We start from the raw sequence: 53,082 nt of genomic DNA on the forward strand, positions 1-53,082 counted from the left end.
GGTGCTCGAGGTGCTCGAAGGACGCGGCGGCGGGCCCAACAAGGACTACGTCTACATCGACGTCACGCACATCCCCGAGGAAGTACTCGACGAGAAGCTCCCCGACATCATGGAGTTCTCGCGCACTTACCTCGGCGTCGACCCCGTCAAGGAGCCGGTGCCGGTCTACCCGACGTGCCACTACGTCATGGGCGGCATCCCGACCAAGATTCACGGTGAGGTGCTCCGCAACAACACCGACATCGTGCCCGGCCTGTACGCCGCCGGTGAATGCGCCTGCGTCTCGGTACACGGAGCCAACCGCCTCGGCACCAACTCGCTGCTCGACATCAACGTCTTCGGACGTCGCGCCGGCATCGCCGCGGCCGAGTACGCCAACTCCGTCGACTTCACTCCCCTCCCGGAGGAGCCGGCCAAGATGGTGCAGGACTGGCTCGAGCTGATCCTGTCGGACCACGGTCACGAGCGCGCAGCCGACATCCGCACCGAGATGCAGCAGTCGATGGACAACAACGCATCGGTGTTCCGTACCGAGGAGCGCCTCGAGACGGCACTCAAGGATGTCCGCGCCCTCAAGGAGCGGTACAACAAGATCACCGTCGAGGACAAGGGCAAGCGCTACAACAGCGACCTGCTCGAGGCCATCGAGCTCGGCTTCCTTCTCGAAATGGCCGAGGTCACGGTCGTCGGAGCACTCAACCGCAAGGAATCGCGTGGCGGTCACGCCCGCGAGGACTACCCCGAGCGCAACGACGCCGAGTACATGAAGCACACCATGGCCTACAAAGAGGGCGAAGGTCTGCTCACCGAGATCCGCCTGGATTACAAGCCGGTAATCCAAACCCGCTACGAGCCGATGGAGCGGAAGTACTGATATGAGCGCACCTACCCTGGACAAGAAGTCCGAGTCCGATCTGCCACCTGTGCCCGAAGGCGCGGTGATGGTGAACCTCAAGATCGCGCGCTTCAACCCCGAAAGCGGTGAGGGCCAGCGTTGGGACACCTTCCAGGTCCCCACCCTGGAGACCGACCGTCTGCTCAACCTGTTGCTGTACGTGAAGGGCTACCTGGACGGCACTCTGACGTTCCGTCGCTCGTGCGCTCATGGTGTCTGCGGCAGCGACGCGATGCGTATCAACGGTGTCAACCGTCTCGCCTGCAAGGTGCTGATGCGCGACATGCTCCCCAAGGACTCGTCGAAGACGCTGAACATCACCATCGAGCCCATCAAGGGCCTGCCGGTGGAGAAGGACCTCATCGTCGACATGGAACCCTTCTTCGACGCGTTCCGCGCCGTGAAGCCGTTCCTGATGACGACGGGCAACGAGCCGACCCGCGAGCGGATCCAGTCAGCAGCGGACCGCGCCCGGTTCGACGACACCACCAAGTGCATCCTGTGCGCGTGCTGCACCACCTCGTGCCCCGTGTTCTGGAGCGACGGTAGCTACTTCGGCCCCGCTGCCATCGTCAACGCACACCGGTTCATCTTCGACAGCCGTGACGAGGGTGCAACCGAACGACTGGACATCCTCAACGACGTCGAAGGTGTGTGGCGTTGCCGCACCACCTTCAACTGCACCGACGCATGCCCCCGCGGCATCCAGGTGACCAAGGCGATTCAGGAAGTCAAGCGCGCGTTGCTCTTCGCTCGCTAGCAGACACATCTACGACGGCAAGCGCCCCTTCGCACATGCGAAGGGGCGCTTGCCGTTTCCGATGTCAGACGAACGCGCCGAAGCCCGTGACACCACGGCCGACGATCAGATTGTTGATCTGCGCGGTGCCCTCGTACGAGTACAGCGCCTCGGCGTCGGCGAAGAACCTGATGACGTCATGCTCGATCAGAATTCCGTTGCCTCCCATGATTTCTCGGGCCCAACTCACCACTTCGCGCAGGCGCGTCGTACAGAACGTCTTCGCGAGCGCCGCATGCTCGTCGTAGTGGATGCCGTTGTCCTGCAATTGAGAGACGCGAATCGCCATGCCCAGCGAGGCGGTGATGTTCGCCGTCATGCGGGCGATCAGATCGGAGATCAGCTGGAACGACGCGATCGGAGATCCGAACTGCTCACGCTCCCGCGCATAGGCCACTGCGCGCTCGTAGGCCCCCATCATCACGCCCACGGCCTGGAACGCCACGCCACCACGAGTGAGCCTGAGTACCTTCGCCGTATCGGCGAACGAGTTGGCGTCGGCGAGCTTGTTGGCGACCGGGACTCGGCAGTTCTCGAGATGGATGTCGGCGTTCTCCACCGCGCGCAGCGAGTACTTGCCCTCGATCTTCTCGGCCCGGAACCCCTCGAATCCCTGCTCGACGACGAACCCCTTGACCTCGCCGTCGGCCTCGTCCTTGGCGAACACGATGGTCAGGTCTGCAAAGGTAGCGTTGCCGATCCAGCGCTTGCTGCCGTTGAGGATCCAGTGATCTCCGTCGAGCCGAGCTGTGGTCTCGAGTCCGCCCGCAACGTCGGAGCCACCGTGCGGTTCGGACAGTCCGAACGCGCCGATCGTCTCCATTCGGCGCATGGCAGGTAGCCATCGCTCGCGTTGCTCCTCCGAGCCGAGAATCGAGATACTGCTCATCGCCAGCGAACTGTGCACGCTGAACATCGTTCCCGTGGACGGATCGACGCGGGCGAACTCCATTTCGAGCCAGCCGGTGAGCAGCTTGCGCGAGGCCTTGCGATCATCGAACTCGTAACCGAGACCGGCGATCTCGAGTTCGGCGATCTTCGGCATCAGGTGCACCGGAGAGGCGGCCTTCTCCCAGAATTCGTTCGCCCGCGGCGCAACCTCGTCCTGCAGAAACCTGCGGGTCCGCAGGACCACCTCGATCTCTGCGTCGTCGAGCATGCTCTGATACCCGTAGAAATCGGATTCGAGAAAGTCCGGCGACAGTGGTCCGAGGGGCTCGTGCTCGCTCATGTTCGGCTCCTTCGTCTGGTACCTCCGTCGGGCACCGCTACCGATCTTCTACCCGCCACGCCCGCTTCTCACGCATGCACTGCAGCGGTGGCCGGTCAGCGGCGCAGTTCGTCGGTGAGGGTCGTCAGCTCCTCGCCGCCTGCCATCTCCCTGGTGAGGTCGTCGAGCGAGATGTCGTCGTACGCACAGTCCAACGTCTGGCGTCCACGATTGAGGAGAACGAAGTGGTCTCCGACCAAGTACGCGTGATGAGGATTGTGGGTGATGAAGACGACGCCGAGGCCTTGCTCCCTGGCTGCCGAGATGTACCGGAGCACCATGCCGGACTGTTTGACGCCGAGGGCTGCGGTCGGTTCGTCGAGAATGATCACTCGGGCACCGAAGAAGATGGCCCGAGCGATGGCCACGCACTGACGTTGGCCACCGGACAGGGAACCGATCGGGGCATCGACGTCGGGCAGATCGATGCCCATCTTGCGGAGTTCGTCGATGGTCGTCGCGCGCATGGCGTGAGTGTCCAGGGTTTTGAACACCGTGCCCCTGCGCAGCTCCTGGCCGAGAAAGAAGTTGCGCCACACCGGCATCAGAGAGACGACGGCGAGGTCCTGGTAGACCGTGGCGATGCCCTGGTCGACTGCCTGCTTGGGAGAACCGAACGTGGTTGCGGTGCCGTCGACGAGCAGTTCCCCCTCCGACTGCTTGTGCAGCCCGGACATGATCTTGATCAGCGTCGACTTGCCTGCACCGTTGTCACCGAGGACGCAGGTGACCTCACCGGCACCGACGCGGAGGTCTATCCCGTGCAGCGCGATGATGTTGCCGTAGCTCTTACCCACGCCTTTCAGCTCGATGAGGGGCGTGTTGGCTGAGGACGTCATGGTCACCTTTTCGCCGCGTAGTTGCGGAAGGAGCTGTTCGCGATCACTGCGAACAGCAGCATCGCGCCGAGGAAGAACTTGAACCAGTCGGGGTTCCAGCCTGCGTAGACGATGCCCTGATTGGTCATGCCGAAGATGAACGCTCCGATGAAAGCACCGATGGCCGTGCCGTATCCACCGGTGAGCAGGCAACCGCCGATGACGGCGGCGATGATGTACAAGAATTCGTTGCCCACGCCCTGGCCCGACTGAACGGTATCGAACGCGAACAGCAGGTGCATACCGACGAACCAGGCGCAGAAGCCGACGAACATGAACAAACCGATCTTGACCCGGGTGACCGGGACACCGACGGCCCGCGCCGAGTCCTGGTTGCCGCCGACGGCGAAGATCCAGTTGCCGGTACGGGTCTTCATCAGCACCCATGTCGCGGCGAGGGTGAACACGATCCACCACACGACGGTGATGCGGACCGAGACCCCCAGCAGCGAGAACGAGGACGAGAACACTGCCTTGGCCGAGTCGAATCCCTCCATGTCCGAGATGGACGGAGTGGCGACCTGTCCGGTGACGAGCTTGGTGACGGCGAGATTGATGCCGGTGAGCATCAGGAACGACGCCAGCGTGATCAGGAACGACGGAATCTTCGTCGTCATCACCAGGTATCCGTTGAGGAAACCCACCGCCAACGCCAGCACCAACGCCAACGCAGAGCCGGCCCACACGTTCAGGTGCAGGTTGTAGGCCAGCATCGACGCCATGATGGACGAGAAGGTCACCGCAACACCGGTGGAGAGGTCGAACTCACCACCGATCATCAGCAGCGACACCCCGATCGCCATGATGCCGATGGTCGAGGACGCGTACAGCACGGTGGCAAGAGCCTCCGGCGATCGAAACGGCGGTGCCACGATGCAGAAGAAGACGAAGATGGCGACCGCGCCGAACAGGGCACCGATCTCTGGACGAATCAGCAACCGCTGCAACGGTTTCCGCTTCTTGACCCGCTCGTCTGCGATCACGACGTGCTCGGACAGAGCCGGATCGGCCTGTGTGGACATGAGATTCCTTCCGCGCCGAGACGATGCACTCAACGTGTGCCGTTACGGGCGTACTCGGCGACCGCATCGATGTTGGTCGAATCGATGAACGCGGGGCCGGTCAGCACCGGGGTGCCGCCGCCGATCGTGTTGCCGTTGTTGAGGTAGAGCCACAGCGAGTCGATCGCCAGGTAGCCCTGCAGGTACGGCTGCTGATCGATGGCCCACGCCACGTCGCCGGACTCGATCGCATCGACCAGTGCAGCGTTGGTGTCGAAGGTGACGATCGTGGCGTCGCTGCCCGCATTGTTCTTGGACTGCACCGCAGTCAGAGCGATCGGAGCGGCCAGCGCGATGACGTGGTCGATGGACGGATCCTGCTGCAGCTTGGCAGTGATGGTCGACTCGACGGACGGCATGTCCTTGCTGTTGACGTTGAGGATCTCGGTGGTACCTCCGAAGCCCTGCGTCACGCCCGCGCATCGCGCCTCGAGCGACACTGCACCCTGCTCCTGGATGATGCACAGGGTCTTGCGTGCGCCGTCCTCGGTGAGGCGAGACCCGGCAGCCTGTCCGGCGATGTTCTCGTCCTGACCGAAGTACTGCTGGACTCCCAAGTCCTTCCAGGAGTCGTAGCCGGAGTTGAACGCGACGACCGGGATGCCCGCGGCGGTCGCTGCCTCGACGGCGGGGGCCATCGCGTCTGGCTTGGCCAACGTGACCGCGATACCGTCGACCTTCGAGTCGATCGCACTCTGAACGAGGTTGGCCTGGTTGGGCGCTTCGGGGTCCGCCGAGTAACGCAGTTCGATGTTGTCCTTGGCCGCGGCGGCCTCGGCACCCTTGCGCACCAGATCCCAGAAGGTGTCGCCGGGAACCTCGTGCGTGATCATCGCTATCGTCGCAGACGGTGTATCGGCGGTCCCGGCGTTGGATCCTTCGTCGGACGATCGAGGAGCACCGCCGGTGCTCGAACAGGCAGCGACAGTCAGAGCCGCGACCGCACAGACCGCGCCGACCGCGATCGGCCGGCACCTTTGCCGAAACCTCATTGCACTCCCTCTTCGAAATCCGGTCTCTCGAACAACCGACGAATCCGACCCGCCGACCTGCTCACTGTAAGAAACGATTGGTACCCGCCACGCATCTTCGACGATTATTCGTCAGGCAACAGAACCGGTGTGCGCACCACCGGACCTCGGACGACATGAGAGAACTCTCATCTCCGATTCACGTAGCCACAACCCGCCGTCGTCAGACTCGGCCGTGTGCGAACCATCATCGTCTCGGCTCTGGGACTGCTTACGCTCGCGGTGCTCGTCACGGCCTTGCTGACGACACGATCGACGGGCGAGCAGACCCCGTTGCCCGCACCCATCGTCGCACCCGCCGCACCCGTGCAATCCGCCCCGGGTACCCCGCAGCCGGTTACCCCTGCGCCGGGTACGGGCATTCCCGCGCCAACCGCCGTCGCTCCGCAGCCGGTGGCACCGGACGGATTCGTGCCCCCGCCGCCGCTTCCGCCCGCCGACTGGGACGATGACTTCGACGACGACTGGGATGACGATGACGACGACTGACGCCGCTGCAAGACCGACCACGTGATGCGGACCCGACTGCTCGCGCTGCGCCCGACGAGCGCCCGCAGCCGCATCTTCTCGTGGGTACTGCTGCTCGTACTGGTGTCGCTGGCGGCCGTCACCGTGACCACGTGGCTGCTGATGATCCGCGCGACCGACAACCGCATGCGCGAATCGCTGCGCACCGAGATCGCCGAGTTCACCACCCTCACCGACGCAGGCGTCGATCCCGGAACCGGTGAACCGTTCGACGGCATCAACGATGTGCTCCGCGTGGTGATCACCTACAACCTCGCCCGCCCCAACGAGAAGTTCCTGGGGTACGTGGACGGAGCTTTCGCCGTGCAAAGCAGGCAGCAGGCACCGGTACGACTGTCCGACGACGGCGGATTCACCGCCGAGGTCGGCTCCGTGACCGCGCCGGTCGAGGGTTCGTACTCGAGCGCTGCAGGCGAAGTGCTGTACCTCGCGGTGCCGGTCTCGCTGGCGGGTGACCCGGTACCGGGCGTGGTGGTTGCCGCCTACTTCGCCGATCAAGAACGCGCCTCGGCCGACGAGACCGCGACGTTGATGCTCGTCGTCGGCGGCGTCACCTCGGTTCTGGCGGCTATCGGCGCGTGGTTCGTCGCGGGTCGCCTCCTGTCCCCGATCAGACACATCACCGCCACCGCCAGATCGATCACCGAAACCGACCTGTCCGGTCGGATCACGGACGCGAGAACAACGGGCCGAGGCGACGACATCGGAGCCCTGATCGACACGCTGAACTCGATGCTCGACCGAATCGAGTCCGGTGCAGCGAGCCAACGCCGATTTCTGGACGACGCCGGCCACGAACTACGCACTCCCATCACGATCGTGCGAGGCCATCTCGATGTGCTCGACCACCGTGATCCGGCCGACGTTCGCGACACCGTCGCGCTCGTCGACGACGAACTCGATCGGATGAACCGCCTGGTCGCCGACTTGCTTCTGCTCACCCGCGCCGACCAGACGAGCTTCGTCACGCCTGTCGTCACCGATGTCGACGCGCTCACTCGAAGCGTGTTCGACAAGGTGACGACCCTGGCCGACCGTGAATGGGTGTTGGAGGCGAGCGCGACCGTGCACGCGCCACTCGACGCGCAACGACTGACGCAAGCACTGCTGGCATTGGCGGACAACGCAACTCACCACACGACGCCCGGCGGCCGCATCGGTATCGGATCACAACTGTCCGACGGTGACATTCGGTTCTGGGTCACCGACTCGGGCCCTGGGATCGAGCGCGACGAGCAGGAACGGATCTTCGAGCGCTTCGCCCGAGGTCGCAACGGGACCAGACGCACCGAAGGAGCCGGGCTCGGATTGTCCATCGTCACCGCAATCGCTGGAGCCCACCGTGGACGGGTGAACGTCGGCAGCGCACCGGGTCACGGTGCCACGTTCACCATCACCATTCCACTGACCGATTCCGTTGCCCCGCAGAAGGACCGACCATGGCCCGCATCCTGATCGCCGAAGACGAACCCCGCATCGCCTCGTTCGTTCACAAGGGGCTGAGAGCAAGTGGATTCAGCACGACGACGGTGTCCGACGGCAGGTCCGCCTACGAACACGCCCGCAGCGGCGACTTCGATCTGGTGGTACTCGACATCGGTCTGCCGATCATGGACGGCTTCGAGGTCCTGCACCGACTCCGCGGAGAGCAGTGCGAGATACCGGTGATCGTGTTGACCGCCCGCGACAGCGTCCAGGACGTGGTGTCCGGTCTCGAAACCGGTGCCGACGACTACATGGCCAAGCCGTTTCGCTTCGAGGAACTGCTCGCGCGTATCCGAGTTCGCCTGGGCACCAAGCGAACCGTCGACACCACGCAGCTCACGGTCGCCGACCTCACCCTCGACCTGCGCACCCGCCGAGCTGTGGTGGGAGACCGAACCGTCGACCTGTCGGCCCGTGAATTCGCTCTGGCCGAGACCTTCATGCGCCACCCCGGCCAGGTCCTCTCGCGAGAGCAACTCCTCTCGCAGGTGTGGGGCTACGACTTCGACCCGGGCTCCAATGTCGTCGACGTCTACGTCCGCTACCTTCGGACGAAATTCGGTGCCGCGCGAATCGAGACCGTCCGCGGAATGGGATACCGACTGTCCGACACATGAGTGGCGTCGGACACTGCCGACGCCACTCCCGAGTCTCAGTCGTCGTTGTCGTCGTTCGGATCGTCGTCGTTCAGATCGTCCCAATCGTCGTCTCGGTCGTCCAGGTCATCACGGTCAGCGCGGTCGTCGTCGTAGCGGTCGTCGTCGTAGCGGTCGTCGTCGTAGCGGTCGTCGTCGTAGCGGTCGTCGTCGTTGCGGTCGTCCCAGTCGTCGTCGTAGCGGTCGTCCGGGATATGCGTGGGTGTCGGCTGCTGCGCTGGGGCCGCCGGCTGGACCGGAGCCGGATCGGCCGCCGGCAGCCGCTGTTCCACCGAGATCGAGGACGGTCGCTGCTGGGTGGGGTCGTCGTCGGCGATCGCGAGTGCGCCGACGCTGCCGAGGGTGAGCACAACGGCTGCTGCGCCGACGATCGCGAACTTGCCTGGCATCTTCATAACTGCTCCTTCGATCCGGGTTCTATGGGTCACCGTTTCGGTGCTGACTCAACGATCGCGGTCGAACGTGAGAAGCGAAGGAGCACAACATGAGCGAGTTCTCATACTGGTGGCAGATGCCTACCCGTCGGCTGGACCGGCCGATTCAGCGGTGCACAGTGGTGTCGGACCACCGGACGCGCGGTAGCAGTTCGCCGGTGAGTCGTGGCGTCGACCATCCACGGAGCGCCTATGGTGATTCGCGATGAAAAGGATCAGAAGTTTTGCGGCTGCATGTGCGGTATCGATTGCGCTCGTCGGAATCGTTGCTGGACCTGCCCTGGCACAGCCGGCCGCCGAGCCTCCGGTTCCGACGACGACCACACCGCCGTTCACGACGCCCGACACCGACAGCTGCCCGTTCGCGGCCTCGCCTCCCCCGGCGATCGACCTGTCCGAAGTCCCGGCACCCGGAAGCACCACCCCGCAACCACTTCCCATCCCCGCGGAGGCTGTCGGCGGAGATCGGCTCGCCGAGTGCGGAGCGATCGTGCCGGACGGCGCTCCCCCACTACCGGCGGACATCTCCGCCACCGGGTTCGTGGTCGCCGACATGGACTCGGGTTCCGTTCTGGCCGCCAAGGATCCGCACGGGAGACATCGTCCGGCGAGCACCATCAAGGTGTTGCTTGCGCTCGTCGCACTGGACGAATTGAACCTGAGCACCCAGATCACCGCGACCGCCGAGGACGCCGAGGCAGAGGGCAGTGCCGTCGGCATCGGTAAGAACGGCGTCTACACCAATCTGCAGTTGATGCAGGGACTGGTGATGGCGTCGGGAAACGATGCGGCGCACGCGTTGTCGACCCAATTGGGCGGGGACGTGGCAACCGTGGAGAAGATGAATGCCAAGGCGGCAGAACTGGGCGCACTCGACACGCGCACGGCGACGCCGTCCGGTCTCGACGGTCCCGGGATGGCCAGCTCCGCCTACGATCTGGCCCTGATCTTTCGCGCGGCAATGCAGAATCCGACGTTCGCACAACTGATTTCGACGGAGACCGTGCAGTTTCCGGGTTACCCGAAAGATCTTGCGATCCCGGAGGATCAGGACAGACCGGGTTTCGCACTCTCCAACGACAACCAGCTGCTCTACAACTACGAGGGTGCTCTCGGAGGCAAGACCGGATACACAGACGACGCCCGCCAGACCTTCGTCGCCGGGGCCGAGCGCAATGGCCGACGCCTCGTGGTGACGATCATGAAGGGCGATGTGCTGCCGATCCGTCCGTGGGAGCAAGCGGCGCGACTGCTGGACTACGGGTTCGCCATGGATCCGAACAGCTCTGTCGGTGATCTCGTCGAACCGCAGTCGACATCGGCGGTGACGAGTACACGAGCGCCAGAGGCAACGCCGACTCTCGCCCAGCCACCCGCGACGGCCTCGGGCTCCCGCCAGTCCGAGATGCAGGCCCAAGGCGACACCGTGGTCCGCCTCTCGATCGGTGTCATCGGCGCGATCGTGGTGATCGGGCTGTTGTGGGGCGCTCGACGGATGTCGCGCAACCGCTGATCAGCCCTGCGGTCGTCCGCCGTCGCGAGGTATTCAGCGGCGCCGGTTACGCAGTCCCGCGACTCCGACCGCGGCGAGTACACCCGCACCCACCAGCGCCAACCCGCCTGTCACGCCGGGACCTGCACTGACCTCGACCCTTGTGTTGATCACCGCCGGTTCCGGTGCCGGAACGTGGGCTTCGGCGAGGCTTTCGCGAGTCGTGGCAGCGAACGACGTGGAGAACAGCACCAGCCGTGAAGTCGTGAACACGAACACCAACAGACCGATGATGGGTCCGAAGACGACGCCTGCAGGACCGCTGGTTACCGACGCCAGATAGAGGGCACCGAGCTGCTTGAAGATTTCGAACCCGATTGCGGCCAGTAGAGCACCCTTGGCTGCGCTGCGCCACGACACCGGTTCGCGCGGCAGGCGCGAGATCACCCAGGTGAACAGGGCCCAGGTGCCCGCCAGCGCGAGGAGTACCGAGAAGATGCGCAGTGCAATTCCCACTCCCGGTACGGAGTCGAGATTCGCCCACTCGAGGATGCTGCGCATGACGCCGCCGCCGGCAAGAGCCGAGAGGCCGAGCGAGAGAACCAATGCGGTCCCGAGCCCCAGCAACGCAGCGAAGTCCTTTGCCTTGGTCGCCAGAAAGCCACCCTGCTCGTGCTGGCTCTCCCACATGGCGGTCAGTGCCTCACGAAGGTTGGCGATCCACCCGAGACCGGCGTACAGGGCACCGAGCAAACCGATGATGCCGACACTCGTGCGCGATTCGATGGCCGTCTCGATCAGAGAGCTGATCGTCTCACCGAAGCTCCCCGGCACGTTCTCCGCGATCTGAGACTGGATCTCTGCAAGCCACTCGGGCTGGTTCACGAGCACGAAGCCGGCGATCGCAAAGGCGACCATCAGCAGCGGAAACAACGCCAGCACACTGAAATAGGTCATACCGGCCGCGTAGTAGTCGCCCTTCTGACCCTGATAACGCTGCGCTGCAACGACGGTGTGATCGAGCCAGGGCCACCGGGCACGCCGGTCGTCGAGCATGGCCTTGAAATCGGGCATCGCGCTCACCTTCTCGCTGTCGTCGGCCACTCTCGGATGGTGTCGCCGCATCGCTGCGCAACGAAACCCGTTGTGTCGTAAATGTTATGCGCCGGGAGGCAGGAAACCCACCCGGTCGTATACCTGAGCGAGTGTTCGACTCGCCACTTCTCTGGCTCGATCCGCCCCCGCCGAAAGGATGCGATCGAGTTCGGCGACGTCGGCCATGAAGCCGTCCATCCGCTCACGCAGCGGAACGACGAACTCGGTGAGGACCTCAGCGGTGTCGGACTTGAGGTCTCCGTATCCCTTGCCCGCGTATCCGGCCACGAGATCCTCGATGGTCGTACCCGACAGGGCAGACTGAATGACCAGCAGATTACTGACCCCGGCTTTGTTCTCGGTATCGAAGACGATGTCACGCTCGTTGTCGGTCACCGCCGAGCGAATCTTCTTCGCCGACACCTTCGGATCGTCGAGAATATTGACGATGCCCGCCGGATTCGACGAGGACTTGCTCATCTTCGCGGCGGGATCCTGCAGATCGAAGATCTTCGCAGTGCCCTTGATGATGTGTGCGTCGGGCACGACGAATGTCTTCTTGAACCTGGTGTTGAAGCGCTGCGCCAGATCACGAGTCAACTCCAGATGTTGACGCTGATCCTCGCCTACCGGAACCAAATTCGGACGGTAGAGCAGGATGTCGGCGGCCTGCAGAATCGGATAAGTGAACAGTCCGACGCTGGTGTGATCGCGACCTTGCTTGGCAGACTTGTCCTTGAACTGCGTCATCCGCGCCGCTTCGCCGAACCCGGTGATGCAATTGAGGACCCAGGCCAACTGCGCGTGCTCGGGCACCTGACTCTGTACGAAGAGCGTCGACCTCTCCGGATCGATGCCCACCGCGAGCAGCTGAGCCGCGGCCACTCTGGTACGCCGACGCAATTCCTTCGGATCCTGCGGAACTGTGATCGCATGCAGGTCCGGGATGAAGTAGAACGCGTCGAACTCGTCCTGCAACTCCACCCAGTTCCGCACCGCACCCAGGTAATTGCCGAGATGGAACGAATCGGCAGTCGGTTGGATGCCGGAGAGCACCCGCCGACGCGGACCCTGCGGAGTATCGATGGAGTCGGGAGCAGACATGGTGCAATCTTTTCACGAACCGATCGACACCTGCCTTTTGCCTAGCGGTAGCGCACAGTCACCGGCGCGTGATCGGACCATCGCTGGTCGTAGGCCTCGGCGCGCTCGGTGGTCGCTTCCTTGGCACGCTCGGCCAGATCACTGGTAGCCAATTGATAGTCGATGCGCCAACCGGCGTCGTTGTCGAACGCCTTCCCCCGATACGACCACCAGCTGTACGGACCCTCGACCTCCGGGTGCAACGCCCGAACGACATCGGTCCACGGTGCCTTCTCGGAGAGCAACCGCGACACCCACTCACGTTCCTCCGGCAAGAACCCCGAGTTCTTGCGATTCGTCTTCCACGCCTTCAAGTCGGCCTCGGTGTGGGCGATGTTCCAGTCGCCGCACACCACCACGTCGCGGTCGGCGGACTCGGCTGCCTTTGCCGTCTTGGCCAGATACTTCGCGAACGCAGCCATGAAGCGTTCCTTCTCGTCCTGACGGTCGGTACCGACCTCGCCCGACGGCAGGTACAGGCTCGCGACGGTGACCTCTCCGAAGTCGCCTTCGATGTAGCGACCGGCATCGGCGAACTCGGTGGCGCCGATGCCGGTGCGTATCGCATCGGGAGCCGCCTTCGACAGCAACGCCACGCCGTTGCGTCCCTTCGCCGACGGCTCGGCCGAGGCCAGGTGCCAGCCCGCATCGAGGGCCGGGGCCAGCGCCTTGGTCAGTTCCCCGTCGTTTGCACGGGTCTCCTGCAGGCAGATGACGTCGGCATCGGTGGCCTCCAGCCACGGCAGCATGCCCTTGCGAACAGCAGCGCGAATTCCGTTGACGTTGACTGTGGAAATTGTGATCGGCACGCCGACGACGGTAGCGGAGACCACCGACAGACGGCGGGTCGCCTTCTGTCGGCGGCACCTCCCCTGGGTCGCTACCGACGCCTCGGCTTCGCCCCGGGCTTCGGCGCGGTGACGGCCGATCTCACCTCCGGCTCGATACTCGGCTCACGATCGATCCGCCGATAGACGATGTGCTGCTGGGCGTAGGTCCAGATGTTGTTGCTCACCCAGTACAGCAACACCGCAACCGGAAGCACCGGCCCACCGACGAGCACACCTGCCGGGAACACCCAGAGCACGAGCTTGTTCATGATGGCCGTCTGCGGGTTGGCGAGCGCCGCCGCGTCCTGCCGGGCGACGGATGCCCGCGAGTTCAGATGTGTCGCCACCGCGGCGACGATCATCAGCGGTACTGCGACGAACGCGATACTCCATACCGACGGCACTCCCCCGAACGGACCGAATGCCTCCAGGACCTCGCGAGAGCTGTTGATGGCAGCCGAGATCGGAGCACCGAACAATCGCGCGTCCAGAAAGGACTGCACATCAGCGGCACTGAACACGTAGTTCGCAGTGTTCGCATTGTCCTGCGCCGTCATGCCGAGATGGCCGAATCCGGTACCGGTCCGGTTGAACGATCGCAGCACGTGGAGCAAACCGATGAAGACCGGGCCCTGTGCAAGCAGCGGCAGACATCCCATCAAGGGATTGAATCCGTGTTCCTGCTGCAACTTCCGCATCTCGGTTGCCTGTCGAGCACGGTCCCCGGAGTACTTCTTCTGGACGGCCTTGATCTGTGGTTGGAGCCTCTTCATGGCGAGCTGGGAACGAATTTGGCTGACGAACGGCTTGATCAGCAGCGCACGCAGCGTGAAGACGAGGAATATCACTGCCAGGGCCCAGGCGACGCCGTTGCCGGGGCCGAGCACGGACCCGAAGACTCTGTGCCAGAACCACAGCACCGCGGAGACGGGATAGTAAACGAAATCGAGCATGGTGGAACACCTCACTGTGAGAGAAGTCGGTCGGTTGGCATCTCGACCGGATCTCGCAGTGGCTCAGGAGAACTGGAGCCACCGGTCCGGTCCACGGACCGGACCGGGCGCTCTCGGCATAGGGCGACCGGGCGCATCGGGTTGCTGTTGCCTGCGGAAGGATCCCCGAAGCCGCCGTCCGTCCGCGCCTGCGGCGCACGGCGACAGCGGTGCGATCACGGCGAGGTCGGACGGCGCACCTAGGACGACAAGGGACGCCGCGACCAGCGCACCGAACATCGCTATCTGTGCGGCAGGTTGTGCGTCGACAACGGTGAAGACGACGAGCAAGACGGCAATGATGCCGAGGACGGTTACCACGGAGCGACCAGTGCGCGCGCGGTTCATCCGACGCCCACCGCAATCTGCACCGCCGCATACGCGAACACGACGAGTGGGCCGCGAAGCATCTGCCGCAGCATGTCCACCGGAACCTGCCCCATCGGCGTCTCGAGAATGAGACCCCCGTACTCGAGCGGTGGTCGCGATGCAGATCGGTACAGAGCAGCGAGCGCCACGAACGGGATGGGCAGCACTGCCCAGAGCGATGCGCCGAACACCACCGGTGCGCACGCAGCGAAGACTGCGAAGACTCCGGCTGCAGGCACGACCAGATGCGCTGAGCGCAGACTGCGATCGGACCCTCCGAAGGCAGCACGAAAAGCACTGGACGAGTTGATATCTCGTAGCCCACGACCGAAAGCGGAGCCGACGACACAGCAAGCCAGCAGCAGTGCGAGGGGACGCAGGGGCAGAGTGAACACCGCCGTACAGAGATAGACCACGATGATCACCGCAACCAGAGTGGATACCGCACTCCTATCCCGCAGGACGCGCCGAGCATCGGCGTCCACGAACATTCGCCAGCGTGAACCCGAAAACGACCGAGACCGCACGAGACCCACCCGACGCCAGGTACGCACATCCATCTCGGAAGAAACGAACGAAGAATCCATCGTCGTCGTCGCGACCGACAGTGAGGTAACGAGCCCAGAACCACGTTCCAGCGCAGCCCGATTCAACCGGCGAACACGACGGCGGCCGACCGACACGATCGCGATACCGGATACGACAGCGAAGGCTGCCGCCCACACGACCGAGGATGCAGGCAGAACCGGTGCGTAGAGAACGGACAACGAAGAGCCGAGGACGGCGACACAAACCAGGCCGACAGAGAAGTTCCGGTACCACCGGTCTCCGAGCCGCGACGTCTGCGCGCATACTCCGCAGCCGACGACGCTCGCACCTATCGCTGCCCCCATGCCGCCGAACCACCACCAGCTGTGAGCAGCCGGTCCGACCAGAGTCGATCCTCGCGCGATCAGCACACCCAGGGCGCTTCCGCATGCTGTCGACGCCCAGTAGCGCGGAGCAAGTACGGCCGACCGATCGAGTGGGGTCGAGTGAATCCAGAACCGTTCCGCGGAGTTCACCACGACAGGCCCCAGCGCCCGCACCGCGACCATGAGCAGGCCGAAGGCCGCGATCGCGAGCCCCACGGCGAACAGAGAATCGACCGAACGTACGAGTCCGGCGACCGACTCGCCGGACCCGAAAGTGCCGGGGTCGATGCGTCCGAGAACGTGCCACAGCAGTCCCGTTGCCACGAACGCCGGCAGTCCCCAGACCGCGAGGACTGTGCCGATGTCGGTTGGCATCCTCGCGCGTTTCCACTCACGAATCCGGCCACGGACGACGCGTGCGGTAGGCACGGCCGTCGTCACTGTCGCCACCGGTCACCGTCCACGCACGTGTCGGCCACCTGCTCGACGAGATCGGGGTCGTGAGATGCCATCAGGACAATGCACCCGGCCTGCTTCTCGTGCTCGATGGCCTGAGCCAACCAGCGCTTGCCTGCTGCGTCCAACCGCTGCTCGGGTTCGTCGAGCACCAATACGTCTCGGGGTCGCACGAACGCCGAACCCAATGCCAGCCTTCGCCTCTGACCGCTGGACAAGGTGACGGGTAGCTGATCTACGACATGCTCGAGCCCGAGTCCCTCGATCACCCGTTCGGCTGCACTCGGAGGGTCGGCCACTCCGTGGGCCGCAGCGACGAGTTGAAGATGTTCACTCACCGACAGGTGCGGAAAGGTCCCCGGATCGTCCAGTATCGACGCCATGCGCGCTCGGAAATCGGGCGCTGTCTCATCGACAGGCTCTCCGAACAGCGTGATGGTGCCGGAATCGAGGTCGTCGGCCCCGACGACGCATCGCAGCAGAGTTGTCTTTCCGGCTCCGTTGGCACCGACGAGGGCACAGACCGACCCCTCCGATACCGCGAAGTTGACATCGCTGAAGACGGTCAGCGAACCGAAACGCCTGGTGGCGTCGGCGATCACGAGCATGGTGGTTCTCCCTGGCAACCTTGCGACTATGGACGCGAAGGCGTGGGGAAACTCGAAACTAGAGTGCCCCCACCAGGGCACCGGGTGCTCGTGGCTGCGGGCGGCCCGGCGCATCGGGCCGGTGCTGGCGTCGGAACGCACCTCGTAGGTGGCGTCCCTCGGCAGTGGGTCCGACGTTCGGCAAACGCCGGAGCAGTGTCAGAACATCGACGCGGTGCGCGAGCACCATCAGGACCGCCAGCGCCGCAACGAGAACCAGTGCAACGTCCGTTGTTCCGCCCGGCGCCGTCAGCAGCAGCGACAGAAGAAGCAGCGACGTGACGACGAAGTTCTGGTATCCCATCCCGCACCTCCCTGGTGTGCCGCTGATCCGAGTCGTTGCTCAGGGTACAGATACCGAGCGGTCCGTGCACAGGTGCCAGGTATCGCCTACGAAGACCGGGCCGCGAGCCTGTACACAGGGACGCACGTAGTCGGGCAGTCGCTCGAGCTCGGCGTCGGCGTCGGCCGACAAACCACCCACGTAGGACGTATCGATGCGTCCGGTCTGCTCGAATCGCTCCACATTGTGACGCGCGATGTAGGCATCGGGATTCAGGGCCGCCAATGCGAGCACTGTGAGTACCGCCCCGACGCCGACTGCTCGCGGAAGCCAGCGTCCCGACATCCGCACGCCCGCGACGATCAGGAGCACGAACACCGATCCCAGCCACCACTCGACAGCCGTGACGAACAACCTCAGAGTGGTGTAGCCGTACTGCTCCTCGTACAACGACATTCGATGCAGCGCCGATGCCACGATCACCATGGACAGGACACACAGCGCTCCCAACAAGGCACGCAACGCAATCCGGTCGCGTCGGGCGATGCGCCCGGCTTTGATGACCGTGACCGCGATGACGAGCAATGTCAGTACTGTCACCGCCAGCAGTTGCCAGAAGCCCTGCCGGGCATATTCGGCATTGGTCAGGCCCTCGGTGGTCAGGACGTGCCCCTGCCCGCCGAACAGTGTCGGCACTTGGAAGCCCACGAACACGGTGAACAGCGCGACCACCGCTCCGAGGGGAATCATCCACTCCCACAGACGAAGTGTTCGACGCGGGGACGGTGCGAGCCGATCGAAGCGCGGCGGATGCAGTGCAATGTATGCCACGGCCAGCGCACCTGCGGTGGTGAGAACGAAGACAAGGGTGCGTCCGACGAGCGATTCCACATCGAACTCCGGTACTACCGCGGCGAGCGCGTCCGCGAAACGCCGGTCTGCTGCACCGAACAGTGCCGCGAACACGACGCAGAGCACCACGGTGACGAATGCGACCATGCCGATCCGCGCCGGCCGCGGACCCTCCAGATCGACGGAAGCTGCTCCCCTGCCGGTCCAGCGAAGCACCCGCATCGGCACCGACACGGGGAGCGCGGCACCGAGTGCAATTCCCGTCCATGTCCATGCGCGGGAGAGCACCACCGCGCCGACCACGATGGCGAGCGTCGTCGACATCGTCACGATCCACTCGGCCTCTCGCACTGCAGACACGCTCGCCAGTGCCAGAACTCCTGCCACGCCTGCCCATTCCCAGAGAGAGAGCCTGCCGCTGCGTACAGCGAGGACAACGGCAACGAACACCACCGTGGTGATCAGCACGCCGAAAGCACTGTGGCCCAGCACGACTACCCCGACCACACCGGTGAGGGCTGCTCCGACCAGTGCGACGCGGGGTGCCCGAGAGTACCGAACCGCCGGCCAGGTGCGCGGGCCCCACAACGATCGCCGGCGGTGAGCTTTCGGATGAGTCTGAATGTCGATCGTGCTCATGGCGCTGCCTTTTCTGTATTTCGGGCATGGAAGGTCGGCGGCTGCAGTCCGTGGACGGGCAGTCTCGGTTCGGATCGATCGAGAAAGTCAGTGCTCGGGGATGACCACTCTGATGTGGCAGCCGGATTCACTGTCGAGAACTTCGATGGTTCCGCCGTGCAGTTCGGTGGCCCAGCGTGCGATGCCGAGGCCGAGACCTGTTCCGCCGTCGGTGGATCCGCCGCGTGTGAATCGGTCGAACACCGCGTGGCGATCGGCGGGTGCGATGCCGGGGCCCTCGTCGACCACGTCGAGCGCGAACGCGTCGTCGATTCTATGAGCCCGCAACGTCACCGTGCTCGAATGCGGGGAATGACGCACGGCGTTGTCGACGAGGTTGGTGATCACCTGTGTCATTCGAGATCGATCGGCCACGACGGTCACATCGCTCGGTGAGACGAGTATCGACACTCGTTCTCGGTGAACGGTTGTCGCATCTTCGAGGAACTCCCGCACCTCGAATTCCTCCCGGGCAATGCTGAGCACACCGCCCTCCACCCGCGAGAGATCGAGCAGTTCGGTGACCAGATCGCCGAGCCTCTCGGTCTGGCGCAGTGCCACGGCCAACGTCTCGGGATCGGCCTCGGTCACCCCGTCGACCACGTTCTCGAGCACGGCACGCAGGGCGGCAATCGGTGTCTTCAACTCGTGCGAGACGTTGCCGATGAGTTCCCGACGATACTTCTCGGCGGCCTCCAGGTCGCCCGCCATGGTGTTGAACGCGGTGGCGAGCTCGCCCACCTCGTCCCGCGAGGTGGCCCGCACTCGCGTCGAGTAGTCGCCCCGCGCCATCGCTTTGGCTGCCGAGGTCATTTCGCGCAGCGGCGACGTCATTCCATGCGCAACGAATTGCGTCGCGGCCAAGGACACCACGAGCGCCGCCAGGAGCGTGTAGCGAAATTGCCAGCCCGCCCCGATCCAGAAGACGATGCTGGCCAGCACCAGCACGATACCCACGATCAGCGAAACCTTGAGCTTGAACGAGCGCAAGGGGTCAAGGGGGCGCGGAAGCATCCGCATCATCGCGGCACCTCCACGGCGTAGCCGACTCCGTGCACGGTACGAATCAGATTGCCACCGAGTTTGCGGCGCAACGCTTTCACGTGACTGTCGACGGTTCTGCTGCTCGCCGAATCGTCCCAGCCCCACAGTTCCGAGAGCAGGGTCTCCCGCGAGACCGCGGTACGAGGCCGATCGGCGAGATAGGCGAGGATGTCGAATTCCGTTCTGGTCAGGTGGATGTCGCCGGAGTCGTTGAACACCCGCCGTTCCCGGTGATCGATCCGCACGTCACCGACTCGGACGGCCTTGGGTTCGCTCACAGCGGTTCGCTCGGCGCGGCGAATCAGCGCGTGCACCCGAGCGACCAACTCCCGCATACTGAACGGCTTGCCCAGGTAGTCGTCTGCGCCGACACCGAGGCCGACCAGCATGTCGGTCTCGTCCGACTTGGCCGTCAACATCAATACCGGGACAGGCCGCGACAACTGGATCCGGCGGCACACCTCCAGCCCATCGAATCCGGGCAGCATCAGATCGAGGACCACGACATCGGGATCGAACCGCGCGCACGCCTCGACCGCGGCGGGACCGTCGGCTGCGGTGACGACCTCGTACCCTTCGCCGCGAAGTCGCGCAGCGACGGCCTCGGAGATCGTGGGCTCGTCGTCCACGACGAGAACTGTGCGGCTCATGAGAACTGACCCTAGAGGGCTCACATGGAGGAGTCCGTCGGGAAATGTGGAGGTTCGGTGAAGGTTCGAGCCGGACCGTCGGGTCGATCACGAACTCGACTGCACGTCCGATTTAGGGTCGGCTATCCTTCCGTTTGTTAGCCAACCCTTCCGAAAGGCGTAACGATGCACACCCGACCACTACGCACAACTCTGGCGGTGTGCGCGATAGCGCTGACCACCGCGGGACTGCTCAGCGCCTGCTCGAACTCGAGCGACGAGACAACGCCGGGCGCGGGTGCCGAAACGGGACCCTCGTCCGACTCGTCCGCATTCCCGGTCACGATCGAGCACGCGTTCGGTGAGACCGTCGTGCCCGAGGAACCCACTCGTGTCGTTGTGGCCGGCTACACCGAACAGGACACCGTCCTGGCGCTCGGCGTCATACCCGTCGGCGTCACGGAATGGTACGGCGAGCAGCCGTACGCAACCTGGCCCTGGGCTCAGGCAGCGCTGGGGGACGCGCAGCCCGAAGTGCTCTCGAACGACGATGGATTCGAGACGGAAAAGATCGCCGCACTCGAGCCCGATCTGATCATCGCCACCAATGCCGGCCTGACGGCGGACACGTACGACACGCTCAGCGACATCGCACCGACGCTCGCACAGTCCGACGCGTCGACCGCGTATTTCGAGCCCTGGGACGTGCAGGCGGAGAAGATCGGACGCGCACTGGGCCAGAAGGACGAGGTCGATGCGTTGATCGACGGAGTGAACCAGAAGTTCGCGGACGCCGCGGCCGCACACCCGGAGTTTGCCGGTAAGAAGGCGATCTTCTTGCAGAACGCGTTCTACGAGGGCAAGGCGATTGCGTACCAGGACGGACTGAGCACCGACTTTCTGACCAAGCTCGGCTTCGCCATCCCCGACGACATCGACGCGTACGTTCCGGCGGACGGTAGCGCTCAGGCCAGCATTCCGCTGGAGAACCTGTCGGTCCTCGACGTCGCCGACGTATTGATCTGGGGAACCGAGGGTCCGGGCGACCGCACGCAGCTCGAGAAAGTAGCGGTGTACAACGCACTCGAGCCGGTGCAGGACGGCAATCTGGTCTTCACCGACGGGGTGACGGCCGGCGCGATCTACTTCACCAGCGTGCTCAGCCTGCCGTACGTCATCGACAAGCTCACCCCGGCTCTGTCGGAGGCACTCGGCGGAACGGCAGCGACGATCACCGGCTGACCGAACCGGGTCGCTTACTTCGCGGCCGAGCGCCTGTCCATCCACATGGCGGTGGCCAGCACACCGAGACCGGCCACCGCCAGGCCCGAGCCGACGGCGGCGGGTGCCGTGTAGCCGAAGCCTGCGGCGATCACGGCACCGCCGACTGCCGCTCCGATGGCGTTGGCCAGGTTGAACGCGGCATGGTTGAGCGACGCGGCGAGCGTCTGGGCGTCCTCTGCCACGTCCATCAGCCTCGTCTGGAGGCCGGGGACCACCGAGGAACCGGACGCACCGATGAGGAACACCAGGAGCAGAGCAGTGATCGGATTGTGTGCCGCTGCCACGAACAGCGCCAGGAACACTGCAGTCGCGGCCAGACCGACGAAGGTGCCCCTGAGCTGGTACCGGTCGGCCAGCCAGCCACCGGCGTAGTTGCCGGCGACCATCCCCAGTCCGTAGATCATCAGGGCAACCGGAACGAGCGCGCGAGCGAGACCGGCGACATCGGTCAGCGTCGACGCGATGTAGGTGTACACCGCGAACATGCCACCGAATCCCACGATGCCCACGAACAGGGTCATCCACACCTGGCTACGGCGCAATGCACCCAGCTCGGTGATGGGGCTGGTGGTCGGCATGGCGTCCAGTCTCGGCATCCACACAGCGAGCGCGGCGACGGTGAGGGCACCGATGACCGCCACGAGAGCGAACGCACTGCGCCATCCCAGCGCCTGCCCGATCCACGTAGCCACCGGAACGCCGACGACGTTGGCGACCGAGAGACCCATCATCACCATCGCGACGGCTTTGGCTCGTTTACCCGGTTCGGCGAGGTGGGCAGCCACCAGCGCGGCCACTCCGAAATACGCACCGTGCGGCAGGCCCGCGACGAATCGCGAGGCGACGAGCTCGTTGAAACTGGGTGCGAACACCGTGCCGAGGTTGCCCAGAGTGAAGGCGACCATCAACACCAGCAGCAACATCCGCCGGGGAACGCGTGCAGCCAGGGCAGCAATGGTGGGCGCGCCGACCACGACGCCGAGCGCGTAGGCAGAGATCATGTGGCCCGCAGAGGGCTCCGAGATCCCCATCGTCGTGGCGATGTCCGGCAGCAAGCCCATCGACGCGAATTCCGTGGTGCCGATGCCGAAACCGCCGATGGACAGGGCCAACATGGCGAGCTTGCGACGGGTCGAGTGCGGTCGATGACTGACACTCAGACCACTCGACACCTTGCCGCGCACAGCGCTGACTCGGGAAAGAGCGGAATCGGTGACAGTCACAGCGGTACTACCTTCGTTTCGATCGGGGAAGTGAGCGACAAGAACGGCGGCTCGCCGAATCGATTCAGCAGAGCGCAATCGAGTAAGAGAACAGCCAACCCGACCATTGTCTTCCCTCTGGCAACTTGTTTTCGAGTCGCAGCGCGGTGATTGTCCTCACCCGAGCATCTGCTCGAGTGCCTGCCGAGCCCTTGTTCCTGCGGAGCTCACGTACCCGCTAAGATCTTCGCCAGGTCATGAGTGCCAGCATCGAGCCCCGGCTTGCTGGCCGGCAACCCTCCAACCGCGGTGGGGTGCCCCGGGTGAACGACCGGGCCGATCCGGCACGCCGAGTGCCGAATCGACAAGCGCGGGTCCGCAGGAAGCGGACCCACTGAATCTTCGGCCTCCAGGGGCCGAGGCCTGTCAGGAGGTTCTCTCATGTGTTGCTGTACCGATACGCCCCGTAGCGCTCGACTTCTCGAGCTTCATTCGACATTCGATTCGTCTTAGACAGACTCGTCTCAGAAAACGGAGTATCACCAGCCATGACCGATTCGACCCCCGACGTCGTCGACGCCACCGGAGCACCCACCGAGGATCCGTTCACCGACCCGTCGGCCAACTGGAGCTTCGAGACCAAGCAGATCCACTCCGGTCAGACCCCGGACGGTGCCACCAACGCTCGCGCGTTGCCGATCTACCAGACCACCTCGTACACGTTCGACAACACCGACCACGCGGCAGCCCTGTTCGGCCTCGCCGAGCCGGGCAACATCTACACCCGCATCATCAATCCCACTCAGGATGTCGTCGAGCAGCGCATCGCCGCACTCGAAGGTGGCGTCGCTGCGTTGTTGGTGGCGTCGGGTCAGGCCGCCGAGACATTCGCCATTCTCAACCTCGCGGAGGCAGGAGACCACATCGTCTCGAGTCCGCGGCTCTACGGCGGTACGTACAACCTGTTCCACTACACACTCCCCAAGCTGGGCATCACCGTCTCGTTCGTCGACGATCCCGATGATCTCGAGCAGTGGAGAGCCGCGATCACTCCGTCGACCAAGGCGTTCTACGGCGAGTCGATCTCCAACCCGAAGAACGACGTTCTCGACATCCCCGGCATCTCGGCGGTAGCCCACGAGAACGGCATCCCGTTGATCGTGGACAACACGGTGGCGACGCCGTACCTGTTGCAGCCGTTGAAGCACGGTGCCGACATCGTCGTGCACTCCGCAACGAAGTACCTGGGTGGCCACGGAACGGCCATCGCGGGTGTCATCGTCGACGGCGGCACGTTCGATTGGACTCAGGGCCGCCACCCCAACTTCACCACCGCGGACCCGAGCTACCACGGGGTGGTCTTCGCCGACCTCGGTGCGCCCGCATTCGCACTGAAGGCACGCGTGCAGCTGTTGCGCGACATCGGTGCCGCAGTCTCTCCGTTCAATGCCTTCCTCATCAGCCAAGGCCTGGAGACGTTGAGCCTGCGAATCGAGCGGCACGTGGCGAACGCACAGAAGGTGGCCGAGTTCCTCGCCGGTCGCGACGACGTCACCTCGATCAACTACGCCGGGCTGGAGTCGTCGCCGTGGTATCAGCGGGGCCAGGAATTGTTGCCCAAGGGGCAGGGCGCGATCGTGGCGTTCGAGTTGCGAGGCGGAGTGGACGCGGGCAAGAAGTTCGTCAACGCACTCACCTTGCACAGCCATGTCGCTAACATCGGAGACGTGCGCTCTCTCGTCATCCATCCCGCGTCCACGACGCACTCCCAACTCACCCCGGAAGAGCAGCTGGCATCGGGAGTGACTCCTGGGCTGGTTCGTCTTGCAGTGGGTATCGAAGGCATCGAGGACATCATCGCCGACCTCGAGGTCGGATTCAGCGCGGCGGCATCTTGAGTTATTCCTGCGACACAGGCGTTCGTCCGGAGACGGTTCTACCGTCTCCGGACGGGCGGCTGGGAACTATCGACATCGGCGGTCTCGATCTCGAAAGCGGCGATCGGATCCCACAGGTGACCGTTGCGGTGCAGCGGTGGGGTGAACTCGCCGCCGATCGCAGCAACGTCGTCCTCGTCGAGCACGCTCTGACCGGTGACTCGCACGTGTCCGGCCCGCCGGACACGGATCACGCTCTGCCCGGCTGGTGGAACGGAATGGTCGGGCCTGGCTGCCCCATCGACACCGACGAGTGGTGCGTCGTCGCGACCAACGTTCTCGGTGGTTGCGGTGGCACTACCGGACCGAGCAGCATCTCTCCCGACGGCACGCCGTACGGGTCTCGTTTTCCCTACATCTCCATCCGCGATCAGGTCGCAGCCGAGGTAGCGGTGGCCGACGTCCTCGGCATCGATCGGTTCGCCGCTGTCGTGGGCGGGTCGATGGGCGGGATGCGCACCCTGGAATGGATCGTCGGCCATCCCGACCGGGTCGCGGCCGCACTGGTACTCGCGGTGGGTGCCCGGGCCACCGCCGACCAGATAGGTACCCAGACAACGCAGATCGCCGCAATCAAGGCCGATCCGGGTTGGCTCGGCGGCAACTATCACGACACCGGCACCTCACCCACGGCCGGTCTCGGCATCGCGCGGCGCATCGCGCACCTGACGTACCGGACCGAGAGCGAACTCGACATTCGATTCGGGAACTCACCACAGGACGACGAGGACCCGTGGGCCGGAGGTCGGTACTCCGCACAGAGCTACCTCGAGCATCAGGCGGCCAAGCTCGTCAGCAGGTTCGACGCGGCAACGTACGTTCTGCTCAGCGAAGCCATGAACCGTCACGACGTGGGCCGCGGGCGCGGCGGTGTTGCCGAAGCTCTCGCATCGACACCGGTTCCGACGATCGTCGGCGGAGTCGATTCCGATCGCCTGTACCCGCTTCGCCTGCAGAAGGAGATCGCTCGCGAACTCCCCCAGTGCCGTGGACTCGAAGTGATCCAGTCACGCGACGGTCATGACGGCTTTCTCACCGAAGCCGACTCGGTTGCGAAGCTGCTCGCCGAGACGATGGAATTGGCCCGCCTGGGTCGTCGCTGACACCGCTCTCGTTCGGACCGGGCGCTCCATCCAGCCCTGAGGTCAGTCGGTTCCCAGCGGATCGATCGACAGTGACAGAAAGACGATCGCTCCACCGACACAGCCCAGCGCCAACACGTCGAACACTCGACTGCGCACCTGCAGTGTTCCGACGCGCGATTCCGGCAGGCACAGCCGCAGCACGGCTGCCAACAACGCCGCGCATCCGAAGATGAACGCGCCGCGGCGCCAACGATCGGCCAGCACCAGGATCAGCGCGGCAAGGACGACGACCGAGACGGCAACGATCGGTAGGTTGCGCGCGACTGCAGCGCGAAATCCCGGTTCGGGCTCGTCTCGGGTGTCCTCGGCGGCGTTCATCCTCGTTTCGCTCAGCTCTCGGCGGCGATGCGTTCGGCGCGCTCGACGACATTGGTGAGCAGGAAGGCTCGCGTCAGCGGTCCGACGCCGCCGGGGTTGGGCGAGAGGAATCCGGCCACCTCGGAGACACCCTCTCCGACATCACCGCGCAGTCCGTCCTCGGTGCGGGTGACCCCGACGTCCAGTACAGCAGCTCCGGGCTTGACCATGTCTGCAGTGATCAGTCCCGGGACTCCGGCGGCGGCGATGACGATGTCGGCGCGCGAAACCTCGGCGGCAAGATCACGAGTTCCGGTGTGGCACAACGTCACCGTGGAGTTCTCCGAACGCCTGGTGAGCAGCAGCCCGATGGGTCGACCCACCGTGACGCCGCGGCCGATGACCACCGCGTGTGCACCGTCCAGAGCGACGTCGTAACGGCGAAGCAGGTGCACGATCCCACGTGGCGTGCACGGCAGTGCGGCGTCCTTGCCGAGTACCAGCCGGCCGAGGTTGATCGGGTGGAGACCGTCGGCGTCCTTGTCCGGATCGATCCGCTCGAGCGCAGCGTTCTCGTCGAGATGCTTCGGCAACGGCAGCTGCACGATGTAGCCGGTGCAATCGGGGTTGGCATTGAGTTCGTCGATGACGGCTTCGAGATCCGCTTGGGTGATGTCCGCGGGTAGGTCGCGACGAATCGAGGTGATGCCGACCTTGGCGCAGTCGTTGTGCTTGCCCCGAACGTACGCTGCCGAACCCGGGTCGTCACCCACAAGAACAGTGGCCAGACCTGGGGTGATGCCCTTCTCACGCAGTGTTGCCACGCGGGCGGTGAGATCGACGAAGATATCGTCGCGGGTCGCTTTGCCATCGAGGATCGTTGCAGTCACCCGGTCATTGTTCCAGGTTCGGAACCGGCCGCGCTGCACCGGTCCGACCGCCGTCGTCAGCCCTCGACGATCAGACCCTGCGCTCCCGCGTAAGCCACGGCCTGGATCAGCTCGATCTTCGCTCCCCGCACACTTGCACTCACCCACAGGGACGAATCGGCGACGGCTCCGCGTAGGTCTGCCTCGTCGAATTTCGCGTCGACGGTGCGGGCACCCGCGAAATCGACCGAACGCATCGTCGCCTTCCGGAAATCCGCCATCACGAGGTTGGCTTCCCGCATTCGGCACCCCGTCAGGTCGACGCCGCGCAGGTCGGCGTTTCCCAAAGACGCGAGGGTGAAGTCGACCTCGTCGTAGACAGCGGGCCGCATGCGACTGTCGACGAACATCGATCCCATCATCGTGGAGTGACGGAAAGTGCTGTGCTGCAGATTTGTTCGAGTGAACGTGCACGAGCGGAATGCGGAGTTCGTGTGGATCGATTCGGTCAGGTCGGTACCGGTGAAATCGCATTCGGTGAACACCACCGAATCGGTTCGAACTCCGCTCATGTCCGCGTCTCGGAAGGTGCACCGCACGAATTGCCTGCCGGTCCACTCCTGCCCGTCCAGTCGCGTGTCGGAAAAGTCCTCGCCGATCGTCCGTTCGTCGTCCACCTGCCCCATACTTCCCGGGTTCGTGATGGCAGAGTGAACCGGGTGTTTCGACTCATGTTCTTCGAGCCCCGCATCCCACAGAACACCGGAAACGCGATTCGCCTGGTCGCCGGGACCGGATGTGAACTGCACCTGGTGGGTCCTCTCGGTTTCGACATGTCCGAACCGAAACTGAAGCGGGCCGGGTTGGACTACCACGATCTGGCGTCGGTCACCGTTCACGAAGACCTGCCGTCGGCCTGGTCCGCACTGGCACCGACGCGAGTGTTCGCCTACACCGCTCACGCGAGTCGGTCCTATGCCGACGTCGCGTACGAACCCGGCGACGTTCTTCTGTTCGGACCGGAACCGACCGGATTGCCCGACGAGGTTCTGGACGATCCCCGCGTGACCGAGCGACTCCGTATTCCGATGATTCCGGGCCGTCGATCGCTCAACCTCGCCAACGCAGCAGCGGTGACGATGTACGAGGCATGGCGGCAACACGGGTACGAAGGCAGCGTCTGACGGGTTTGCGTTAGAGCGCGCTCGAAGCCATAGCGTGCGTTTCATGACACAGGCACCCGCAACACCACGACCTACTCGCACCTGGCTCATCACCGGGGCATCCTCCGGTTTGGGTCGAGCACTGGCCGAAGCCGCACTGGCGGCGGGCGACACCGTGGTCGCGGCGATGCGTCGACCCGAACGCGTCGACGAACTGCTCGCCGAACACCCGGAATCGGTACTGCCCATCGCCTTCGACGTCCGAGACACCGCGTCCGCGGCGGCCGTCGTCGAGGCCTCGATCGACCGGTTCGGACGTATCGACGTACTGGTCAACAACGGTGGCGTCGGACAAATCGGTGCTGCCGAGGAAATCGACGACGCTCGGCTGCGTGACATGCTCGAACAACATGTGGTCGGTCCTGCCGCACTCACGCGCGCAGTGCTGCCGGGAATGCGTGCGCAGGGAAGCGGAACGATCGTGCAGATGAGTAGCCAGGGTGGCCGCATCTCCTTCCCCGGAGCCGGTTCCTATTCGGCTGGAAAGTTCGCGCTGGAGGGTTGGTCGGAGGCGCTGGCCGGCGAGGTCGCACCGTTCGGGATTCGAGTTCTGATCGTCGAGCCGAGCCGCTTCAGGACCGGTTTCAACAATGCCGATGTGCTCGAACGCGCTATTTCCACGGACGTGTACGCCGACGCTCTCGGCGCGATGAGAACCGACATGCTCGCTGCGAGCGGACAGCAGGAAGGAGATCCGCACCGCGCGGCTCGAATCATCCATGACCTGGTCGAGGCCGACTCCGCTCCCCTGCGCATTCCGCTGGGACGCGAGGCGGTCCGACGGTTGCGCGAGTCCTACCGCCGAGAGCTCGCATCGCTCGAGACCAACGCCGAACTGTCCTCGAGCGCGGACTTCCCGGGTGCGCCCGAATCCGTCCGCCCGGTCTGACGGCACCGGCAGGACTATCTTCTGTACTCATGGCGACGACGGATTTGATGAACAGGGCGCTGGCAGCCGTGGCGGACTCGGACGCACCGTTGACCGTCGAACTGCTGCACGAACTGATCGAACCTGGCGAGCTCTCCGAACCACTCGGCATCGCCGAGGTATCCGAGCTCCTCGATATCTCCGCGCACACACTGCGGTACTACGAACGCTGCGGCCTGATCGAGGTTGCCCGAGACGGCCTCGATCATCGACGATACGACGCCGCCGCCGTGCGCAGGCTCGTGTTCCTCACCCGTATGCGGTTGTCCGGGATGCCGATGCGCGACCTCCAGCACTACGTCGAACTCGTCGACGGCGGGGAACACACCGTTCCGGAACGACTCGACATGCTGGTCGAGCATCGAGACACCGTCCGACGTCGTATTCGAGAACTGCAACTCTCGCTCGTGGCCACCGAATACAAGATCGCGACGTACGGCGGCGCCACCGGTCCATGAGTTCGCGAGGTCAGCTTCTCGACCGTCGCCGAAGCCGGACCAGTCCGTACACGGCAGCTGCGATGGCGACCAGGACGGCCAGCCACGGCAGCGCAGCACCGATCAGCAACACTCCCCCGCCGACGGCAGCGGTCGACGAGTGCCACCCCGACACGACCGCGTCCCAGAAATTGCTCGGCGTGGCCGGATCGACACCCTTCTCGGACGCGAAATCAATTGTGAGCGTCGACAAATCGATCTGGTCCGCCAGGTAGTTCTTCTGTGATACCAAACTGTCGAGCTCACCCTGACGGCTCGAGAGTGCCGATTCCGCCTCGATGAGATCGGCAGTGTTCGACGCGGCCGCGATCAGCGCACGCAAGCGATCCACCGAGGCCTGGAGTGCGGAAATCCGCGCATCGAGATCCTGATACTGCATGGTGACGTCGTCCCGCGTGACGGACAGGCTCGTCACCTCGCCCAGGTTTCGGATCGCGTCGACTGTGGCGTCGAGTTCGTCGGCCGGAATGCGTGCCGTCAGAGAGCTACTCGCGGTGGTCTCGTCGTTCTCGGGGGACTCGGTGCGGTTGTCGATTCGCCCGCCCGCAGTTGTCACCGTCTCCGCCGCGCTGCGTCCAGCGGCGATCGGATCTTCGGCAACGATCGACACTTGCCCGGTAACGATTTCCTTGCGATCGGCGGGCACCGGCGCTTGCCGCCGCGCTGCGTCCCCTGCCGACTCGGGCGCGAGTGCCAGCCCAGGTGCGGATACCGAACTATCAAGCGGTGGAGCCGAATTCGATGGATCAGACGTAGAGCAGGAGAGCGTTGTGAACGCACACCCAGCGGCCACGAGGACTCCGGCCAGGGTACTCAAAACCGGACTTCTACGACGATTCATTCCCGGATGCCAGCGGCACCGTTACACAAACCGCAGCAGCTTGCTGCCGTGAACGACTCGAGCGGGGTACCGTGTGCCGCACCGACCCGTTTCGCTCGTGAAGGAGCTTTCTGTTGTTCTCTGTTTCCCTGCCCCGTCTCGCTTCCCCCACCTCCTCCTCCACGCGCACGTCGAGTCGGTTCGGTAGCCGAATTGCCCGCACCGCAGCAATATTCGCCCTCGGCTCAGGAATGGCGACCGCAGCCCTGGTGGGCGCCGGCACCGCGTCGGCAGCACCTGTCAACTGCGTGTCTCCGCCCTCGGCCAACGACATCCAGGTCGCCGACACCGCGAGCTGCGGAGCCACCTCGAACGGCACCGGCCGGGCCACTGCCGGCGCTGCCGACAGCGGCACCGCGGTCAGCGTCAACGACGGCCCCGGCGCAACGACCACCTACGCCAACGGATACGGCGTCGCACTGGGAGCAAGCAAGAATGCGGGAACGGCGTATGCACTGGCGCTCGGCGGCGGCATCGCTCACTCGTGGGCCGATGCCGGCCAGACGACTCTCGCAGTCGCCGGGTGGGGATCCGGTGCCACGTCCGAGGCTCAGGGCGTCGATTGCGTCGGCCCTCTGTCGCTGGCACTGAACCTCACGAGCGGTCAGTTCTGCGTTCTCGGTAGCTGACACCGCAGAGGCACGATTTCTAACCGGTCGAACGGAGCCGATTACCCAGCAGTCACTGCTCGAGGTAATCGGCTCCGCCGACATACACGGTGTGACCGGACTTCTCGATCGGCATGACGGAAGCGTCCACCACAGCCGCCGCGAATTCGGCAACCGTGGGAAGCGCACCCTGTGCGGTGCGAGCGGCCACTGCGTCAGGGTTTCGGCGCTCCAGGAGAGTCACCACGATGGTGCCTTCGATCATGTCGCCGGACACCACAACCAATTCGATGCCACGAGAATCCAATTCGGGAATCATCCCACGTAGAGCGTCCTCGCCTGCTCGCTTGCTCTCGGCAATGGGCTCGTACTCCACGGGGACCGGCTTCCTGCCGTGAAAATGCGCCTGATGACTGGTGAGAAAGACGATGCGTGAGCCGGGTTCCATGTGTTCGGCTGCGGCGCGAGCCATCGCCAGCTGAGCATCGCGGTTTATACTCATCGCGTAACCGGCATCGGCACCGAGCTCGAGCCCACCGGACGCGTTGAGCACCAGTACGTCGAGAGCGCCGAATTCGGCAGCAACCGACGCGAGCATCGCATCGATTGCCGCCGAGTCGGTCACGTCGGCTCCGATAGCCAGCGCTCGGCCCCCGCTCTTCTCGATCGCTCGCACCACACCGTCGGCTCGGCGCTTCTTCTCTCGATAGTTCACGGCAACCATCGCCCCCGCCGCACCCAACTGCACCGCGGTCTCCGCTCCGATGCCACGAGACGCACCGGTGATCAGCACCGATTTCCCTGCCACACGCTGCGTCATCGCCACTCTCCCTCTGCTTCGATTTTCGAATTGCTTCGATTTTCGAACCACTATGATCAAACGCGATGGAAATGGCAAGCGAATCCCGCCGATCGATGACGGCCGTCCTCGACCTCCTGGGGCAGCGGTGGAACATGCGCATTCTGTGGGAACTACGTGGCGGCCCACTCGGGTTCCTCGAACTACGACGACGCACCGACGACATCTCGTCCAGCGTTCTCGCCACCCGACTGCGCACGCTCGTCGATGCGCGAGTGCTGCTCAAGGACTCGGACGGGTCCTATCGCCTGACCGAACTCGGCGACGAGTTGGGGCCGGCACTCGAACCTCTCTGGCTGTGGGCCCAGCGCTGGAACGAGGGCAGCCACACCGACGACCACCGCCCCTGAACAGCAGAATCAGCTCGATCGACGTCTCCGATCCTCGGCAGTGTCGGGGCCGACGCCGGGAGCAGAACACGATCGAAGGTCGCCTGCGCCGAACATCGACTGGATCTGCGCGGCCTGCGGAATCGTCGTCGCTCGCCGACCGGCATACTCGAATGATGAGCGATACACGTGCAGCCACTCGCCCCAAGGCGCTGTCGTTGCACGGTCGTATACGAGTGTTGACGATGAGTGTGGCGGCTCTCGCCGTCGCGGTGAGCGCTCTGGCGATCTATCTCGTTGCGGAGCAGGCCCTTCGTTCGCAGATCATCGACCGCGTCGGCCGCAACAGCGATGCAATCATCGCCAGCGCGACATCCGGCCTGCCGGCAGGTCTGCTCGGCTTCGGCATAGAAGACACCGAGGGCACCCAAGTAAAAGTAGCGCTGGTGACGACCGACGGCACGTTGGTGACGTCGACGAACGGTACCGAACCGTTCATCAACTCGGACGGCGCACTGGACGACCCTGAAAAATCTGTCGTCGAAGGTGACGTCGATCGGTCGCTTCGGGAGGTCCGTGGCTACTATCTCTCGGCCGAACGCACCGACTCGGGCGCGACCATCATGGTTGCCGAATCGCTCAACGAGGCGTCACCTTTGCTCGCCAAACTCACACTCGCACTCGTTATCGTCGGAGCATTCCTCGTAGCGCTGGCCGGTGTCGCCGGTGCCGCCGTGGCCCGCACCGGGCTCAGGCCGGTCCGTCGACTCCGTGCGGGCACCGAACGCGTCGCCAGGACCGGGGATTTCGAGCCCATCGACGTCAATGGAGACGACGAACTGGCGTCACTCGCCAACAGCTTCAACGAGATGTTGGCGTCCCTGTCTCGATCGCGAGCACGACAGGGGCAGTTGATCGTCGACGCAGGCGCGGAACTGATGGAGCCCCTGACCGCATTACGTACGAACATCGACCTATTGATGTCGCTCGACCGGCCCGACGCACCTTCGATGCCCGAAGACCAGCAGGACCGGTTGCGCGTCGAGGTCATCGCTCAGATGGACGTCATCATCGGGCTGGTGCACGATCTCGTCGACCATGCCAGGGAGCCCGCGCCGACACCTCATTGAGGATCTTCGAGATCGAGTGTCTTCGATCGAATCAGGACGAGAGCCGGACACCGGTCAGCTGTTCGGACGCCTCCCACAGTCGACGTGCATCGTCCATGCTGCGCAGCGGCTTCCAGAGCCCGAGCTCGGCGGGTGGTCCGCCGATCGTCCGCGCCGGACCGACGAACTGGTCACCACGTGAGGCGATGCCTGCGGCTGCGATCACGCCCGGCTGTGCGGCGCTGTCCACCGATCCCGCAATGCCGACTCGGGCGAGAACGCCGATCAACCGTCGCCCCGCAGAGTCTTTCGGACGCCCCAGACCTGGTTGCGCTGCAAGCAGATTGGTCGGTGATATCCCGGGATGGGCGATGTTGCTGGTGATTCCCCACCCGCCTGCCCTGCTGCGGGCATCGAGTTCACGAGCGAACAGAGCGACTGCAATCTTCGATTGACTGTATGCCTTCATGACGTCGTAGGTACGTTCCCAATTCGGATCGTCCCAGTTGATCGACCCCGATCTCGCCGCGATGCTCGTCTGATGTGTAACTCGCGCACCGCCGGCACGAAGAAGCGGCAGCAGACCGAGGGTGAGCGCAAAATGACCGAGGTGATTGGTTCCGAACTGCAGCTCGAATCCGTCCTGAGTGACTTGACGCGCAGGTGGCTGCATAACACCTGCATTGTTGACGAGTACGGCGATCGGCCGGCCTTCCGAGACCAGCTCGTTCGTCAGCGCTGCAACCGAATTCAGTGACGACAGGTCCAATGCGCGAGTGGCGACCTGTGCGCCGGGAACTGCGGCCCGGATCGATTTCGCGGCACGCTCCCCTTTGTCGGCAGAGCGCACCGGCATGACGACCTCGGCTCCGGCGCGAGCGAGTCGCGTCGCGATGACCGTGCCGATTCCGTCGCTGGCTCCGGTGACGACGGCACGCTGTCCCGTCAGGTCGGCAATGGATAGATCTGCGATGCGGCCCATGTGATGCTCCTCGGCTGTGGTGATCGTGCGGTTCGGATGTGCAGAACCCATGTTCGACGACGGTACCGGGCTTATCCAGGACTTCCCGATCCACTGATACGAGGGGCACAGCGGATCGAGTCAGGAGAGAACCTGAGTTCCCAAAACTGCGAGCAGCTCCAATTTGGCGTAGCTCTCGCTGCCGGGGACTGCGGTGTAGACCAGAAGACGATGCGCTTGCTCGGGGTCGAGAAGGGTCTGGCAGTTCAGTTGCAGCAGGCCGACCGTCGGGTGCAGGAACCGCTTGACTTCGGGTGGATGAACTCCCACTTCGCGTTTCGCCCACAGGGTTCGGAATTCTTCGCTGACCTCGAGCAGCTCTGCGGACAGGTGCGCTGCTGTCGAGTCCGGTCCGCGAAGAGTGACGATCTCGCGTAGCCCCGACGCGTAGACCCGGGACAACACAGCGCGCTCTTCGGGCGGGTACGACAGCTGGGCGGCGGGATCGGTGAACCAGCGGTATCCCAGACTCCGGCTCGGCCCGGTGCGCAACGACGCATCCCCGGTCAGTGCAACACCCAGCGGTGTCTGGCGCAGAGTTTCGCCGAGCTCGGACACGACCTCGGCGGGTGTGTCGTTCAGTCGGTCCAGAATCCGCAGCAATCCTGGGTTGACGTGTTCGCTCGACGTACCGCGGGCAGGAGGGTTGTGCCCGGCGAGGCGGAACACGTGATCACGCTCGCCCAGCGACAGATGCAGTCCCTGCGCGATCGAGGCGATCATCTGCTCCGATGGAGCTGGACCGGTAGCCCGTTCGAGTCGTGCGTAGTAATCGGTCGACATGTGGCACAGTTCGGCGACCTCCTCGCGGCGAAGGCCCTGTGTGCGTCTGCGCTGCCCCCGTGGCAGCCCGACGTCCTCGGGTTGCAGCGACTCACGCCGCTGCCGGAGAAAGGCGGCCAACTCCGATCGATCGATCACCTCGGGTCTCCTTCCTGCCGAAGGGCGGTTGCTTCTTCCGCAATTGTGCCCTCTCCGCGACGGCTATTGTCGAATGATGAGTGCTCCCTTGACCATCGTCACCGGTGGAAGCCGCGGAATCGGTGCCGCCATATCCCGGCGGCTGGTGGCCGACGGGCACGATGTGGTGATCGGCTATCGCTCCGATGCCACCGCCGCGGAAGCGTTGGCCGCGGAATTGTCGGCTTCCGGGCGAACGGTGATCGCCGTGCGTGCCGACACCACCGACGAGCAGGCGGTGATCGATCTGTTCGGCGCTGCCGGGGAGATCGGCTCAGTCACCGGTGTGGTGAACAACGCCGGTTCGGCACGCGCCGTCGGGATGCTGGTGGACAACGACATCGAGACCATCCGAGCGGATCTCGACGTCGATCTGGTCGGTGTGCTCACCTGCTGCAAGTATGCGATCGCGGCGATGGTCGAATCCGGTGGCTCGATCGTCAACATCTCCTCCGCTGCAGCGACTTTGGGTAGCCCCGGAATGTACGTACACTACGCGGCGGCCAAGGCTGCGGTCGATACACTCACCGTCGGTTTGTCCAAAGAGGTTGCTGCGCAGAATATCCGCGTCAACGCCGTAGCACCGGGCGTCATCGAGACCGACTTCCACCGAGATCGGCAGCGGCCGCAGAAGATGGCGTCGAGCATCCCGCTCGGCCGCCCCGGTGTGCCGGACGAGATCGCCGGTGCGGTGTCGTGGTTGCTCTCCGAGGATGCGCGGTACGCCACCGGAACCGTCATCAGGGTGGCCGGCGGCATGTGAATGCCTCGGCTACCGCGGTCGAGGTGTGATGCGGTGCAGCTCGACGTCGTTCAGCTCCCCGTTCTCGGCGACGGCCGTCATGTACGTGCAGAACGGTTGCCGCCGCCGATCCGTCGGTGAGCCGGGGTTGAGCAGCCGTAGACCGTTGTCCGCGAACGTGTCCCACGGGATGTGACTGTGACCGAACACGAGCACGTCCGTCTCCGGGTACGCCGCGGCCATGCGTCGTTCGCGTCCCGTCGCGGCTCCGGTCTCGTGTACCACGGTGAACCGAACCCCGCCGAGCACGACGTCGGCGCGTTCGGGCATCAGCGCGCGCAACTCGTCACCGTCGTTGTTCCCCCAGCACGCGACCAGACGACGCGACCGCCGTGACAACGCCTCGAACGATGCGAGGTCCACCCAATCACCGGCATGGATCACGACATCCGCGTCGTCGACGGCCGCCCACACTTGGTCGGGCAGGTCGCGAGCACGCTTCGGGAGATGAGTGTCGGCAATCAGCAGCAGCTTCACCACTCGATTGTGCACGTCGCCCTTCATCGGAAGTCCCTCGATCTGGACGCAACTCGCAGATCCATCAGTTGCAGATGATCGGCCACCACCGTCACCGCACCCTCTGCGTTCTGCACCTTGCCGCGAATCAGCAACGCCGGAGCCGTGATGGCCAACTTGCGGTACTTGGCCCACAATCCGACCGAGCACACCACGTTGACCATGCCCGTCTCGTCCTCGAGGTTGATGAATGTGACACCTCCGGCCGTGGCCGGCCGCTGGCGATGCGTCACCGCACCGCCGACGAGAACTCTGTCTCCGTCGGGGATCTGCAGCAACCGATTCGCAGGAACCACGCCGAGCGAATCGAGACGATCTCGAAAGAACTGGGTGGGATAGGAGTTCGGCGAGACGCCGGTCGCCCATACATCGGCCGACGCCAGATCGAGGTCCGTCATACCCGGCAGCGCAGGCGCTTTCGTCGACGCGCCGATGCCGGGGAGCAGACCGGGCCGCTCCCCCGCCGCCGCGCCTGCAGCCCAGAGCGCTTCTCGACGTGTGATGCCGAAACACCCCAGTGCGCCGGCCGTGGCCAGCGATTCCGCTTGCGCCACCGACAGTTCGATACGACCCGTCAGATCCAGAAAGGAAGAGTACGGCCCGTGTGCTTCTCGCGCGTCGACGATCTTCTGAGCCAGAGCAGTACCGATGAACTTCACGTCCGCCAAACCCATACGAATCTCGAGGCCGTCTCCCTCGAGATTCGCATGACCGAGACTGGCGTTCACGTCGGCACCGTGCACCAGCACGCCGTGCCGCCTGGCATCGGCGACCAAGGACTGCGGTGAGTAGAAACCCATCGGCTGGGCGCGCAGCAAACCTGCACAGAAGGCGGCCGGATGATGCAACTTGAACCACGACGAGTAGAAGACCAACGAGGCGAAACTCTGCGAATGACTCTCGGGGAAACCGAAATTGGCGAAGGCCGAGAGCTTTTCGTAGATTCGATCCGCGGCCGCGCCGGTGATGCCGTGCAGGTCGCGCATCCCGTCGTAGAACCGCCCGCGCAGCAGTTCCATCTTCTCCGGTGACCGCTTCGATCCCATGGCGCGGCGCAGTTGGTCGGCGTCGGCCGCACTGAAGCCGGCGACATCGATGGCCATCTGCATCAACTGTTCCTGGAACAGCGGAACTCCGAGAGTTCGATCGAGCGCCTTCTTGAGCGACGGATGCTCGAAGATCACCGGCTCCAGCCCGTTGCGACGCTTGATGTACGGGTGTACCGAACCACCCTGGATGGGTCCGGGACGAATCAAGGCGACCTCGACCACCAGATCGTAGAAGTTTCGTGGCTTGAGTCTGGGCAGAGTGGCCATCTGCGCGCGGGATTCGACCTGGAACACCCCCACCGAATCCGCTCGTTGAAGCATCTCGTACACCTCGGGCTCGGACAGGTCGATCGACGAGAGCTCGATGTCGATGCCCTTGTGCTCGGCGATCAGGTCCATCATGTAGTGCAGCGCCGAGAGCATGCCGAGCCCGAGCATGTCGAACTTCACCAAACCCACTGCGGCACAGTCGTCTTTGTCCCACTGGAGCACGCTGCGATTCTCCATCGTCGCCCACTCCACCGGGCAGACGTCGGCAATCGGGCGATCGCAGATCACCATGCCGCCGGAGTGAATGCCGAGGTGACGGGGGAAGCCCTCGATCTGGCGGGCCAGATCGAGTACGGACTCGGGAATACCGTCGCCTTCCTGATCACCTATTCCGGACCAGCGGGTGATCTGCTTGCTCCAGGCGTCCTGTTGTCCTTGCGAGAAGCCGAGTGCGCGGGCCATGTCTCGTACCGAGGACTTGCCGCGATAGGTGATGACGTTGGCCACCTGAGCGGCATGGGTGCGGCCGTACTTGGCGTAGACGTGCTGGATCGCCTCTTCTCGTCGATCCGATTCGATGTCGATGTCGATGTCGGGTGGGCCGTCGCGTTCGGGTGCGAGGAACCGTTCGAACAGCAGCTTGTTCGCCACCGGGTCGACGTTGGTGATGCCGATGGCGTAGCAGACGGCGGAGTTCGCTGCCGAACCTCTTCCCTGACAGAGGATGTCGTGTGTCTTGCAGAAATGGACGATGTCGTGGACCACCAGAAAATAGCCGGGGAACTCGAGCCGCTCGATGATGTCGAGTTCGTATTCGAGCTGCGAGTACGCTGCCGGATTCGCCGGTTGCGGGCCGTACCGGCGAGCCGCACCCTCGAACGTGAGCCGCCGCAGATAACTGATCTCGGTATATCCGTCGGGAACCTCGAACGGCGGTAGGCGCGGCGCGATCAACGTCAGATCGAACGAGCACTCACGACCGAGCTCGACGGCACCGCGTACCGCGCCCGGATAATGCTCGAACAACTCGGCCATCTCCGCCCCGGATCGGAGATGTGCACCGCCCGTCGGTGCCAACCACCCGGCGGCCTCGTCCAAGCTGCTGCGCGCGCGTACGGCAGCCATTGCCATGGCCAACCTCCTACTGCGCGGACTCGCATAATGCGCGGCTGTGGTGGCGATCGTCGGAAGGCTGTACTTGCGAGCCAGAACCGCGAGCGCATCGTTGCGCTCGTCGTCGTCCGCAATTCCGTGCCGGGTGAGTTCGACGGTCACGCGATCGGGCCCGAATCGGTCGACGAGAGTGCGCAGCGCGGCCTCGGCCGCCTCCGGACCGCCGCGCGAGAGTGCCTGCCGAACATGACCCTTCCGGCAACCGGTGAGAATCTGCCAGTGCCCACCCGCCGCTTCGGTGAGCTCCTCGATGTCGTACTTCGGCTTGCCTTTGACCCCACCGGACAGGTGCGCGGCCGCGATCCGACGCGAGAGCCGTCGATACCCCTCTTGACCGCGGGCGAGTACCAACAGATGAGTGCCATCGGGGTCGGTCGCTCCGGCCCTGGATCGGTCGCTGTCGAGCGAGAGTTCGGCACCGAACACGGTCCCGATGCCAAGGGCTCTGGCCGCCTCGGCGAAGCGAACGACTCCGTAGAAACCGTCGTGATCGGTGATGGCAATGGATTCGAGTCCCAGGCGCACCGCTTCTTCGACCATCTCCTCCGGCTGCGAGGCACCGTCGAGAAAGCTGAACGCCGAGTGCGCGTGCAATTCTGCATACGGCGTCGTGGACAGCACGGGCTTGTCGATGGTGCGCTCGTAGACGTCCCTCTTTCGCGACCAGGCCGGACTGTCACCGCCGTCGCCCTCGGTTACCGGCTTGGGACGTCCGGACAGGACGCGCTCCATCTCCGACCACGTGGGTGGTCCGTCGTTCCATCCCATCGAGCCCTCCCCACACCGCATCGCCGTTGCATCGAACACCTGTTCTAATGAGAACACGGGGGTCCGACACGGATCAACTACAGTCGAGACGCCACTGACCCCTTCCACAGAGCCGGAGCACCGTCGTGACCCGTTGGGCCTCGTTCGTCGTATCGCACAAACGATGGGTGCTGGCAGTCGTCGTTGCCGTCGTCGCCGTCGGCGGGGTGTTGGGACTGAGCGTCTTCTCGAAACTGAGCGAGGGCGGCTACGCCGACGCCGGCAGTGAGTCGTCGGAGGTGGCACGGCTGGTGCGGGGCATCGGTCAGCCGACACCGGACATCGTGGCGATCTACACCGCACCCGACGGCGAGACGATCGACGACATCGGGCCCCGAGTGCAGGCGACGCTCGACGAGTTCACCGGTCGATACACCCTCGGCAACGTGAATTCGTACTGGACCGCAGACCCGGTCAGCAAAGAATTCCTGGTCTCGAAGGACCGAACGAAGGCGCTGGTGACGGTATCCCTGGGGGCCAACTCGGGCGTCACGTTCAATACCTTCGGCGAACTTCCGCCCCAGCTCGAAGTACCCGGCGTCGAATCGCAGTTCGCCGGCGCGTCGGTGGTCGGAGTTTCGCTCAGTGAGACCCTCGAAAGCGACCTCGTCCGCTCGGAACTCATCGCTGTTCCCATCACGCTACTGCTGCTGATCTTCATCTTCGGCGGCGTGATCGCCGCAGCGGTTCCGGTGTTCGTCGGCATCCTGAGCGTGCTCAGCTCCTTGGCGATCCTGCGCGTCCTCACCGAGTTCACCGAAGTCAGCTCGTTCTCGATCAACGTCGCGTCGCTGTTGGGGCTCGGCCTGGCCATCGACTACGGCTTGTTCATCGTCAGCAGGTTCCGCGAGGAACTACGAACTGGGTCGACGCCGGTCGACGCGACCGCCCGAACCGTCGCCACTGCGGGCAAGACCGTCGTCTTCTCGGGACTGCTGTTGGTCTGTGCGTTCGCGGGCATGCTCGTCTTCCCCCAGGCGGTGATCCGGTCCCTCGGATTCGGGGCCATGGCCGCGGTGGCGAGCGCAGCGGCCCTGTCACTGACCGTCGTTCCGGCACTGCTCGCAATTCTCGGCACCCGCATCAACTCCTGGACGTGGTCACGTACCGCATCCGATCGCAGCGATGCACGCGCACACAAGTTCTGGGGTGGAGTGGTCACCCGTGTGATGAAACATCCCGGGATCGTCGCAGCCGTCATCGTCGCGGGGTTGCTGATCATCGCTACCCCGATCCTCAAGATCTCGCTCGGCGAGGTCGATTACACGGCGTTGCCGAAAGACAACCCTGCGCGCATGGCATTCGAAACACTCGGCACCGACTTCGAGTCGACCGGTGACGGTGCCACCATCGTTCTTCGTGGCCTGGACGGCACCAAGCCTCAGGGCGCACCCATCGCAGCACTGACCTCGGCTGTGGAGTCCACGCCCGGTATCGCCCGCGCCGAATTCCTCGGTTCCAAGGACGATTTCGTGACCCTCGAGGCGGCCTACAGCGAACCGACCGGTGGACTGACCGAGGCCGAATCCCAATCCGACGCAGTGTCTGCATTGCGCTCGATCACCCCTCCGGACGGTACCGAGATACTCGTCGGCGGCGGTCGCGCGAACATCGACGACGGAAATGCGGCCATCGCGAAGTGGCTACCGGTGATGATCTCGATCATGGTCGTCTCGACGCTGGTACTGCTGTTCCTCGCATTCGGCTCGATCGTGCTGCCGATCAAGGCGGTCCTGATGGCAGGGCTGAGCTTGGGCGCGACCTTCGGTGCCCTGACGTGGGTGTTCCAGGAAGGTCACGGGGCAGGACTGATCGGCGTCACTCCAGGACCGCTCGAGTCGACGTTCGTCGTTCTCATTCTCGCGGTCATCTTCGGCTTGTCGACCGACTACGAGGTGTTCCTGATGTCTCGCATGGTCGAAGCTCGCGCGGCGGGAGCGAGTACCGAAGAAGCCGTGATCTTCGGCGCTCAACGCACCGGACGCATCGTCACCGCAGCGGCGTTGATTCTGATCGTGGTCACCGGGGCGTTCACCATCTCGGGTCTGTCGATCATGAAGTTTCTCGGCTTCGGCGTCATTCTGGCCCTGATCATCGACGCGACGATCATCCGTATGTTGCTGGTTCCATCCTTGGTCAAACTCATGGGCGAGGCCAACTGGTGGGCACCTGCGTGGATGAAGAACGTGCACGACAAGGCGGGTATAGGCCACTAGCCGAGGAACTTACTTCGGACTATGTGTTCCCGCGCCCACGCTGATCGGACTGGCTTGCGGCAGGTAATCGGCCGGGTCACGTAGCAGGTCGGACGCGTTGACGTTGAGCGCACTCGCGATCGCGTCCAATTCCTCCAGGGGCCAGCGGTGCCCCTTGAGTGCACGAGACATCTTGCTTTCGTTCCAGTTGAGCCGAGCGCCGAGATCTTTGGCGCGCTCATATCCCCGTGCGTGCATCAAGGCCCGCACATTCGCAGTGATCCTCGCTGCTGGAGTCAACGTCTCGTTCATGGTTGCAAGTATGGCAAGCACTTGCGGTGTTCGCAAGAGCGCAGCTCACATTATGTGACCGAAACCATTCTGCTCTGATTTTCTTCTACATTTAGCGATTCACTTGCAACTATTGCCAGTCGGCAGTAACTTGCAGATTATGCAACTCGCATCGACCACCCCCAAGTCCGCTGCAACAGCAGCGTTGGGGAAGGACGTCGGATTGTGGATCGACGAGCATCGCAATGGCCCCGCACAGCTCAGCTACCGGCAGATCGCACGAATCCTTGCTGCCGAGACCGATGTGCTTGTCACCCGAGAAGCGTTGCGCCAGTGGCACGTCGAGTTCATGAACCGCGCTGCCTGACTCCAACGAAAAAGCCCGCCGAGGGCCAACTCGACGGGCGACGACACCCACTAGAAGGAGTGAACGTGTCTGATTCCAATCTTAGACCCTGGGCGCGATACCTGTATCCGCGGTTGATCTTCGCGGGCGTGCTGCTCGGTGGCCTCGGGGTTTCCCCGTGGTTCGCGGGAGTGGTGGGCTCGTGATGGCTACCTACCACCTGTCCCAGGACCTGCACGCAACCAGCGTCTCGGTGAGGCTTGCCCACGCCAGCCCGTCGGGCGAGGCCCGACTGTGCATCGACATCGGCGAGGACCTGTCCGTGTACCTCGAAGCGACCGAGTGGGCTGCGCTCGCCGACATGGCCGACGCCGCACTCGACCGCGCCAAGTCCAATCACCCTGCGGGAAAGAAGGCGCTGCAATGACGATCGACACCGACGCGGGATGGGCTGCGTACCTGCGGGATTCGCGCATCATCGACCCGACCGAGGCGCGCCGACGGCACCGGGACGACGCGATCGCAGCAGTGGTTGCGGCTGTCCTGATCGCTGCGTTCGTCGTCAACCTGGTGGTCTCGTACCTGTCGGGTGATGCCCTGTGAGCGGCACGATCTACGACGGTCTAATCCGCATGGTGCCCGGCATGGCTTCCGGCGACGGGATGACGGCACCGGTGGCCTCGCCGAGATTCAATCGCGACGGCGACCTGATCACCTATCTCCACTGGACCGAGCTCGTTCGCGATCGCTCATACCGTCTCGTCGCAACGGACTACGCGACGATCGACGGCCACCGGTTGGTGGTGCACACCCGATGGACTGGCGTCTCCGAGAGCGCAGACGCCCCGGTGGGGATATTCGAGACGAGCCTGTTCGCGAACGACGACACCCCGCACGACGGCTGGTCACGGAAGTACGACTCGATCGCCGCGGCAGTCTCCGGCCACGCCGACGTGCTCGACGACCTGCGGGCAGGCCGGTGGCCGTCATGACCGAAACGCAACCCGTCGTCGAGTCGACTGAACCACCGAAGCCGAAGGAACGCGCCGCGCACTACCGCGGGAACTGCGAAGACATGGCTGGGCAAACCATCCAGGTCGAAGCCGGCCGATTCCTCAAGGCTGTATCTGCCACCTACAACCTCGAACGGGACTGCACCCGCGTGGTGTTCGAGCGCGTGGCCGATCCCTCACGCGGCAACGCGAAGTGGTTCGACAAGGACTTCAACGAGATCGACCCGCCCGACGGCAACGTCACTGTCCGGTCCGAGTCGGTGCGCAAGCCTCTGCACTCTCCCGAGCAGGTACTCGCGGAGATGGGCAGCATCGTCGAGCTGATCGAGGCGAGCGGAACCGTCAAAACCGACAACCTCGATCGACTGCACCAGCTCGGCCTCCCGATCCGCTCGTGGCTGATCAAGGATCTCGGGCTTGTGCACGTCGACACCCTCAACGAGATGGTCGCCGCGGGGATGGTCGACGCACAGGCCTTTCTCGCCGCGATCGAGAACAACATCCACGGACCAGACGAAGGAGGCCGAGCATGACGAACGCAGACGGCAGCCACTACACGCTAAAGGACCTGCAAGAGATGAAGGAGCGGGAGCAGCCGGCAGCCGGGGCGCATCGTGGGGTCTCAGTTCGCGACGACGCCCCGTATGCCTACCGCCCCGAAGTCGGAGCCGAGCCCGGCAAAGCCGACGACCGGCAAGGGATGATCGGCGCTTGCCTCGAGGAGCTGACGGAGCAGCACAACAAGCTGGCGCACCTGGTGCACACGCTGTGCACCCGCATCGAGCCGGTGCTTTCGTCACCCAGTGTCGACACCACATCAGAAGCAGAGTCCGCACAGAAGTCGACGTGCTCGGGTATCCGAGAGGACCTTCTACGCAAGATCGTCGCAGTGCAGAACCTCCAGGGCGACGTGGCGTACGTCCTCGGTCGTGTGGAGCTCTGACCGTGATGGCCGACGAGACCGTAGCTATCGAGGTCGACGCGATGGAGGCGTCGATGCTCAAGCTCAACGAGATGTTTGCAGCGCGCGGCATCAACCATGTCCAGTTCGCGAGCCTGCCGGAGTTCCCCGGCGACAAGGCCGTGGTGCCGATCGAGCACCGCAAACTGCGGTGGAGTGTCACCGCGGCCGCACCGGACGGTCGAGTGTTCGCCTACACCGGGGATCCGGTTCTCGCTCAACAAAATCAGAAGCAACACAATGTCGCGATCCTGCTGTCGGTGATCGAGATCGCCCGGATGCTCGGCTACGAGATCGACGTGGTCGCGGACAACCCGACGTGAGTGAGCCGATGCGATGCCGTGACTGCGAGATGCCGATCAAACTCGTCCGGTCGATGACCCGACCGGACGGGTGGATGGTCCTCGACGCCTCAATGGACACCGACGGCGAAGTCCGTGTTCATCAGCTCCAGTCCGGTGCGCACGGCGAACTACTCCGCGGCGACAAGCTCGCCGAAGCCAATGCCAACAACGAAATGCTGTGGATGCTCCACCGCCGAAACTGCCTGGCCAACAAGCCAACCAACCCCAAACCTGACCACGTGCAACTGAACTTGCCCAAACGGGCGAACAGACGAAGGAGCTTTCGATCATGACCATCGACACCGCAACCGACGAGATCGCCACCGCCGAGCAGGAGTTCGACGGCGGCACTGCCGCAACGCAGCTCGAAGACCTCAAGCCGTCGGTCATCACTGCGCATCCGAAGAATCCACGTAAGGCGTTGGGAGACATCGCCGAACTTGCCGCGTCGATCAAGGGCGAAGGTGTTATCGAGCCGCTGATAGTGACCCCGGCGAAGGGCAAGGGCAAGTACACGCTGATCGCCGGGCATCGTCGTCACGCGGCCGCGAAAAAGGCAGGGCTCAAGTCTGTTCCGTGCCTGATCCGGTTCGACCTCGAAGGCGACGACCGGGCGCAGCTCGAAGTGATGCTCACCGAGAACCTGCACCGCTCGGACCTCAACGCGATTGAGGAGGGCTCGGCATATCAGACGTTGCTCGAGTTCGACGACGTCGACATCAAGGGTCTCGCCTCGCGTACCGGACACAACCAGAAGACCATCCGCGATCGAATCAAGCTCGCGAATTCCCCGGAATCGCTGCAGCGCAAAATCATCGCCCGACAGGTGACTCTGGAGGAGGCCCTCGCGCTCGCCGAGTTCGCCGACGATCAGCAGACGTACGACCGTCTCGCGCTGCACCTCGGTAGCCGCGACTTCCAGGTCAATCTCCAGCGTGCCCGTGAGGCTCGGGTGTGGGAGAAGCGTCAGGCGAAGATCGTGAAGCAGTTGGCGGACCGGAACATTCGCGTCACGACGAACGAGGAGCTGTCGCAGGAGGAGGAGGACTCCAACGGCGAGGTCGAGTGGTTGGAGCTCGAAGAGGACGAGCGGATTCCGGCGGGTGCGGAGACTGCGGCTGTGCTCAACGAGAACGCTCACGACGGCTACATCATGCATTTCAAGCGGACCGTCGAGACGAACGCCGACGGAAAACCGATCCAGCCCGCACCGACGCCGAAGGTCGAGGAAACCCCCGAGCAGATCGAGGCCCGTGAGCAGCGGGAGCGTGAGAAAGCGCTCGACGCTGATCTGCGGACAGCGGCCACCGTGCGCCGCAGGTACCTCGCTGGTGTTGCCGCCGATCACGATGAGGATCTGGCCCTGAAAGCGTTGCGCCAGTTGGTGATGCAGTCGTATGCCACACGCGTCGGAAACCCGTACTACGCGTCGGCAGCTCGTGAGCTAGTCGGCGTGCCACCGTTGACGAAGGACAACGACGACGAGTACGAGACCGTGCAGGTGACCCAGCACGTGAACAAGATGAGCATCGAGCAGCTCGCCGTCACCCTATGGCTGCTCGACCACGTGGCCGAGGAATACCACATGGCCCGCTCGCGCGGCTGGACCATGCCGACCGTCGACCTCACCCCCTGGCAGCAGGAGTTGACCGATCTCGGCTACGAGTACTCGACGGTCGAGCTGTCCATGCTCGAGGTCAGTGACGTCGACGACGCCGAGCCCGCCGAGTCGGCTGCCGCAGAGGACGCCGCAGACGGTGTCGAGGAGTAGACGGTGGCCGATCCAGTTGCCGCGGCGGACAACTGGTGGATCTCGCTACCGCCCGAACGCCGCGTCGGACTCCACCGGTACATCGCAGGCAGGCAAGCGGCAGCCGCATCAGAAGGACACGCCCCGGTCGAAGGACAGATCGCCCTCCCAATCCGCACCGGAACCCCACGACGACCCCGGAAAGGCTGGCTGAACAGTGACAGACCTATCGACTGAACCGTTCCTGACGACGGTCACTGTCGGCACCAACGATCTGCGGCACGCGTTGGTGTCGGTGTCCCGGCATGCATCGGCCATTCCGGAAATCACGTCCATTCACCGCGTGCGCCTGGAGATCACCCGCACGCAGGTGTATGTCGTTGCAACCGATCGTTTCTCGGCCGCACTCGCACGGGTGTCGGTCATCGCACCGGCCGCACCGAACGCCGGCCGAATCGACCTGACACCGGAGAACGTGCGAGAGATCATCGCGGTGTTCAAACCGAGCAAGGAAAAGGACGACGAACCGGAGTGGCTGACGCAGATCGAGACCGACGACACCCACGTCATTCTCACCGACGTCTCCGGGATGATCGACGGTAAGTCGATCGCGTTCGTCCGGACACCCGTCGACGATGGGTTCCCGTCGATCGACATCAGCATTTCCCGCGCGCTGGCCGGGGAGCCGGTGTGGCTGGAGAACGTCCACGTCGACGGCTCCCGGATCGCACTGTTCGAGTCCGCGTCACGCCAGTACAACAAGCCACTGACAATCGAGTCGCGATCCGGCACCAGCGGCTTGGTCATCAGCTGCGGATCGAGCTTCCTCGGCCTGTGCATGCCGAACCGCACCGACGAAGAGATCGACGCGGCCACGAAGGCGGCGTGGCAGAACTGGCGCGAGACGCTCCCAGATCCACGCTCACCGCTCAACGTCAGTAAAGCGACCAGAGATGCCGGAGCGTCCGACGTGGGCGTTCAGGACGACATCCTGGGCGACGCGGTGGCACTGATTCGGTCGACTCAGAAGTGCACACGCGGCCTGTTGCAGAAGCGGCTCCGGATCTCGGCAACACACGCCGACGAGGTGCTCGGCGAACTTGAAGAACTCGGCGTCGTCAGCGCCGCCGACGAAGACGACGGCCACCGCTCGGTACTCATCCGCTCCGACGGAACCATCCCCGACACGAAAGACGGTGACTGAAAAATGATTCGACGCGACATGAGCGATGCCACTGATCACTGCTGGCGCAGTGACCACGAGCTGTGGCGGGAAGTGCAGAAGGCACGCGAAGCGGCCGACAGGAAGCACGGCGAGAACTCGATCGAGCAGATCGGTGCATCCGACTCGCGGTGGCTGTCGATCCTGATCGAGGAAGTCGGCGAGGTCGCTCACGAACAGACGTACGACGCGGCCGGGACTGTCGAAGCGCTCCGCGCTGAACTGATCGACGTGCTCTCCGTTGCGTCCGCGTGGGTCAGTGCCATCGACGCGGAGAGGCGGAGGGCCGAAAAGGATACCGAACCGCAGGAGCAGGTCAAGACCTATTGGGAGGGGCTAGAAAGACCTGCTGTTCGCGGCACAGCCGTCGTCGCGGATTGCGACTTTCCCCGCTACTGGGCGAGAGAAGAAAAGCTGATCGGCGAGCGGATCGAAGTCGTGCGCCTTAATCCGAGTGTCGACGGATGCATTGACAACCGGTATGGATATGGGTGGACCAAGGTCACCGAAGCAAAGGGCTACCACGGGATTGGCCACCAAACCGTCTGGATCGAGCCCGGATCATTCCGTGAGCGCGGAGCCGCGGCGGTGTCCGAATGAACGCCGGACTGATTGCACCGGGTCTCGCAGCCGCGGTGCGGGCGATCAAACCGACGATCACCGTGATCCGGTGCCGCGGTATCGGCGAGCCTATGTCGAAGAACACCTTGCAGACGGTCACCGATCGGCTTGACCCGAAGCGGTTCAAGGTGATCGAACTGAAGTGGTCGGCGTCGTTCGGCCCGGTGCCGAGCCGTGACGGCGACTCGTTCGGAGTGTCCGTCGAACAGGCCGAGCGATTTCTACTGCAGCTGATCATCGACCAGCCCGGCCCCGTCGTGCTGATCGGCTACTCCGGCGGCGCGCAGGTCGTCGGCAACGTCGCCGCTCGCGCCGCGATCAGCCTCCCGGCCGTGCGCGCGAAAATCATTGCTGTCGGGATGATTTCGGACCCATCACGTCACCATCTCCAGATCGAGGGGCAGGACCGCGGCGGACAGGGCATCATGACCGGACGTTTCGTCCCCGAGGACCACTTCAAGGTCTGGCAGCTCTCCGCGTGGGGCGACCCGATCTCCGAGCAGCCGAACATTCGCGCGCTCGAGGACCTCGCCGCAGGTATCGAGTTCTGGTCGTTGAAGGACCCGGCCGCGTGGATGAAGGACATCGGCCGCAAGGCGTTGGCCGGCCGATTCCGGTTCTGGGAACCGCGATCGCTCGCATCGTGGGGCCTGGCGTACCAGTGGTCCCTCGGCTACACCCGCGATCACCGCCACACGAGCTACCACGTCGAACACATTCGCGGCGTGCCCGGACCTCCCCGGACCTACACCGAGCACCTGGCCAAGCTGATCGGAGACCTCGCATGAACGCACGTAAGGGTGCACCCGACCTCGACGCTGCGGAGCTGCTCGCCGACGCGATTCGCACCTACTCCCGCCAACAGTCACTCGGAAGGCACCCGCTCTTCCCGAGCGGACCCGTCAAGGACGGCCCGGACTTTGCCGACCACCTCGCCGAGGAAATCCAGGGGCACCTGCACTCGCACGGTGCCGCGATCAACCTGCCGCAGATATTCGCTCCGAAGCCAGTCGGCATGACATTTACCGCCTACGGAGTCTCGCTGTCGGAGCTGGGCGAGGATGGCGACGAAATCATTGTTCTGGGCCACGTCTCGCGTCGTCGGCTGCTCGCAGCCCTCAATCGGTACTGGCGAACATTCGTCGGTCTCAACCGCCCCGACATCACGGAACTGCTCCGCGATGGCTCTATGAAGCACACGTGGGCCGAGTTTCTCGAGCCCGCGAACACCGAAGCTATCGAGTGGGCGTTCCTCTGTTATCCGGCAGCAGCGCCGGACTCGGCGGTGCTCGCGTCGAACGAACCGACGCCGATTACGAGGTGGTCCGCATGAGCGCCCGGTGGACGCTCCCCGAACTGCTCCAACAAATCGCCACCGAATGCGGCCCGACGCTTCGCAACGAGGACATGGCCGCGGCTGCGGCCGAGGTGATCCGCAACTACTTCGCGGTCATGCCTCGCCAGATCGATAAGGCCACGCAGTGAGTTCGGGGCAGCGGCCGCGTACGCCGATTCACTTCCCGCGCATGAAGTACCGAGCGGCGAAGCGCGACCAGAGGGCGGCGCTTGGTCATCACCGCTGCGTCTACGTGACCATCAAGGCGGACTTCAAGCCGCTCAGCAGTGAGGTTGCGGCCGCGATCGCCGAGATCCAGGACACGGCTCGCAAGATGGCCGAGAAGACCCGATTGCCGAAACTTTGGTACGTGCCGTGAGCACGGTCAATCAGCGGCGAATTCGCCGCATTGCTGCACGCCGGTACGAGAGAGCTGCGGATCTGACGTGGCGTGACTTCCTGGCTGAGTGGAGAGCCACCGAGGAGAAGATCGAGGCCCGCCGTGCCGATGACGAACAAACCGACAAGCCCTGGTGGAGGTTCTGGATATGAGAAGAATCGCGACAGAACGTGCCCGGTGGGTCGCGATCCGCGACGACGAAGAGGATCGGCGTCGCTATGCCGCCCAGGACGTCATCGCGATGATCGACCGCGTTGTCGACGTGGTGAAGCAACGTGACGACGCGATCGCTGCCGAACACGATGCCCTTCAACGGCTCGATCAGTGGGCAGAGGAAGCGCATTCCGCTGCCGCGGAACGTGATCAGGCATTTCAGGCCCTCGGCCGAGTCCGTGACCTCATGGACCTATGGGAGATGGAAGCAATTGACCAGGACGACCGTGACACTGTCGCGTTGGTCCGGAATGCATTGGATGGCAAGCAATGACGAAGCGAAACCCCGAGGACTACTACACCGAGGTCGACTCGGACAAGGGCTACGAGACCCGCTGGAAAACAACACCGAAGTCGCTCACTGAGCAGGACGCGCAGTGGGACAAGACTGATCGGCTCGAAGCGCAGCGAGCCGCGCGCGCGGAACAGCGGAGGAAAGTCGATGCCTGAGAACAATACTCGGTGCCCGAGGAGGTATCGAGAAGCTCGTTGCCGTCTGCCCTTGCCGCACGAGCCCCGGCACTGCGTGTTCTCATTCTGGGATTCGTACGATGCCCCGCGATCATCTCCCGCACCAGCCGCGTTCCGAATCGGTGCCGTTAGTTCGCAGCTGGTCGATTCGCAGCTCGTCGACGCCAATGGGTACGACTGGTCCGCCCGTGGGGAATTGGCCTACTACAAGAAACCAGCCGGGTGCAGCGACGAAGACTGGAGTCAGATGGCATGGGCGGGCTTTGCCAGCGCTACGTACTTCGGCCCCACCGTTCTGCCCGATGGCCCGTGGACGCTCGACTCAACCGCGAAAGCCGCTGCGTGGCAGGAACGTCGGCGACGGGGCGTTCCCTACATTCACCGAATCAATTGCAAGGAAGCACCATCGCGCCGTCCACTCGCGAAACGGTTCTGCTGGGTCGTTGTTTTAGAGCCGGGCGCACACATCCACCACCGAACATTCGAGTCCGCGCTCGGAACCCTTGCACGGCTGTATGCCGAGCGTCGTGTGTAGCGGATCGGGGTTCGGCCGAAGCCCGCCCAGTGTGCCGGCCTTTCCGTGGTGTTGACGTTTTCGACGAGTGGTGAGGGATAGAGATCGATGAGTGTTTCCTACGTTGTGGTGTGTGGCCGTTTCGACGGTGACTGATGGCGTGGGTCCGGTGGGGCGACAATTCGCACGACCACCCGATCGTCATGGGCGTGATGGATCACGACCTGTTCGACGATCGCCTGCTGAACGAAGTACATGGCTTCATTTCCCGGTGCGCAGCCCAATCGGGCTCTCACACGACCGACTACGTCATTCCCCGCGGTTCAGCGGTTCTGATGGCTGGCGCTTCTCGTGTCGACGTACTGGTCGAGGTGGCCAAGTTCGCGGGCTACTTGACGGAGATCGAGGTCAAGGGTCGTCGGGCGTACAAGCTCGTCGACAACGACCCTGATTTCCTGCACCTGCGGCTCGCCGCAGAGATCGAGTGGGAGAAACAGCGAAAGTCCGACAACTCCAACCCTGCCCTCATCATCCCCGTCCGAGTCCGCGACGGCGACGCCTGCCGCTGGTGCGGCTGCGTCGTCAACTGGGGATCGCGCAAAGGTGGCCGCAACGGTACCTACGACCACCTCGTGCCCGGTGAAGCAGCGACCATCGACACCTACGTCGTGTCCTGCGGCTCGTGCAACGCCGCGCGTGGCGACAACAGCACCGGCAAGTGGCAGCGCCCGCTGCTGCCTGCCCCGAGCAGCCCGTATTTCTCGAAGACCACCGTCGACTGGATTCAGAACAACGAGTGGGCCCGCAACAACGGCTACGAGCCACCAGCTCGCAGCCGCAAGGTAGTTCGACCCGGAGACCCGGCCCCGTACATGCAGGGCCGTTCGACGAGCCTGAGCCCCGCCACGGCGGAGAGTTCGGCACCAGCAGAGGAGCGACCCGGCACCCAGCCGGAGACCGCGGGCACGCCCGATCCCACTGACGCCTCTGCACCGCGAACCGACACGAAGTCGGCGACCGCCACGTCGAACACGCGAACCGACACCCAGTCGGCGCACGCACCCACTCCGCGCACTACCAGCGAAAACGCCCCATCTGCGGATTCCGGTAGAACCAAGCAGATTCCAGCTGATCGCCAGTCTGCAAGTTCTGACGGACCTGGTCGGGACGGGGCGGGAC

63 protein-coding genes, 1 pseudogene and 1 riboswitch (1 of these 65 running past the window's edge) are annotated in these 53,082 nt (G+C 64.2%); of the genes and pseudogenes, 37 read left to right on the forward strand and 27 right to left on the reverse strand.

What is annotated here, in order from left to right; translation table 11 throughout:
- A protein-coding gene (gene sdhA / locus CH275_RS04720; protein WP_032376833.1) for a succinate dehydrogenase flavoprotein subunit crosses the window boundary here: on the forward strand, positions 1 to 874 show its end. Its footprint begins 878 nt before the window's first position; the window shows 874 of its 1,752 coding nt (coding positions 879–1,752); its start codon lies off the left edge, out of view; its stop codon occupies positions 872 to 874.
- A gap of 1 nt (position 875) precedes the next feature.
- Positions 876 to 1,655, forward strand: a complete 780-nt coding sequence (locus CH275_RS04725) for a succinate dehydrogenase iron-sulfur subunit (protein ID WP_032376832.1) — start codon at positions 876 to 878, stop codon at positions 1,653 to 1,655.
- A 64-nt stretch (positions 1,656 to 1,719) separates the two neighbouring features.
- On the opposite strand, the gene CH275_RS04730 is transcribed toward CH275_RS04725, so the two are convergent.
- The 4 genes from CH275_RS04730 to CH275_RS04745 form a co-directional block, all read right to left on the reverse strand.
- On the reverse strand, positions 1,720 to 2,925 hold the full coding sequence (locus CH275_RS04730) for an acyl-CoA dehydrogenase family protein (protein WP_094675684.1): 1,206 nt from the start codon (positions 2,923 to 2,925) through the stop codon (positions 1,720 to 1,722).
- A 95-nt stretch (positions 2,926 to 3,020) separates the two neighbouring features.
- Entirely contained in the window at positions 3,021 to 3,803 is a 783-nt protein-coding gene (locus CH275_RS04735; protein WP_094675802.1) for an ATP-binding cassette domain-containing protein, read from the reverse strand.
- A 2-nt stretch (positions 3,804 to 3,805) separates the two neighbouring features.
- Entirely contained in the window at positions 3,806 to 4,864 is a 1,059-nt protein-coding gene (locus CH275_RS04740; RefSeq protein WP_094675686.1) for an ABC transporter permease, read from the reverse strand.
- 29 nt (positions 4,865 to 4,893) lie between these two features.
- On the reverse strand, positions 4,894 to 5,895 hold the full coding sequence (locus CH275_RS04745; RefSeq protein WP_179275979.1) for a substrate-binding domain-containing protein: 1,002 nt from the start codon (positions 5,893 to 5,895) through the stop codon (positions 4,894 to 4,896).
- Between the two features lie 216 nt (positions 5,896 to 6,111).
- Here CH275_RS04745 and CH275_RS04750 point away from each other — a divergent pair, with 216 nt between their 5' ends.
- From CH275_RS04750 to CH275_RS04760, 3 genes are read left to right on the forward strand one after another with little or no spacing between them, the layout of a single operon-like run.
- Positions 6,112 to 6,423, forward strand: coding sequence for a hypothetical protein (locus tag CH275_RS04750; RefSeq protein WP_094675688.1), 312 nt, complete (start codon positions 6,112 to 6,114; stop codon positions 6,421 to 6,423).
- Between the two features lie 24 nt (positions 6,424 to 6,447).
- Positions 6,448 to 7,917 (forward strand): sensor histidine kinase, encoded by a 1,470-nt coding sequence (locus CH275_RS04755; protein WP_094675690.1) that lies wholly within the window; start codon positions 6,448 to 6,450, stop codon positions 7,915 to 7,917.
- The gene (locus CH275_RS04760; RefSeq protein WP_094675692.1) at positions 7,902 to 8,564 is read left to right on the forward strand and encodes a response regulator transcription factor; all 663 of its coding nucleotides are present in this window, start codon (positions 7,902 to 7,904) and stop codon (positions 8,562 to 8,564) included. Before CH275_RS04755 ends, CH275_RS04760 begins: the two co-directional genes overlap by 16 nt.
- 35 nt (positions 8,565 to 8,599) lie before the next feature.
- Here CH275_RS04760 and CH275_RS04765 read toward each other — a convergent pair whose 3' ends face one another.
- Positions 8,600 to 8,998, reverse strand: coding sequence for a hypothetical protein (locus CH275_RS04765; RefSeq protein WP_094675694.1), 399 nt, complete (start codon positions 8,996 to 8,998; stop codon positions 8,600 to 8,602).
- A gap of 244 nt (positions 8,999 to 9,242) precedes the next feature.
- On the opposite strand from CH275_RS04765, the gene CH275_RS04770 reads away from it, so the two are divergent.
- Complete coding sequence (locus CH275_RS04770; RefSeq protein WP_094675696.1) at positions 9,243 to 10,550, forward strand: D-alanyl-D-alanine carboxypeptidase family protein; 1,308 nt, start codon at positions 9,243 to 9,245, stop codon at positions 10,548 to 10,550.
- Positions 10,551 to 10,583: 33 nt separating this feature from the next.
- Here CH275_RS04770 and yhjD read toward each other — a convergent pair whose 3' ends face one another.
- From yhjD to CH275_RS04825, 11 genes are all read right to left on the reverse strand, one after another.
- The gene (gene yhjD, locus CH275_RS04775; RefSeq protein WP_179275984.1) at positions 10,584 to 11,603 is read right to left on the reverse strand and encodes an inner membrane protein YhjD; all 1,020 of its coding nucleotides are present in this window, start codon (positions 11,601 to 11,603) and stop codon (positions 10,584 to 10,586) included.
- Between the two features lie 84 nt (positions 11,604 to 11,687).
- Positions 11,688 to 12,728, reverse strand: a complete 1,041-nt coding sequence (gene trpS, locus CH275_RS04780; protein WP_094675698.1) for a tryptophan--tRNA ligase — start codon at positions 12,726 to 12,728, stop codon at positions 11,688 to 11,690.
- 41 nt (positions 12,729 to 12,769) lie between these two features.
- On the reverse strand, positions 12,770 to 13,576 hold the full coding sequence (locus tag CH275_RS04785; protein WP_094675808.1) for an exodeoxyribonuclease III: 807 nt from the start codon (positions 13,574 to 13,576) through the stop codon (positions 12,770 to 12,772).
- A 71-nt stretch (positions 13,577 to 13,647) separates the two neighbouring features.
- On the reverse strand, positions 13,648 to 14,550 hold the full coding sequence (gene yidC / locus CH275_RS04790) for a membrane protein insertase YidC (protein ID WP_094675700.1): 903 nt from the start codon (positions 14,548 to 14,550) through the stop codon (positions 13,648 to 13,650).
- A 63-nt stretch (positions 14,551 to 14,613) separates the two neighbouring features.
- A complete protein-coding gene (locus CH275_RS04795) occupies positions 14,614 to 14,910 on the reverse strand; it encodes a DUF6412 domain-containing protein (RefSeq protein ID WP_179275978.1) in 297 nt (98 codons plus the stop codon).
- A 23-nt stretch (positions 14,911 to 14,933) separates the two neighbouring features.
- Positions 14,934 to 16,247, reverse strand: a complete 1,314-nt coding sequence (locus CH275_RS04800; protein WP_094675704.1) for a DUF6297 family protein — start codon at positions 16,245 to 16,247, stop codon at positions 14,934 to 14,936.
- Positions 16,248 to 16,309: 62 nt separating this feature from the next.
- Positions 16,310 to 16,936, reverse strand: a complete 627-nt coding sequence (locus tag CH275_RS04805; RefSeq protein ID WP_094675706.1) for an ABC transporter ATP-binding protein — start codon at positions 16,934 to 16,936, stop codon at positions 16,310 to 16,312.
- Positions 16,937 to 16,994: 58 nt separating this feature from the next.
- Entirely contained in the window at positions 16,995 to 17,279 is a 285-nt protein-coding gene (locus tag CH275_RS04810; protein WP_094675708.1) for a DUF6412 domain-containing protein, read from the reverse strand.
- Positions 17,280 to 17,318: 39 nt separating this feature from the next.
- Positions 17,319 to 18,749 (reverse strand): DUF4153 domain-containing protein, encoded by a 1,431-nt coding sequence (locus tag CH275_RS04815; RefSeq protein WP_094675710.1) that lies wholly within the window; start codon positions 18,747 to 18,749, stop codon positions 17,319 to 17,321.
- A gap of 87 nt (positions 18,750 to 18,836) precedes the next feature.
- On the reverse strand, positions 18,837 to 19,808 hold the full coding sequence (locus CH275_RS04820) for a HAMP domain-containing sensor histidine kinase (protein WP_094675712.1): 972 nt from the start codon (positions 19,806 to 19,808) through the stop codon (positions 18,837 to 18,839).
- A complete protein-coding gene (locus CH275_RS04825; RefSeq protein ID WP_094675714.1) occupies positions 19,808 to 20,482 on the reverse strand; it encodes a response regulator transcription factor in 675 nt (224 codons plus the stop codon). Before CH275_RS04825 ends, CH275_RS04820 begins: the two co-directional genes overlap by 1 nt.
- Before the next feature lie 165 nt (positions 20,483 to 20,647).
- Between CH275_RS04825 and CH275_RS04830 the strand changes: the two genes are divergently transcribed.
- Positions 20,648 to 21,703 (forward strand): ABC transporter substrate-binding protein, encoded by a 1,056-nt coding sequence (locus CH275_RS04830; RefSeq protein WP_094675716.1) that lies wholly within the window; start codon positions 20,648 to 20,650, stop codon positions 21,701 to 21,703.
- Between the two features lie 14 nt (positions 21,704 to 21,717).
- On the opposite strand, the gene CH275_RS04835 is transcribed toward CH275_RS04830, so the two are convergent.
- Entirely contained in the window at positions 21,718 to 22,860 is a 1,143-nt protein-coding gene (locus CH275_RS04835) for an MFS transporter (RefSeq protein ID WP_094675810.1), read from the reverse strand.
- A gap of 340 nt (positions 22,861 to 23,200) precedes the next feature.
- Positions 23,201 to 23,324: riboswitch (SAM riboswitch) on the forward strand.
- A 171-nt stretch (positions 23,325 to 23,495) separates the two neighbouring features.
- On the opposite strand from CH275_RS04835, the gene CH275_RS04840 reads away from it, so the two are divergent.
- Positions 23,496 to 24,845 (forward strand): bifunctional o-acetylhomoserine/o-acetylserine sulfhydrylase, encoded by a 1,350-nt coding sequence (locus CH275_RS04840; RefSeq protein WP_094675718.1) that lies wholly within the window; start codon positions 23,496 to 23,498, stop codon positions 24,843 to 24,845.
- Positions 24,842 to 25,987, forward strand: coding sequence for a homoserine O-acetyltransferase MetX (metX, locus tag CH275_RS04845; RefSeq protein ID WP_094675720.1), 1,146 nt, complete (start codon positions 24,842 to 24,844; stop codon positions 25,985 to 25,987). The genes CH275_RS04840 and metX overlap by 4 nt, the downstream gene beginning before the upstream one ends.
- 42 nt (positions 25,988 to 26,029) lie before the next feature.
- Here the strand turns inward: metX and CH275_RS04850 are convergent, their stop codons facing one another.
- From CH275_RS04850 to CH275_RS04860, 3 genes are read right to left on the reverse strand one after another with little or no spacing between them, the layout of a single operon-like run.
- The gene (locus CH275_RS04850; protein ID WP_094675722.1) at positions 26,030 to 26,347 is read right to left on the reverse strand and encodes a DUF3017 domain-containing protein; all 318 of its coding nucleotides are present in this window, start codon (positions 26,345 to 26,347) and stop codon (positions 26,030 to 26,032) included.
- An 11-nt stretch (positions 26,348 to 26,358) separates the two neighbouring features.
- Positions 26,359 to 27,216, reverse strand: coding sequence for a bifunctional methylenetetrahydrofolate dehydrogenase/methenyltetrahydrofolate cyclohydrolase (locus CH275_RS04855; protein WP_094675812.1), 858 nt, complete (start codon positions 27,214 to 27,216; stop codon positions 26,359 to 26,361).
- Positions 27,217 to 27,272: 56 nt separating this feature from the next.
- Positions 27,273 to 27,881 carry a pentapeptide repeat-containing protein gene (locus CH275_RS04860; RefSeq protein ID WP_094675724.1) on the reverse strand — a complete coding sequence of 203 codons (609 nt, stop codon included), beginning with the start codon at positions 27,879 to 27,881 and terminating at the stop codon, positions 27,273 to 27,275.
- Positions 27,882 to 27,914: 33 nt separating this feature from the next.
- On the opposite strand from CH275_RS04860, the gene CH275_RS04865 reads away from it, so the two are divergent.
- The 3 genes from CH275_RS04865 to CH275_RS04875 are packed head-to-tail and all read left to right on the forward strand — an operon-like array spanning position 27,915 to position 29,804.
- Positions 27,915 to 28,379 (forward strand): tRNA (cytidine(34)-2'-O)-methyltransferase, encoded by a 465-nt coding sequence (locus tag CH275_RS04865; protein WP_179275980.1) that lies wholly within the window; start codon positions 27,915 to 27,917, stop codon positions 28,377 to 28,379.
- 43 nt (positions 28,380 to 28,422) lie between these two features.
- Positions 28,423 to 29,307 carry an SDR family NAD(P)-dependent oxidoreductase gene (locus CH275_RS04870; protein ID WP_094675728.1) on the forward strand — a complete coding sequence of 295 codons (885 nt, stop codon included), beginning with the start codon at positions 28,423 to 28,425 and terminating at the stop codon, positions 29,305 to 29,307.
- Between the two features lie 29 nt (positions 29,308 to 29,336).
- A complete protein-coding gene (locus tag CH275_RS04875; protein ID WP_094675730.1) occupies positions 29,337 to 29,804 on the forward strand; it encodes a MerR family transcriptional regulator in 468 nt (155 codons plus the stop codon).
- 10 nt (positions 29,805 to 29,814) lie between these two features.
- Here the strand turns inward: CH275_RS04875 and CH275_RS04880 are convergent, their stop codons facing one another.
- A complete protein-coding gene (locus CH275_RS04880; RefSeq protein WP_256990856.1) occupies positions 29,815 to 30,489 on the reverse strand; it encodes a DUF4349 domain-containing protein in 675 nt (224 codons plus the stop codon).
- A gap of 308 nt (positions 30,490 to 30,797) precedes the next feature.
- On the opposite strand from CH275_RS04880, the gene CH275_RS04885 reads away from it, so the two are divergent.
- Entirely contained in the window at positions 30,798 to 31,352 is a 555-nt protein-coding gene (locus CH275_RS04885) for a DUF6764 family protein (RefSeq protein ID WP_179275544.1), read from the forward strand.
- Positions 31,353 to 31,404: 52 nt separating this feature from the next.
- Here the strand turns inward: CH275_RS04885 and CH275_RS04890 are convergent, their stop codons facing one another.
- Entirely contained in the window at positions 31,405 to 32,151 is a 747-nt protein-coding gene (locus tag CH275_RS04890; protein ID WP_094675734.1) for an SDR family oxidoreductase, read from the reverse strand.
- A gap of 65 nt (positions 32,152 to 32,216) precedes the next feature.
- On the opposite strand from CH275_RS04890, the gene CH275_RS04895 reads away from it, so the two are divergent.
- Both CH275_RS04895 and CH275_RS04900 read left to right on the forward strand, forming a co-directional pair.
- Entirely contained in the window at positions 32,217 to 32,540 is a 324-nt protein-coding gene (locus tag CH275_RS04895; protein WP_256990857.1) for a winged helix-turn-helix transcriptional regulator, read from the forward strand.
- A gap of 155 nt (positions 32,541 to 32,695) precedes the next feature.
- Positions 32,696 to 33,649: a HAMP domain-containing protein gene (locus CH275_RS04900; protein WP_094675816.1), complete on the forward strand. Its 954-nt coding sequence runs from the start codon at positions 32,696 to 32,698 to the stop codon at positions 33,647 to 33,649.
- A 31-nt stretch (positions 33,650 to 33,680) separates the two neighbouring features.
- Here CH275_RS04900 and CH275_RS04905 read toward each other — a convergent pair whose 3' ends face one another.
- Both CH275_RS04905 and CH275_RS04910 read right to left on the reverse strand, forming a co-directional pair.
- Positions 33,681 to 34,610 carry an SDR family oxidoreductase gene (locus CH275_RS04905; RefSeq protein WP_094675818.1) on the reverse strand — a complete coding sequence of 310 codons (930 nt, stop codon included), beginning with the start codon at positions 34,608 to 34,610 and terminating at the stop codon, positions 33,681 to 33,683.
- Between the two features lie 120 nt (positions 34,611 to 34,730).
- Positions 34,731 to 35,570 (reverse strand): helix-turn-helix transcriptional regulator, encoded by an 840-nt coding sequence (locus CH275_RS04910; RefSeq protein WP_094675736.1) that lies wholly within the window; start codon positions 35,568 to 35,570, stop codon positions 34,731 to 34,733.
- Between the two features lie 76 nt (positions 35,571 to 35,646).
- On the opposite strand from CH275_RS04910, the gene CH275_RS04915 reads away from it, so the two are divergent.
- A complete protein-coding gene (locus CH275_RS04915) occupies positions 35,647 to 36,372 on the forward strand; it encodes an SDR family NAD(P)-dependent oxidoreductase (RefSeq protein ID WP_179275981.1) in 726 nt (241 codons plus the stop codon).
- Between the two features lie 9 nt (positions 36,373 to 36,381).
- Here the strand turns inward: CH275_RS04915 and CH275_RS04920 are convergent, their stop codons facing one another.
- Entirely contained in the window at positions 36,382 to 36,888 is a 507-nt protein-coding gene (locus CH275_RS04920; protein ID WP_094675820.1) for a metallophosphoesterase family protein, read from the reverse strand.
- 23 nt (positions 36,889 to 36,911) lie between these two features.
- Positions 36,912 to 40,187, reverse strand: coding sequence for an error-prone DNA polymerase (locus CH275_RS04925; protein ID WP_094675740.1), 3,276 nt, complete (start codon positions 40,185 to 40,187; stop codon positions 36,912 to 36,914).
- A 125-nt stretch (positions 40,188 to 40,312) separates the two neighbouring features.
- Between CH275_RS04925 and CH275_RS04930 the strand changes: the two genes are divergently transcribed.
- Positions 40,313 to 42,442 carry an MMPL family transporter gene (locus CH275_RS04930; protein ID WP_094675742.1) on the forward strand — a complete coding sequence of 710 codons (2,130 nt, stop codon included), beginning with the start codon at positions 40,313 to 40,315 and terminating at the stop codon, positions 42,440 to 42,442.
- Between the two features lie 9 nt (positions 42,443 to 42,451).
- Here CH275_RS04930 and CH275_RS04935 read toward each other — a convergent pair whose 3' ends face one another.
- Positions 42,452 to 42,733, reverse strand: a complete 282-nt coding sequence (locus CH275_RS04935; RefSeq protein WP_094675744.1) for a helix-turn-helix domain-containing protein — start codon at positions 42,731 to 42,733, stop codon at positions 42,452 to 42,454.
- Between the two features lie 139 nt (positions 42,734 to 42,872).
- Between CH275_RS04935 and CH275_RS04940 the strand changes: the two genes are divergently transcribed.
- The 20 genes and pseudogenes from CH275_RS04940 to CH275_RS05025 all read left to right on the forward strand — a co-directional run.
- The gene (locus tag CH275_RS04940) at positions 42,873 to 43,079 is read left to right on the forward strand and encodes a hypothetical protein (RefSeq protein ID WP_094675746.1); all 207 of its coding nucleotides are present in this window, start codon (positions 42,873 to 42,875) and stop codon (positions 43,077 to 43,079) included.
- 184 nt (positions 43,080 to 43,263) lie between these two features.
- Positions 43,264 to 43,485 carry a hypothetical protein gene (locus tag CH275_RS04945; protein WP_094675748.1) on the forward strand — a complete coding sequence of 74 codons (222 nt, stop codon included), beginning with the start codon at positions 43,264 to 43,266 and terminating at the stop codon, positions 43,483 to 43,485.
- Positions 43,482 to 43,661 (forward strand): hypothetical protein, encoded by a 180-nt coding sequence (locus CH275_RS04950; RefSeq protein ID WP_094675750.1) that lies wholly within the window; start codon positions 43,482 to 43,484, stop codon positions 43,659 to 43,661. Before CH275_RS04945 ends, CH275_RS04950 begins: the two co-directional genes overlap by 4 nt.
- Positions 43,658 to 44,050 carry a hypothetical protein gene (locus CH275_RS04955; RefSeq protein WP_094675752.1) on the forward strand — a complete coding sequence of 131 codons (393 nt, stop codon included), beginning with the start codon at positions 43,658 to 43,660 and terminating at the stop codon, positions 44,048 to 44,050. Before CH275_RS04950 ends, CH275_RS04955 begins: the two co-directional genes overlap by 4 nt.
- Positions 44,047 to 44,604 (forward strand): hypothetical protein, encoded by a 558-nt coding sequence (locus CH275_RS04960; protein ID WP_143546681.1) that lies wholly within the window; start codon positions 44,047 to 44,049, stop codon positions 44,602 to 44,604. Before CH275_RS04955 ends, CH275_RS04960 begins: the two co-directional genes overlap by 4 nt.
- Positions 44,601 to 45,014 carry a hypothetical protein gene (locus CH275_RS04965; protein ID WP_094675756.1) on the forward strand — a complete coding sequence of 138 codons (414 nt, stop codon included), beginning with the start codon at positions 44,601 to 44,603 and terminating at the stop codon, positions 45,012 to 45,014. Before CH275_RS04960 ends, CH275_RS04965 begins: the two co-directional genes overlap by 4 nt.
- 5 nt (positions 45,015 to 45,019) lie before the next feature.
- Entirely contained in the window at positions 45,020 to 45,355 is a 336-nt protein-coding gene (locus CH275_RS04970; protein WP_143546682.1) for a hypothetical protein, read from the forward strand.
- A gap of 74 nt (positions 45,356 to 45,429) precedes the next feature.
- Positions 45,430 to 45,669, forward strand: coding sequence for a hypothetical protein (locus CH275_RS04975; protein ID WP_143546683.1), 240 nt, complete (start codon positions 45,430 to 45,432; stop codon positions 45,667 to 45,669).
- Complete coding sequence (locus CH275_RS04980) at positions 45,666 to 47,147, forward strand: ParB/RepB/Spo0J family partition protein (RefSeq protein ID WP_094675762.1); 1,482 nt, start codon at positions 45,666 to 45,668, stop codon at positions 47,145 to 47,147. The genes CH275_RS04975 and CH275_RS04980 overlap by 4 nt, the downstream gene beginning before the upstream one ends.
- Before the next feature lie 3 nt (positions 47,148 to 47,150).
- Positions 47,151 to 47,363, forward strand: a complete 213-nt coding sequence (locus CH275_RS29105) for a hypothetical protein (RefSeq protein WP_143546684.1) — start codon at positions 47,151 to 47,153, stop codon at positions 47,361 to 47,363.
- Positions 47,344 to 48,330: a DNA translocase FtsK gene (locus CH275_RS04985; RefSeq protein ID WP_094675764.1), complete on the forward strand. Its 987-nt coding sequence runs from the start codon at positions 47,344 to 47,346 to the stop codon at positions 48,328 to 48,330. The genes CH275_RS29105 and CH275_RS04985 overlap by 20 nt, the downstream gene beginning before the upstream one ends.
- An 18-nt stretch (positions 48,331 to 48,348) precedes the next feature.
- On the forward strand, positions 48,349 to 48,948 hold the full coding sequence (locus CH275_RS04990; RefSeq protein WP_143546685.1) for a hypothetical protein: 600 nt from the start codon (positions 48,349 to 48,351) through the stop codon (positions 48,946 to 48,948).
- Positions 48,945 to 49,757, forward strand: a complete 813-nt coding sequence (locus CH275_RS04995) for a PE-PPE domain-containing protein (RefSeq protein WP_094675768.1) — start codon at positions 48,945 to 48,947, stop codon at positions 49,755 to 49,757. Before CH275_RS04990 ends, CH275_RS04995 begins: the two co-directional genes overlap by 4 nt.
- Positions 49,754 to 50,302: a hypothetical protein gene (locus CH275_RS05000; protein WP_094675770.1), complete on the forward strand. Its 549-nt coding sequence runs from the start codon at positions 49,754 to 49,756 to the stop codon at positions 50,300 to 50,302. Before CH275_RS04995 ends, CH275_RS05000 begins: the two co-directional genes overlap by 4 nt.
- Positions 50,299 to 50,454, forward strand: a complete 156-nt coding sequence (locus CH275_RS29360; protein WP_179275982.1) for a hypothetical protein — start codon at positions 50,299 to 50,301, stop codon at positions 50,452 to 50,454. Before CH275_RS05000 ends, CH275_RS29360 begins: the two co-directional genes overlap by 4 nt.
- A gap of 41 nt (positions 50,455 to 50,495) precedes the next feature.
- Positions 50,496 to 50,684, forward strand: coding sequence for a hypothetical protein (locus tag CH275_RS05005; RefSeq protein ID WP_143546686.1), 189 nt, complete (start codon positions 50,496 to 50,498; stop codon positions 50,682 to 50,684).
- Positions 50,681 to 50,857, forward strand: coding sequence for a hypothetical protein (locus CH275_RS29365; RefSeq protein WP_179275983.1), 177 nt, complete (start codon positions 50,681 to 50,683; stop codon positions 50,855 to 50,857). The genes CH275_RS05005 and CH275_RS29365 overlap by 4 nt, the downstream gene beginning before the upstream one ends.
- A complete protein-coding gene (locus CH275_RS05010; RefSeq protein WP_094675774.1) occupies positions 50,854 to 51,192 on the forward strand; it encodes a hypothetical protein in 339 nt (112 codons plus the stop codon). Before CH275_RS29365 ends, CH275_RS05010 begins: the two co-directional genes overlap by 4 nt.
- Complete coding sequence (locus tag CH275_RS05015) at positions 51,189 to 51,368, forward strand: hypothetical protein (RefSeq protein WP_094675776.1); 180 nt, start codon at positions 51,189 to 51,191, stop codon at positions 51,366 to 51,368. The genes CH275_RS05010 and CH275_RS05015 overlap by 4 nt, the downstream gene beginning before the upstream one ends.
- A gap of 690 nt (positions 51,369 to 52,058) precedes the next feature.
- Positions 52,059 to 53,082: pseudogene (locus tag CH275_RS05025) on the forward strand (hypothetical protein); the annotation flags it as partial.

The organism is Rhodococcus sp. 06-235-1A (genome assembly GCF_002258785.1).
GTDB lineage: Bacteria > Actinomycetota > Actinomycetes > Mycobacteriales > Mycobacteriaceae > Rhodococcoides.

Excerpts from the sequence above, each read along its gene's own strand:
- CH275_RS04945 (WP_094675748.1), top strand. The coding sequence starts at position 43,264 with ATGGCTACCTACCACCTGTCCCAGGACCTGCACGCAACCAGCGTCTCG.
- CH275_RS04900 (WP_094675816.1), top strand. The coding sequence starts at position 32,696 with ATGAGCGATACACGTGCAGCCACTCGCCCCAAGGCGCTGTCGTTGCAC.
- CH275_RS04815 (WP_094675710.1), bottom strand. The coding sequence starts at position 18,749 with ATGAGCACGATCGACATTCAGACTCATCCGAAAGCTCACCGCCGGCGA.
- CH275_RS04805 (WP_094675706.1), bottom strand. The coding sequence starts at position 16,936 with ATGCTCGTGATCGCCGACGCCACCAGGCGTTTCGGTTCGCTGACCGTC.
- CH275_RS04975 (WP_143546683.1), top strand. The coding sequence starts at position 45,430 with ATGGTCCTCGACGCCTCAATGGACACCGACGGCGAAGTCCGTGTTCAT.
- CH275_RS04925 (WP_094675740.1), bottom strand. The coding sequence starts at position 40,187 with ATGGGATGGAACGACGGACCACCCACGTGGTCGGAGATGGAGCGCGTC.
- CH275_RS04745 (WP_179275979.1), bottom strand. The coding sequence starts at position 5,895 with ATGAGGTTTCGGCAAAGGTGCCGGCCGATCGCGGTCGGCGCGGTCTGT.
- CH275_RS04800 (WP_094675704.1), bottom strand. The coding sequence starts at position 16,247 with ATGCCAACCGACATCGGCACAGTCCTCGCGGTCTGGGGACTGCCGGCG.
- CH275_RS04990 (WP_143546685.1), top strand. The coding sequence starts at position 48,349 with ATGAGCGATGCCACTGATCACTGCTGGCGCAGTGACCACGAGCTGTGG.
- CH275_RS04895 (WP_256990857.1), top strand. The coding sequence starts at position 32,217 with ATGGAAATGGCAAGCGAATCCCGCCGATCGATGACGGCCGTCCTCGAC.
- CH275_RS04870 (WP_094675728.1), top strand. The coding sequence starts at position 28,423 with ATGACACAGGCACCCGCAACACCACGACCTACTCGCACCTGGCTCATC.
- CH275_RS04980 (WP_094675762.1), top strand. The coding sequence starts at position 45,666 with ATGACCATCGACACCGCAACCGACGAGATCGCCACCGCCGAGCAGGAG.
- CH275_RS04965 (WP_094675756.1), top strand. The coding sequence starts at position 44,601 with ATGACGAACGCAGACGGCAGCCACTACACGCTAAAGGACCTGCAAGAG.
- CH275_RS04850 (WP_094675722.1), bottom strand. The coding sequence starts at position 26,347 with ATGAACGCCGCCGAGGACACCCGAGACGAGCCCGAACCGGGATTTCGC.
- CH275_RS29360 (WP_179275982.1), top strand. The coding sequence starts at position 50,299 with ATGAGCGCCCGGTGGACGCTCCCCGAACTGCTCCAACAAATCGCCACC.
- CH275_RS04770 (WP_094675696.1), top strand. The coding sequence starts at position 9,243 with ATGAAAAGGATCAGAAGTTTTGCGGCTGCATGTGCGGTATCGATTGCG.
- CH275_RS04915 (WP_179275981.1), top strand. The coding sequence starts at position 35,647 with ATGAGTGCTCCCTTGACCATCGTCACCGGTGGAAGCCGCGGAATCGGT.
- CH275_RS04735 (WP_094675802.1), bottom strand. The coding sequence starts at position 3,803 with ATGACGTCCTCAGCCAACACGCCCCTCATCGAGCTGAAAGGCGTGGGT.
- CH275_RS05010 (WP_094675774.1), top strand. The coding sequence starts at position 50,854 with ATGAGAAGAATCGCGACAGAACGTGCCCGGTGGGTCGCGATCCGCGAC.
- CH275_RS04935 (WP_094675744.1), bottom strand. The coding sequence starts at position 42,733 with ATGAACGAGACGTTGACTCCAGCAGCGAGGATCACTGCGAATGTGCGG.
- CH275_RS04890 (WP_094675734.1), bottom strand. The coding sequence starts at position 32,151 with ATGACGCAGCGTGTGGCAGGGAAATCGGTGCTGATCACCGGTGCGTCT.
- CH275_RS04825 (WP_094675714.1), bottom strand. The coding sequence starts at position 20,482 with ATGAGCCGCACAGTTCTCGTCGTGGACGACGAGCCCACGATCTCCGAG.
- CH275_RS04765 (WP_094675694.1), bottom strand. The coding sequence starts at position 8,998 with ATGAAGATGCCAGGCAAGTTCGCGATCGTCGGCGCAGCAGCCGTTGTG.
- yhjD (WP_179275984.1), bottom strand. The coding sequence starts at position 11,603 with ATGCCCGATTTCAAGGCCATGCTCGACGACCGGCGTGCCCGGTGGCCC.
- yidC (WP_094675700.1), bottom strand. The coding sequence starts at position 14,550 with ATGCTCGATTTCGTTTACTATCCCGTCTCCGCGGTGCTGTGGTTCTGG.
- CH275_RS04950 (WP_094675750.1), top strand. The coding sequence starts at position 43,482 with ATGACGATCGACACCGACGCGGGATGGGCTGCGTACCTGCGGGATTCG.
- CH275_RS04905 (WP_094675818.1), bottom strand. The coding sequence starts at position 34,610 with ATGGGCCGCATCGCAGATCTATCCATTGCCGACCTGACGGGACAGCGT.
- CH275_RS04835 (WP_094675810.1), bottom strand. The coding sequence starts at position 22,860 with ATGTTGGCCCTGTCCATCGGCGGTTTCGGCATCGGCACCACGGAATTC.
- CH275_RS04760 (WP_094675692.1), top strand. The coding sequence starts at position 7,902 with ATGGCCCGCATCCTGATCGCCGAAGACGAACCCCGCATCGCCTCGTTC.
- CH275_RS04830 (WP_094675716.1), top strand. The coding sequence starts at position 20,648 with ATGCACACCCGACCACTACGCACAACTCTGGCGGTGTGCGCGATAGCG.
- CH275_RS04840 (WP_094675718.1), top strand. The coding sequence starts at position 23,496 with ATGACCGATTCGACCCCCGACGTCGTCGACGCCACCGGAGCACCCACC.
- CH275_RS04740 (WP_094675686.1), bottom strand. The coding sequence starts at position 4,864 with ATGTCCACACAGGCCGATCCGGCTCTGTCCGAGCACGTCGTGATCGCA.
- CH275_RS04995 (WP_094675768.1), top strand. The coding sequence starts at position 48,945 with ATGAACGCCGGACTGATTGCACCGGGTCTCGCAGCCGCGGTGCGGGCG.
- CH275_RS05005 (WP_143546686.1), top strand. The coding sequence starts at position 50,496 with ATGAAGTACCGAGCGGCGAAGCGCGACCAGAGGGCGGCGCTTGGTCAT.
- CH275_RS04875 (WP_094675730.1), top strand. The coding sequence starts at position 29,337 with ATGGCGACGACGGATTTGATGAACAGGGCGCTGGCAGCCGTGGCGGAC.
- CH275_RS04730 (WP_094675684.1), bottom strand. The coding sequence starts at position 2,925 with ATGAGCGAGCACGAGCCCCTCGGACCACTGTCGCCGGACTTTCTCGAA.
- CH275_RS04725 (WP_032376832.1), top strand. The coding sequence starts at position 876 with ATGAGCGCACCTACCCTGGACAAGAAGTCCGAGTCCGATCTGCCACCT.
- CH275_RS04810 (WP_094675708.1), bottom strand. The coding sequence starts at position 17,279 with ATGGGATACCAGAACTTCGTCGTCACGTCGCTGCTTCTTCTGTCGCTG.
- CH275_RS04755 (WP_094675690.1), top strand. The coding sequence starts at position 6,448 with ATGCGGACCCGACTGCTCGCGCTGCGCCCGACGAGCGCCCGCAGCCGC.
- CH275_RS04960 (WP_143546681.1), top strand. The coding sequence starts at position 44,047 with ATGACCGAAACGCAACCCGTCGTCGAGTCGACTGAACCACCGAAGCCG.
- CH275_RS04970 (WP_143546682.1), top strand. The coding sequence starts at position 45,020 with ATGGCCGACGAGACCGTAGCTATCGAGGTCGACGCGATGGAGGCGTCG.
- trpS (WP_094675698.1), bottom strand. The coding sequence starts at position 12,728 with ATGTCTGCTCCCGACTCCATCGATACTCCGCAGGGTCCGCGTCGGCGG.
- CH275_RS05000 (WP_094675770.1), top strand. The coding sequence starts at position 49,754 with ATGAACGCACGTAAGGGTGCACCCGACCTCGACGCTGCGGAGCTGCTC.
- CH275_RS04940 (WP_094675746.1), top strand. The coding sequence starts at position 42,873 with ATGCAACTCGCATCGACCACCCCCAAGTCCGCTGCAACAGCAGCGTTG.
- CH275_RS04820 (WP_094675712.1), bottom strand. The coding sequence starts at position 19,808 with ATGCGGATGCTTCCGCGCCCCCTTGACCCCTTGCGCTCGTTCAAGCTC.
- CH275_RS05015 (WP_094675776.1), top strand. The coding sequence starts at position 51,189 with ATGACGAAGCGAAACCCCGAGGACTACTACACCGAGGTCGACTCGGAC.
- CH275_RS04860 (WP_094675724.1), bottom strand. The coding sequence starts at position 27,881 with ATGGGGCAGGTGGACGACGAACGGACGATCGGCGAGGACTTTTCCGAC.